At 68.5% G+C, this 55,385-nt stretch carries 58 protein-coding genes and 1 tRNA gene (1 of these 59 running past the window's edge); 52 read left to right on the forward strand and 7 right to left on the reverse strand.

All coding sequences use genetic code 11. From position 1 onward, the window contains the following. From ACTHN1_RS04065 to ACTHN1_RS04080, 4 genes are all read left to right on the forward strand, one after another. Window positions 1-784: phosphomethylpyrimidine synthase ThiC (locus ACTHN1_RS04065; protein WP_440469683.1), on the forward strand; the 784-nt coding region annotated here is incomplete at its 5' end. A gap of 109 nt (window positions 785-893) precedes the next feature. Next, entirely contained in the window at window positions 894-1,505 is a 612-nt protein-coding gene (locus ACTHN1_RS04070) for a DUF4136 domain-containing protein (RefSeq protein ID WP_440469684.1), read from the forward strand. After that, on the forward strand, window positions 1,502-1,669 hold the full coding sequence (locus ACTHN1_RS04075; RefSeq protein WP_295377669.1) for a hypothetical protein: 168 nt from the start codon (window positions 1,502-1,504) through the stop codon (window positions 1,667-1,669). Before ACTHN1_RS04070 ends, ACTHN1_RS04075 begins: the two co-directional genes overlap by 4 nt. Before the next feature lie 7 nt (window positions 1,670-1,676). Next, a complete protein-coding gene (locus ACTHN1_RS04080) occupies window positions 1,677-2,357 on the forward strand; it encodes an ion channel (RefSeq protein ID WP_440469685.1) in 681 nt (226 codons plus the stop codon). Window positions 2,358-2,408: 51 nt separating this feature from the next. On the opposite strand, the gene ppa is transcribed toward ACTHN1_RS04080, so the two are convergent. Further along, entirely contained in the window at window positions 2,409-2,945 is a 537-nt protein-coding gene (gene ppa, locus ACTHN1_RS04085; protein WP_295377673.1) for an inorganic diphosphatase, read from the reverse strand. A 194-nt stretch (window positions 2,946-3,139) separates the two neighbouring features. Between ppa and ACTHN1_RS04090 the strand changes: the two genes are divergently transcribed. The 3 genes from ACTHN1_RS04090 (at window position 3,140) to ACTHN1_RS04100 (ending at window position 5,143) form a co-directional block, all read left to right on the forward strand. After that, complete coding sequence (locus ACTHN1_RS04090) at window positions 3,140-3,931, forward strand: lytic transglycosylase domain-containing protein (RefSeq protein ID WP_440469686.1); 792 nt, start codon at window positions 3,140-3,142, stop codon at window positions 3,929-3,931. 105 nt (window positions 3,932-4,036) lie between these two features. Continuing rightward, the gene (locus ACTHN1_RS04095; protein ID WP_440469687.1) at window positions 4,037-4,540 is read left to right on the forward strand and encodes a hypothetical protein; all 504 of its coding nucleotides are present in this window, start codon (window positions 4,037-4,039) and stop codon (window positions 4,538-4,540) included. 93 nt (window positions 4,541-4,633) lie between these two features. After that, entirely contained in the window at window positions 4,634-5,143 is a 510-nt protein-coding gene (locus tag ACTHN1_RS04100; protein WP_440469688.1) for a hypothetical protein, read from the forward strand. An 8-nt stretch (window positions 5,144-5,151) separates the two neighbouring features. Here the strand turns inward: ACTHN1_RS04100 and ACTHN1_RS04105 are convergent, their stop codons facing one another. Further along, a complete protein-coding gene (locus ACTHN1_RS04105) occupies window positions 5,152-5,787 on the reverse strand; it encodes an NAD-dependent dehydratase (RefSeq protein ID WP_440469689.1) in 636 nt (211 codons plus the stop codon). A gap of 131 nt (window positions 5,788-5,918) precedes the next feature. Between ACTHN1_RS04105 and ACTHN1_RS04110 the strand changes: the two genes are divergently transcribed. The 17 genes from ACTHN1_RS04110 to ACTHN1_RS04190 all read left to right on the forward strand — a co-directional run bounded on the left by ACTHN1_RS04110 (window position 5,919) and on the right by ACTHN1_RS04190 (window position 25,851). After that, a complete protein-coding gene (locus ACTHN1_RS04110) occupies window positions 5,919-6,320 on the forward strand; it encodes a hypothetical protein (RefSeq protein ID WP_440469690.1) in 402 nt (133 codons plus the stop codon). 207 nt (window positions 6,321-6,527) lie between these two features. Then, window positions 6,528-6,902: an EF-hand domain-containing protein gene (locus ACTHN1_RS04115; protein ID WP_440469691.1), complete on the forward strand. Its 375-nt coding sequence runs from the start codon at window positions 6,528-6,530 to the stop codon at window positions 6,900-6,902. A 195-nt stretch (window positions 6,903-7,097) separates the two neighbouring features. Further along, on the forward strand, window positions 7,098-7,439 hold the full coding sequence (locus ACTHN1_RS04120; RefSeq protein ID WP_440469781.1) for a hypothetical protein: 342 nt from the start codon (window positions 7,098-7,100) through the stop codon (window positions 7,437-7,439). A gap of 55 nt (window positions 7,440-7,494) precedes the next feature. Continuing rightward, entirely contained in the window at window positions 7,495-7,827 is a 333-nt protein-coding gene (locus tag ACTHN1_RS04125) for a hypothetical protein (protein ID WP_440469692.1), read from the forward strand. 134 nt (window positions 7,828-7,961) lie between these two features. Then, complete coding sequence (locus ACTHN1_RS04130) at window positions 7,962-8,681, forward strand: HAD family hydrolase (protein WP_440469693.1); 720 nt, start codon at window positions 7,962-7,964, stop codon at window positions 8,679-8,681. Window positions 8,682-8,891: 210 nt separating this feature from the next. Further along, window positions 8,892-9,359 (forward strand): hypothetical protein, encoded by a 468-nt coding sequence (locus tag ACTHN1_RS04135; protein WP_440469694.1) that lies wholly within the window; start codon window positions 8,892-8,894, stop codon window positions 9,357-9,359. A gap of 85 nt (window positions 9,360-9,444) precedes the next feature. Next, window positions 9,445-9,918 (forward strand): hypothetical protein, encoded by a 474-nt coding sequence (locus tag ACTHN1_RS04140; RefSeq protein WP_440469695.1) that lies wholly within the window; start codon window positions 9,445-9,447, stop codon window positions 9,916-9,918. A 113-nt stretch (window positions 9,919-10,031) separates the two neighbouring features. Then, window positions 10,032-11,069: a sugar kinase gene (locus tag ACTHN1_RS04145; RefSeq protein ID WP_440469696.1), complete on the forward strand. Its 1,038-nt coding sequence runs from the start codon at window positions 10,032-10,034 to the stop codon at window positions 11,067-11,069. 229 nt (window positions 11,070-11,298) lie between these two features. Continuing rightward, entirely contained in the window at window positions 11,299-12,138 is an 840-nt protein-coding gene (locus ACTHN1_RS04150; RefSeq protein WP_440469697.1) for an HpcH/HpaI aldolase/citrate lyase family protein, read from the forward strand. 98 nt (window positions 12,139-12,236) lie between these two features. Next, window positions 12,237-14,651 carry a sodium:solute symporter family transporter gene (locus ACTHN1_RS04155; RefSeq protein WP_440469698.1) on the forward strand — a complete coding sequence of 805 codons (2,415 nt, stop codon included), beginning with the start codon at window positions 12,237-12,239 and terminating at the stop codon, window positions 14,649-14,651. Between the two features lie 85 nt (window positions 14,652-14,736). After that, window positions 14,737-15,612 (forward strand): LysR family transcriptional regulator, encoded by an 876-nt coding sequence (locus tag ACTHN1_RS04160; protein WP_440469699.1) that lies wholly within the window; start codon window positions 14,737-14,739, stop codon window positions 15,610-15,612. A 274-nt stretch (window positions 15,613-15,886) separates the two neighbouring features. Continuing rightward, entirely contained in the window at window positions 15,887-18,166 is a 2,280-nt protein-coding gene (locus ACTHN1_RS04165) for a TonB-dependent receptor (protein ID WP_440469700.1), read from the forward strand. Between the two features lie 95 nt (window positions 18,167-18,261). After that, window positions 18,262-19,449, forward strand: a complete 1,188-nt coding sequence (locus tag ACTHN1_RS04170; protein ID WP_440469701.1) for a serine hydrolase domain-containing protein — start codon at window positions 18,262-18,264, stop codon at window positions 19,447-19,449. Next, window positions 19,449-20,399 (forward strand): ribokinase, encoded by a 951-nt coding sequence (locus tag ACTHN1_RS04175; RefSeq protein WP_440469702.1) that lies wholly within the window; start codon window positions 19,449-19,451, stop codon window positions 20,397-20,399. The genes ACTHN1_RS04170 and ACTHN1_RS04175 overlap by 1 nt, the downstream gene beginning before the upstream one ends. A 25-nt stretch (window positions 20,400-20,424) precedes the next feature. After that, on the forward strand, window positions 20,425-22,611 hold the full coding sequence (locus tag ACTHN1_RS04180) for a formylglycine-generating enzyme family protein (RefSeq protein ID WP_440469703.1): 2,187 nt from the start codon (window positions 20,425-20,427) through the stop codon (window positions 22,609-22,611). A 3-nt stretch (window positions 22,612-22,614) separates the two neighbouring features. Further along, window positions 22,615-24,519, forward strand: coding sequence for a glycoside hydrolase family 127 protein (locus ACTHN1_RS04185; protein ID WP_440469704.1), 1,905 nt, complete (start codon window positions 22,615-22,617; stop codon window positions 24,517-24,519). 144 nt (window positions 24,520-24,663) lie between these two features. Continuing rightward, a complete protein-coding gene (locus ACTHN1_RS04190; RefSeq protein WP_440469705.1) occupies window positions 24,664-25,851 on the forward strand; it encodes a CaiB/BaiF CoA transferase family protein in 1,188 nt (395 codons plus the stop codon). 55 nt (window positions 25,852-25,906) lie between these two features. Here the strand turns inward: ACTHN1_RS04190 and ACTHN1_RS04195 are convergent, their stop codons facing one another. Continuing rightward, a complete protein-coding gene (locus ACTHN1_RS04195; protein ID WP_295383012.1) occupies window positions 25,907-26,923 on the reverse strand; it encodes an SDR family oxidoreductase in 1,017 nt (338 codons plus the stop codon). A gap of 195 nt (window positions 26,924-27,118) precedes the next feature. On the opposite strand from ACTHN1_RS04195, the gene ACTHN1_RS04200 reads away from it, so the two are divergent. The 8 genes from ACTHN1_RS04200 to ACTHN1_RS04235 all read left to right on the forward strand — a co-directional run bounded on the left by ACTHN1_RS04200 (window position 27,119) and on the right by ACTHN1_RS04235 (window position 36,494). Beyond that, complete coding sequence (locus ACTHN1_RS04200) at window positions 27,119-27,739, forward strand: TetR/AcrR family transcriptional regulator (RefSeq protein ID WP_440469706.1); 621 nt, start codon at window positions 27,119-27,121, stop codon at window positions 27,737-27,739. Between the two features lie 141 nt (window positions 27,740-27,880). Beyond that, window positions 27,881-28,576, forward strand: a complete 696-nt coding sequence (locus ACTHN1_RS04205) for a TorF family putative porin (protein ID WP_440469707.1) — start codon at window positions 27,881-27,883, stop codon at window positions 28,574-28,576. 11 nt (window positions 28,577-28,587) lie between these two features. Further along, window positions 28,588-28,680, forward strand: a complete 93-nt coding sequence (locus ACTHN1_RS04210; protein WP_141455506.1) for a potassium-transporting ATPase subunit F — start codon at window positions 28,588-28,590, stop codon at window positions 28,678-28,680. Window positions 28,681-28,694: 14 nt separating this feature from the next. Beyond that, complete coding sequence (gene kdpA / locus ACTHN1_RS04215) at window positions 28,695-30,413, forward strand: potassium-transporting ATPase subunit KdpA (protein WP_440469708.1); 1,719 nt, start codon at window positions 28,695-28,697, stop codon at window positions 30,411-30,413. A 10-nt stretch (window positions 30,414-30,423) separates the two neighbouring features. Further along, window positions 30,424-32,472, forward strand: coding sequence for a potassium-transporting ATPase subunit KdpB (gene kdpB, locus ACTHN1_RS04220; RefSeq protein WP_440469709.1), 2,049 nt, complete (start codon window positions 30,424-30,426; stop codon window positions 32,470-32,472). A gap of 11 nt (window positions 32,473-32,483) precedes the next feature. Next, complete coding sequence (gene kdpC / locus ACTHN1_RS04225; protein WP_440469710.1) at window positions 32,484-33,116, forward strand: potassium-transporting ATPase subunit KdpC; 633 nt, start codon at window positions 32,484-32,486, stop codon at window positions 33,114-33,116. Window positions 33,117-33,120: 4 nt separating this feature from the next. Next, window positions 33,121-35,751: an ATP-binding protein gene (locus ACTHN1_RS04230; RefSeq protein ID WP_440469711.1), complete on the forward strand. Its 2,631-nt coding sequence runs from the start codon at window positions 33,121-33,123 to the stop codon at window positions 35,749-35,751. A gap of 17 nt (window positions 35,752-35,768) precedes the next feature. After that, window positions 35,769-36,494, forward strand: a complete 726-nt coding sequence (locus ACTHN1_RS04235; RefSeq protein WP_440469712.1) for a response regulator — start codon at window positions 35,769-35,771, stop codon at window positions 36,492-36,494. A 28-nt stretch (window positions 36,495-36,522) separates the two neighbouring features. Here the strand turns inward: ACTHN1_RS04235 and ACTHN1_RS04240 are convergent, their stop codons facing one another. Continuing rightward, on the reverse strand, window positions 36,523-37,650 hold the full coding sequence (locus ACTHN1_RS04240; protein ID WP_440469713.1) for a PQQ-dependent sugar dehydrogenase: 1,128 nt from the start codon (window positions 37,648-37,650) through the stop codon (window positions 36,523-36,525). A gap of 188 nt (window positions 37,651-37,838) precedes the next feature. On the opposite strand from ACTHN1_RS04240, the gene ACTHN1_RS04245 reads away from it, so the two are divergent. From ACTHN1_RS04245 to ACTHN1_RS04285, 9 genes are all read left to right on the forward strand, one after another. Next, window positions 37,839-38,981: a sensor histidine kinase gene (locus ACTHN1_RS04245; RefSeq protein WP_440469714.1), complete on the forward strand. Its 1,143-nt coding sequence runs from the start codon at window positions 37,839-37,841 to the stop codon at window positions 38,979-38,981. A 2-nt stretch (window positions 38,982-38,983) separates the two neighbouring features. After that, entirely contained in the window at window positions 38,984-39,811 is an 828-nt protein-coding gene (locus ACTHN1_RS04250; protein WP_440469715.1) for a LytR/AlgR family response regulator transcription factor, read from the forward strand. A 113-nt stretch (window positions 39,812-39,924) separates the two neighbouring features. Continuing rightward, complete coding sequence (locus tag ACTHN1_RS04255) at window positions 39,925-40,413, forward strand: nuclear transport factor 2 family protein (RefSeq protein ID WP_440469716.1); 489 nt, start codon at window positions 39,925-39,927, stop codon at window positions 40,411-40,413. Between the two features lie 17 nt (window positions 40,414-40,430). Continuing rightward, entirely contained in the window at window positions 40,431-40,904 is a 474-nt protein-coding gene (locus tag ACTHN1_RS04260) for a YybH family protein (protein ID WP_440469717.1), read from the forward strand. A 148-nt stretch (window positions 40,905-41,052) separates the two neighbouring features. Continuing rightward, window positions 41,053-42,087 carry a tRNA dihydrouridine(20/20a) synthase DusA gene (gene dusA, locus ACTHN1_RS04265; protein ID WP_440469718.1) on the forward strand — a complete coding sequence of 345 codons (1,035 nt, stop codon included), beginning with the start codon at window positions 41,053-41,055 and terminating at the stop codon, window positions 42,085-42,087. After that, window positions 42,084-43,016, forward strand: coding sequence for an arginine deiminase-related protein (locus ACTHN1_RS04270; RefSeq protein WP_440469719.1), 933 nt, complete (start codon window positions 42,084-42,086; stop codon window positions 43,014-43,016). Before dusA ends, ACTHN1_RS04270 begins: the two co-directional genes overlap by 4 nt. A 178-nt stretch (window positions 43,017-43,194) precedes the next feature. Beyond that, window positions 43,195-43,572, forward strand: a complete 378-nt coding sequence (locus ACTHN1_RS04275; RefSeq protein ID WP_440469720.1) for a hypothetical protein — start codon at window positions 43,195-43,197, stop codon at window positions 43,570-43,572. Window positions 43,573-43,638: 66 nt separating this feature from the next. Beyond that, complete coding sequence (locus ACTHN1_RS04280; protein ID WP_141455518.1) at window positions 43,639-44,325, forward strand: response regulator transcription factor; 687 nt, start codon at window positions 43,639-43,641, stop codon at window positions 44,323-44,325. Further along, on the forward strand, window positions 44,325-45,770 hold the full coding sequence (locus ACTHN1_RS04285) for an ATP-binding protein (protein WP_440469721.1): 1,446 nt from the start codon (window positions 44,325-44,327) through the stop codon (window positions 45,768-45,770). The genes ACTHN1_RS04280 and ACTHN1_RS04285 overlap by 1 nt, the downstream gene beginning before the upstream one ends. Window positions 45,771-45,799: 29 nt before the next feature. On the opposite strand, the gene ACTHN1_RS04290 is transcribed toward ACTHN1_RS04285, so the two are convergent. Together ACTHN1_RS04290 and ACTHN1_RS04295 are read right to left on the reverse strand one after the other, a co-directional pair. Beyond that, window positions 45,800-46,543, reverse strand: a complete 744-nt coding sequence (locus ACTHN1_RS04290; protein ID WP_440469722.1) for a zinc-dependent peptidase — start codon at window positions 46,541-46,543, stop codon at window positions 45,800-45,802. A gap of 6 nt (window positions 46,544-46,549) precedes the next feature. Then, entirely contained in the window at window positions 46,550-46,882 is a 333-nt protein-coding gene (locus ACTHN1_RS04295; RefSeq protein WP_440469723.1) for a hypothetical protein, read from the reverse strand. Between the two features lie 222 nt (window positions 46,883-47,104). Between ACTHN1_RS04295 and birA the strand changes: the two genes are divergently transcribed. The 9 genes from birA to ACTHN1_RS04340 all read left to right on the forward strand — a co-directional run bounded on the left by birA (window position 47,105) and on the right by ACTHN1_RS04340 (window position 52,878). Beyond that, window positions 47,105-48,073 (forward strand): bifunctional biotin--[acetyl-CoA-carboxylase] ligase/biotin operon repressor BirA, encoded by a 969-nt coding sequence (birA, locus tag ACTHN1_RS04300; RefSeq protein WP_440469724.1) that lies wholly within the window; start codon window positions 47,105-47,107, stop codon window positions 48,071-48,073. Next, window positions 48,070-48,822: a type III pantothenate kinase gene (locus ACTHN1_RS04305; RefSeq protein ID WP_440469725.1), complete on the forward strand. Its 753-nt coding sequence runs from the start codon at window positions 48,070-48,072 to the stop codon at window positions 48,820-48,822. The genes birA and ACTHN1_RS04305 overlap by 4 nt, the downstream gene beginning before the upstream one ends. A gap of 22 nt (window positions 48,823-48,844) precedes the next feature. Further along, complete coding sequence (locus tag ACTHN1_RS04310; protein WP_440469726.1) at window positions 48,845-49,549, forward strand: SPOR domain-containing protein; 705 nt, start codon at window positions 48,845-48,847, stop codon at window positions 49,547-49,549. A gap of 36 nt (window positions 49,550-49,585) precedes the next feature. Further along, window positions 49,586-49,661, forward strand: a tRNA-Thr gene (locus tag ACTHN1_RS04315). Between the two features lie 198 nt (window positions 49,662-49,859). Continuing rightward, the gene (locus ACTHN1_RS04320) at window positions 49,860-50,771 is read left to right on the forward strand and encodes a gliding motility protein GldB-related protein (protein WP_440469727.1); all 912 of its coding nucleotides are present in this window, start codon (window positions 49,860-49,862) and stop codon (window positions 50,769-50,771) included. 94 nt (window positions 50,772-50,865) lie between these two features. Next, entirely contained in the window at window positions 50,866-51,789 is a 924-nt protein-coding gene (gene rocF, locus ACTHN1_RS04325) for an arginase (protein ID WP_440469728.1), read from the forward strand. 155 nt (window positions 51,790-51,944) lie between these two features. Next, entirely contained in the window at window positions 51,945-52,097 is a 153-nt protein-coding gene (locus tag ACTHN1_RS04330; protein WP_440469729.1) for an entericidin A/B family lipoprotein, read from the forward strand. Between the two features lie 198 nt (window positions 52,098-52,295). Next, complete coding sequence (locus ACTHN1_RS04335) at window positions 52,296-52,430, forward strand: entericidin A/B family lipoprotein (RefSeq protein WP_295377958.1); 135 nt, start codon at window positions 52,296-52,298, stop codon at window positions 52,428-52,430. A gap of 232 nt (window positions 52,431-52,662) precedes the next feature. Further along, window positions 52,663-52,878: a CsbD family protein gene (locus ACTHN1_RS04340; RefSeq protein ID WP_440469730.1), complete on the forward strand. Its 216-nt coding sequence runs from the start codon at window positions 52,663-52,665 to the stop codon at window positions 52,876-52,878. Window positions 52,879-52,945: 67 nt separating this feature from the next. Here the strand turns inward: ACTHN1_RS04340 and ACTHN1_RS04345 are convergent, their stop codons facing one another. After that, window positions 52,946-53,767: a hypothetical protein gene (locus ACTHN1_RS04345; RefSeq protein ID WP_440469731.1), complete on the reverse strand. Its 822-nt coding sequence runs from the start codon at window positions 53,765-53,767 to the stop codon at window positions 52,946-52,948. A gap of 104 nt (window positions 53,768-53,871) precedes the next feature. Between ACTHN1_RS04345 and ACTHN1_RS04350 the strand changes: the two genes are divergently transcribed. Continuing rightward, window positions 53,872-55,167, forward strand: a complete 1,296-nt coding sequence (locus tag ACTHN1_RS04350) for a tryptophan--tRNA ligase (RefSeq protein WP_440469732.1) — start codon at window positions 53,872-53,874, stop codon at window positions 55,165-55,167. A gap of 1 nt (window position 55,168) precedes the next feature. Continuing rightward, a protein-coding gene (locus tag ACTHN1_RS04355) for a hypothetical protein (protein ID WP_440469733.1) crosses the window boundary here: on the forward strand, window positions 55,169-55,385 show its 5' portion. 83 nt of this gene lie beyond the right edge of the window; 217 of the gene's 300 nt are visible here — the first part of the coding sequence; its start codon is at window positions 55,169-55,171; its stop codon lies beyond the right edge, outside the window.

A 55,385-nucleotide genomic window follows, 5' to 3' on the forward strand; every position in this document is an offset into this window, starting at 1 on the left:
ACGCTTCGACGAGATCTGCGACCTCCGGCGCCGCTACGACGTCGCATTCTTGTTGGGCGACGGGCTGCGCCCCGGCAGATTTGCGGACGCCAACGACGCCGCCCAGTTCGCCGAACTCGACACCCTCGGCGAACTGACGAAGGTGGCCTGGAGCCACGGCTGCCAGGTGATGGTGGAAGGCCCGGGCCATGTGCCGATGCACAGGATCCGCGAGAACATGACGCGCCAGCTGGCGGCCTGCAGCGACGCGCCGTTCTACACGCTGGGCCCGCTGACCACCGATGCCGCGCCCGGCCACGACCACCTGACCTCGGCGATCGGTGCGGCGATGATCGGCTGGTTCGGCACCGCGATGCTCTGCTACGTGACGCCGAAGGAACACCTGGGCCTGCCCAACCGCCAGGACGTGCGCGACGGCATCATGGCCTACAAGATCGCCGCGCACGCCGCGGATCTGGCCAAGGGCCATCCGGGCGCGCAGGTGCGCGACAACGCACTGAGCAAGGCACGCTTCGAGTTCCGCTGGGAGGACCAGTTCCACCTGGGCCTGGATCCGGAAAAGGCCAAGGAATTCCACGACGAAACCCTGCCCAAGGACGCGCACAAGCTGGCCCACTTCTGTTCGATGTGCGGACCGCACTTCTGCTCGATGAAGATCACCCAGGACGTGCGCGACTACGCCGCCGAGCACGGCGTGGATGAACAGCAGGCGATCGAGGCGGGCATGGCGGAGAAATCGGCCGAATTCCTGGCCCAGGGCGCGAAGGTCTACCACCAGGGCTGAACCACGCGGCGGGCGGATGCATCCGTTCGCCGCTTTTCCGGGGCGGCGGGGCTTGTGCCGCCGCCGCGCCCGCGCGACGCTTGGGATCCCGGACAGGAGAATGCCGAACATGCGCCAAGCCACTTCATTCCTCACCCGCGCCCTGCTGTTGGGGTGGGTCCTGCTGCTGGCGGCATGCGCCACCGGCCCCCGCATCAGCAGCGAAGCCGACCCTTCCGCCGATTTCGCGGGTTACCGCAGCTTCTCGTTCTATTCGCCGCTGGCGGTGGAAAGCGAGGGCTACGCCACCATCACCAGCGCCCGGCTCAAGGCGGCGGCCCGCGCGCAGATGGAATCGCGCGGCTACGTCTACGACGAGAAGTCGCCCGACCTGTGGCTGAACATCAACGCCTACATGCAGGAAAAGACCGACGTGGTCAGCATGCCGGACGTGGACTACAACTATTACTACAGCTATCGCGCCCGCCGGTACGTCGCGGTGCCGTACTGGTATGACCGCACCAATGTCTACCAGTACACCGAGGGCACGCTGAACTTCGATCTGGTCGACGCCAAGCGCAACCAGCTGGTCTGGGAAGGCATCGCGGTCGGCCGCGTCGCCAACGCCAAGCCGGCCGAGCGCGCCGCGCGGCTGGATCAGGCGGTCGCCGACATCTTCGCGCGCTATCCCTACCGGGCCGGCAGCGGCACGCCGGTTGTGCCCGTGGCGCCGCGCAAATGAGCGGCGCGGCGAGCGCGGCCCGGGCGGGCATCGGTTTCGGCACGGCGCTGGCGATCACCATTTCCTGGAGCGCCAACAAGTCGCTGCTGTGGGCGGTGATCCATGGCCTGCTGTCATGGATCTACGTCATCTATTACGCACTGGTCTACCACTTCAAGGGCTGAAATGGGCATGACCTGGCTCCGCTGGCTGGTCACCGCGCGCCGGCATCCGTCGGCGTGGCTGCTGCTGGTGCAATTGCTCGGCGTGCTGCTGTACCCGCTGATGGAAGACACCGCGGGCGGGCGCGCGGTGTTCGGCGTGTTCGGCATCGTGGTGCTGGCGCTGGCCCTGTGGGTGGTCGATCGCAGCCCGTCGCGGCTGTGGATCGCGCTCGCGTTGGCGGTGCCGGCGATGGCGTTGTCGCTGCTGGCGGCGGCCTTCGACAATGCCGCCCTGGGCGTGTTCGCGCACCTGCTGGAAAGCGGGCTGTATTTCTATACCGCCGCCAGCCTGATCGCCTACATGCTGCAGGACCACCAGGTCACCAGCGACGAACTGTTCGCCGCCGGGGCGACCTTCACCCTGCTGGCGTGGGCGTTCGCGTTCGCCTTCTCGGTCTGCCAGCAATGGTATCCGGGCAGCTTCATCGCCGCGGTGGCGCCGGATCAGCCGCGGACCTGGATGGAACTGCTGTTCCTCAGCTTCAGCGTGCTGTCGGGCGTGGGCCTGAGCGATATCGTGCCGGTGCAGGCGGAGGCGAGGGCGCTGGTGATGCTGGAGCAGTTCGCCGGCGTCATGTACATCGCGCTGGTGGTGTCGCGCCTGATCGGCCTGACCACCTTGCGGATGGGGATGCGCAAGGACGACTGAAAAAAAAGCCCGCCAATGGCGGGCTTTTTTTGATTCGGGCGCGGGAGCCGGTTACTTCTTCAGATCGGCGTAGCGCTGCATGGCGTCGACCAGCACCTGCTTGGCATCGGCGGCGTTGCCCCAGCCATCGAGCTTCACCCACTTGCCCTTCTCCAGATCCTTGTAGTGCTCGAAGAAGTGGCCGATGCGCTCCAGCCAGTGCGGGCTGACCTGATCGATGTCGGTGATGTGCTTGTAGCCGGAGAAGACCTTCTCCACCGGCACCGCCAGCAGCTTCTCGTCGCTGCCGGCTTCATCGCTCATGCGCAGCACGCCGACCGGGCGGCAGCGGATCACCGAGCCGGGGATCAGCGGCAGCGGCAGCACCACCAGCACGTCGGCCGGATCACCGTCGCCGCACTGGGTGTTGGGCACATAGCCGTAGTTGCAGGGGTAGCGCATCGGGGTGGAAAGGATGCGATCGACGAAGATCGCGCCGCTTTCCTTGTCCACTTCGTACTTCACCGGTTCCGAATCCTTCGGGATTTCGATGATGACGTTGATTTCTTCCGGCGGGTTCTTGCCGGTGGAAACGTGGTCCAGACCCATGATGCGTGTGCTCCAGAGCGTGCGGAATGACAGGGCCGGCAATTCTACGCGCTTGCCTGCTGCGGCGCAGCAGCGGTGGCTCCCGGGCGGGCCTCCCGGGACCGGCGAAGGGGCCCGCCGGTCGTCCGCCGGAGGCCCCAAAGGCCGTTTTCAGGGGGTTGCCGCTCAGCTTGCCAGCCCTAGAATCCGCTCCCATGCGCCCGTCCTCCGCCCTTGCCCTGGTCTGCCTGCTGGCTGTTCTGGCCGGTTTCGGGCTGCCCGAAGCCCAGGCGCGGACGGTCTATCGCTGCGTCCGCGACGGCACCGTCAGCCTGGCCACCGCGCCGGAACCGGGTTCCCGCTGCGAGGCCCGCCAGATCGAGGACGACGCGGTCCAGTTGCCGAACCTGTGGGGCCGGATGGGGGTCTTCAGCGGCACCCTCTACGAGCGGGAGCAGGACGGGCAGCAGGTCTATAGCACCCGCAACCTGCCCGGCTCGCGGGTGTACCTGAAGTTCACCGTCGCCACACCGCCGGGCGAACCCGCCCATCCCGGCCTGGGCAAGGTCGGCAAGCCCCGCCTGAACATGTATCCCAAGGATTTCAGCACGGCGGCCAGGAAGACCGGCGTGGACGATGCCTGGTTGCGCGCGATCGCCCATGCCGAAAGCGATTTCGACGCGGCGGCGGTGTCCGCGAAGGGCGCCAAGGGCGTGATGCAGCTGATGCCGGAAGTGGCCACCGAATACGGGGTGACCGATCCGTTTTCGTCCACCCAGTCCATCGACGCCGGCGCGCGCCACCTGAAACTGCTGATGCGCCGCTACAAGGGCGATCTCACCCTGGTCGCGGCGGCCTACAACGCCGGCATCGGCACGGTGACCCGCTATGGCGGCGTGCCGCCGTACGCGGAAACCCGGGAGTACGTGGCCAAGGTGACCGCCCTGTACGACCTCTACCTGCGGGCGCTGGGCCGCAAGAGCGCGCCTGAACGCCCGGCGCAGTAATCTCCGCCGGCAGCGCGCGGGCGCGGCGTTTCTTCACTTCGGCATCCCCTTCGCGGGCCTATCGTCGTGGCGAGGCTGGATGACAGCCGCCCACGGGAGTCCGCCATGAAACGACGAGTTTTCAGCGCGCCGGATCTGGGCACCGCGGAACAGGCCATGGGTGCCGCGCTCCGACTCGGCATCCGTCCCGGCCACGCCGCGGTCCTGGCCCAGTCCGACATCGAAATGACCCAGGTGCCGGACGCGGAGAAGGAAGCGTCGCCGACCGATTTCATGCCCGCCGCCTGGCGCGGCATCGTCGGGGGCGGCGTGATCGGCCTGGTCGGCGGACTGATCGGCATGTGGCTGCCGCAGGCCGGCTTCCACGCGCTGGGCGTGATCATCACCACCCTGGTGGGCGCGACGGTCGGCGGCTGGTCGGCGGCGCTGGCCGGCTCCACCGTGCCCAGCGAAGTGCGGCGCGACTACGAGCGCGAAATTGCGGCCGGCCGGCTGCTGGTGGTGATCGACGGCGAGGACGATACCCTGCTGGATCGGGCCGGCCAGGCGATCGCCGCCACCGACGGCATGCAGCCGCTGCGCCAGGTGCCGCACGGGTTGCTGCGCTGAGCCGGGGCCCCCTTATCTGATGACAACTGTCACTGGTCCAGGCGCCATGCCTGGACCTAAGGTGTGCGCCATCCAAACTCCGGAACGCACGCCATGCCCGCCGTCGCCCTGCCCGCGCTGACCCCCTATCTCGTCACCGCCGGAATCGGCTGGATCATGTACCGCCGTATCCGCCGCAGCTTCGGCCGCCAGCCCTGGCAGCCCAAGCGCACGGTTGTTCGCCTGATCCTGATGGTCTTGCTGCTGGGCATGCTCACGACCGCCGCGGTGTTCCTGCCCGGGGTGGCGGTCGGCATCGCCGCCGGCCTGGCGGGTGGACTCGTGCTCGGCGCGTTCGCGCTCCGTCACACCCGGGTGGAGTGGCACGAAGGAAATCCCACCTATGTGCCCAACCCGTGGTTCGGCGGAATCCTGACCCTGCTGCTGATCGGGCGCCTGGCCTGGCGCTGGTCGCACGGCGCGTTCGCCGATGGCGCGGCGGCCACCGCGCAGCAGGCCAGTCCGTTGACGATGGCGTTCGCCGGCGCGCTGGTCGGCTACTACCTGCTGCTCAACAGCGGGCTGCTGTGGCGCATGCGGCGTCTGCACGCCGCCGCCGGCTGATTGGACCGTCAGCGGCGGATCGCCTCGGATTCGATGATCCGCACGCCGGGTGTCGCCGCATGGACCGCTTCCAGCAGCGTGGCGGCCACCGCGGTCGCCGGCACCACCCGATAGCGTGCGGGCACCATGGGGTCGAGCGCGGTCAGCACGCGCAGCGCGAGGTGTTCGCCGGCGCGCCGGCGCGCGCGATCACCGCCCAGCAGGGCGGGGCGGACGAAAGTGAGCGAGGCAAAACCGCAGGCGGCCAGCGCCTGTTCGAGTTCGCCCTTGGTGCGGCTGTAGAAGATCCGGGAATCCGGCCGCGCGCCGGCGGCCGATGTCACTGCCAGTGTCTGCGCGCCGTGCCGGTGCAGCAGGCGGGCGAGGGCGAGCGGATAATCGAAGTCGACGCGCCGGAACGCCGCGCGGGAACCGGCCTCGCGCAGGGTCGTGCCGAGCGCGCAGATCATCGCATCGGCGCGCCAGTGATCCGCATCCGGATCCAGCCGTTCGAAATCGACGATCGGGTTCAACAGCTTCGGATGCGGCCGCAACGCGCGCCGGGTGGGCGCGATGACGGTGCCGACGCGCCCGTCCGCCAATGCGAGCGCCAGCGCCGCCTGGCCGACCAGTCCGGTGCTCCCCGCCAATAGCAAGCGTTCCATCCTTCCTCCCTTGGCCGGAGCCACGTCGTCCGCGCGCCTCACGTATCCTATGCCATCGTTCGCCGGCCATGGCCGGCACATCGCGATCCGCATGCGCGGATCCTCCGCGTGACGGGAGCACGCACGGACCCATGAACCTGCCGCTGCATTTTGGATTTCTCGGTGCCCTGGAAGCCTGCCTGATCGCTTTCGTCGTCGGCCTGCTGGTCTATGCCGGCTGGCAGGCGATCTGCCGCGCGCTGGGCTGGTCGATCGGACACGCGGTGGGGTGGGCCTGCGTGATCGCGGTCGTCATCGGCGCCGGCGTGGACACCTGGAACCTGTTCTACATCGGCATGGTGAAGCTGGAGTCGCCGCTGTACGCGCGCATCGCGTTGAAGGCGATCCATGATCCCGACGCGCTGGGCACGCGGGTGGTGCTTGAAATCGTCGGCGCGCTCACCGGAGTGGCAATAGGTTGGCAATGGTTCAGCCGAGGCTGGCGTGAAGGAGTCGTTGCCGGGGAAGAAAAAAACACGCGGATTGAACACTGATCTGACGCGTGCATCACGCTGCGATACGGCTTCCACATAGCCGTCACGTATCGCTAACGAACGAAGTAATCGAAAAAAAATAGTGTGTGGTTAAGCCAGCGTGCACATTCATTTCAGCCCGCAGGGTTGATTCAGAAGCACGAAGGCATCGTCGGCATCGTGCGCTACAGGACGCACTTCCTACTTTCCATAACGGAGCAAACGACGATGACCAAGAACAACACCCGCAAGCCGCTGATTGCCCTGATCGCCCTGGGTGCCGCCGTCGCCATGCCGATGGCTTTCGCGCAGGACACGCAGGCCCAGCAGCAGCCGCAGCCGACCCAGCAGGCCGAACCGGCCAAGGATCAGGCTGCGGGCGGCGCCGAACAGTCCGCCCAGCAGTCGACCCAGTCGGGCAGCCAGCAGGGCTGGGCCGACATCGACAAGGACGGCGACGGCAACATCACCAAGGAAGAGGCCGCGGCCAACGCCGGCCTTTCCCAGATCTTCGACAAGGCTGATGCCGACGCCGATGGCAAGCTGACCGCCGACGAGTACAAGTCGTTCGTCGAAAAGAACTACAGCGAGCCGCAGAAGTAAGACGCGCACCGCGGTCAACCGCATGACCGCATCGCGATGACGCAGGGCGTCGTCGCGCGGCGCCCGCGGAGGGCGGCCAGGCCGCCCTCCGCCTCCCGCGAGTCGTTGTCGTCTTCCCGCCTGCCGGGATCGCCGTTGGGGCGATATCCGGCGACATGCGAACGGGAAATGCACACGCAGCAAAAGGAGACGCGCATGAAACGAGCATTCCGCCGGTTCCCGCTGTCGCTGGCCCTGCTGGCCATCACCGCGACGACCGCATCGACCTTCGCCTTGGCGCAGGAACGCGACGCGCAGGAACAGCGCCAGGAAACACCGCCGCGGCAGGCCGACACACCACCCGCGAACGATGCGGCGGCACCCGCGCCACGGCCCTTCGAGGAACTGGACGCCAATGGCGATGGCAGCATCGGCAAGGACGAAGCCGCCGTCGATCCCGCGTTGACCCAGGCCTTCGGCACACTCGATCAGGATGCCGACGGCAAGCTTGCGCCGGCCGAGTACGCCGCCTACAAGCCGGCCGGCAACGGCCGCTGATCCTTTTACCCGTCGCCGCACGATCCGCGGATTGGCGCGGCAAAGGAGAAAATGAATGAACTCCCTTTTCCATGGCAATGCACAGAACCGCCCGCGGCCCGCCTGGCTGCTGGTGGCGATGCTGGGCGGCGCGCTGGCCCTGACCGCGTGCAGCAAGACCGAGGAAGAAACCATGCCGCCGCCGACCGACACCGCGCCTCCGGCCGAAACCTCGCCGCCTCCGGCGGAACCGGCCACCACGCCGCCGCCGGCCGATCCGAACGCTCCGCCGACCACGGATCCGAATGCCCCGACGACGACACCGCCGCCGGCCGACGGCACCACGCCGCCGGCCAGCGATCAGACCACGCCACCGGGCGATTCGGGCGCCACGCCGCCCGCCAAGTAACGGGCGGAGCATCCGATCATCACGTCGTCCATTGGCGGGATGTGGAACAGGAACAGGGCGGCCCGAGGGCCGCCCTGCGCACATCCGCCGGCTGGTATGCTGCGCGCCCCCACGAGAACAAGAGGCAGTAAGGCATGGGCGGCATCCGCTGGGTCGGTTTCGACGGAGACGACACGCTCTGGAAGAGCGAGGACTATTACCGGCAGGCCGAGCAGGATTTCGAAGCCATCCTCGCCGGGTACATCGACCTGGGCGACCGTCGCATGCAGCAGCACCTGCTGGATACCGAGCGGCGCAACCTCAAGGTGTTCGGTTATGGCGTGAAGGGCATGACGCTGTCGATGCTGGAGACCGCCATCCAGCTCACCGACGAGCGTATCAGCGCGCGTGATCTGCACCGGGTGATCGAGATTGGCCGGACCACCCTGCAACACCCGGTGGATCTGCTGCCCGGCATCCGCGAGGCGGTGGAGGCCATTGCCCGCGATCACGAGATCGTGCTGATCACCAAGGGCGATCTGTTCCACCAGGAAGCCAAGATCGCGCAGTCGGGGCTGGCGGATCTGTTCCACCGCATCGAGGTGGTGTCCGAGAAGGACGTGCCCACCTATGCGCGCGTACTGCAGGAACTGGAAGTGGCGCCCGCGCAGTTCGTGATGATCGGCAACTCGCTGCGCTCCGACATCGAACCGGTGATCCAGCTCGGCGGCTGGGGCATCCACATGCCTTACCACGTCACTTGGGCACTGGAAACCGAGCATGGCCTGGGCGAGGACGTGCCGAACCTGGTCTCGGTCACCGGTGCGGTCGAACTGCCCGCCGCGCTCGCCGACATCGAAGGCCGCGCCGGCTGAACCGAGCTTCCTTCGCGCCCGCTCCGCCGGGGCGTTCCGGGATGGATGGGCGCCACGAGTTGAACGGAATGTGTCCACCGTCACCGCCGTGGGCGCGGTCCCCATGGGGTTAAATCCGGGTTCACGCGACAGGCGACATCTTTCACGCACAGGTCCCTGGGACAGGGGCCTTCACTACAGACCCGTCGAGACGGGTCACCGGAGGATGTCATGGCAAGCTTCTCACTCACGCGTCTGTTGGCTCCCACCGTCCTGGCCGCCGGCCTGGGACTGGCGGCGCTGGCCCCTTCGCCGGCCCGCGCGGACGACGACCTGGTCCGGGTCATCGTGGACGTGGCCGATGTCATCTACCACGGCGGACAGCCGTACTACCGTTACGGTGACGGCGATCGCTACGGCTACGGCAATCGCGTGGTGATCGTGCGCGATCGCTATCATCGTCCGACCTACTACCGTTACGTGCCGCGCCAGTACTACCGCACCCCGCCGCGCGGCAACGCCTACGGCTACTACCGCAACAACCCGCACTACGTGCGCTACGTGGATCGCGATCGTTACTACCGGTATGACCGCTACGACCGCGATCGCCGTGATCGCCATGATCGCCGCGATCGCTGGGACGACGATGATCGCCGCTGGCGCCGTCATGACGGGCGTCGTCACCACGATGACGATTGATGAGACGATCGTTCGTTGGGAATGGAAGGCGGCCGGCATTTGCCGGCCGCCTGCTTTTGGGCGACCACTGCGGCACAATGCCCGCATGCCAGCGCCTTCCCGCCCTCGCGTCTTCCTTGCCCGGCTGGGCCTCGCCCTGGGCCTGGTGGTGTGCGCGGCGGGCCATGCCACCGGGCCGGTGCAGCCACCGGCCGAATGGCCCGGCAGTGGCGATGCCTTCGTGGATCGGCATCTGAAGGACGTCAACGACTACGCGGCGCGCTATCCGGCCGCGTTCGCCGACGAGATGGCGCGTTACTACAGCGTGCCGCGCGCATACGTCGAAGCGATGATGAAACAGCCCGACTGGTCCGCCGGCGACATCTACATGGCCTGCGCGCTGGCGCAGGTGGCCGGGCAACCCTGCCGCGCGGTGGTGCGCGAATGGTCGCGCGATCATGCCGGCGGCTGGCGCGCGGTGGCCGAGCGCCTGGAAGTGCGTCCCGGCACCGCGGGCTACCGGCGCCTGCGCAAGGGATTGGACGACACCTATCGGCGCTGGGAGCGTCCCGCGCCTTGAGCCCGGGTCGGGGCGCGGCGATCCGGTCGTCGTGCATCCGCCGCCTTCCCGATTTTCCGCGCCGGGCGGGCGCGGAGCGCGGGGCCGCCGTACACTCCGTGTCCGCATGTGCGATGACAGGGAAAGGAACCAGGGTGGGGAAGGTCGTCTGTTTCGGTGAGCTGCTGTTGCGATTGGGCGCGCCCGGTCGGGAAACCCTGCTGCAATCGCCTGCGCTGGAAGTCCATGTCGGTGGCGCGGAAGCCAATGTCGCGGTGTCGCTGGCGCGGTTCGGCCACGCGGCGCGCATGGTCGGCGTGGTCGCCGACAATCCGCTGGGCCAGGCCGCGGCGGGCGAACTGCGGCGACAGGGCGTGGACACGGCGGCGGTGCAACTGTCGCCGGGGCGGATGGGACTCTATTTCCTGACCACCGGCGCGGTTCATCGCCCTTCGCAGGTGCTCTATGACCGTGCCGGCTCGGCGTTCGCCGTGGCCGGTGGCGGGCGCCACGACTGGCCCGCGCTGCTGGCCGGCGCCGACTGGCTGCATGTGTCGGGGGTGACCCCGGCGCTGGGCGCGGAAGCCGCGCGCGGAACGCTGGAGGCGATGCGGGCCGCGCGCGCGGCCGGGGTCAAGGTGTCCTTCGACGGCAACTATCGTCCGCAGCTGTGGCAGGCCTGGGACGGCGATGCGGCGACGCTGCTGCGCGGACTGATGGCCGAAGCCGATCTGATGTTCGCCAGCCATCGCGATATCGAGGTGGTGCTGGGCCGCACGTTCGATGGCGGGACCGCGCAGGAGCGTTTCGCCGCCGGCGCGCAGGCCGCGTTCGCCGCCTTCCCGAATCTGCGGCAGATGGCCGCGACCGTGCGGATCCAGCGCAGCGTGGATCATCATGCGCTGTCGGCGGTGACGCTGCGGCGCGACGGACGCCCGCAGGGCACGCCGGAGTACGAGATTCCGGGCATCGTAGATCGCATCGGCACCGGGGACGCGTTCGCCGCCGGCGTGTTGCACGGCGTGATGAGCGGACACGCGGATGCCGACGCGCTGCATTTCGGGCTCGCGGCCGGTTGCCTCAAGCATTCGTTGCCGGGTGATTTCAGCACCCTGGGGATCGCCGACGTGGAAGGCTTCCTGGCGCAGGCGGGGTTCGACGTCCGTCGCTGATCGCGGCGGATGCGGGTTGCATCGCAGCAATTCGGCGCGCCGACGGTATCCACCGCTGGGGAAACGGGCCAGGGGCGACCTCGCGGCGTGGCGCATTGATCGCCGTGCCGCAAGGCGTGGCGGGCGCACGGTCGGGTATCGCAAGCAAATGTTGGGTCTGAAGATGCCGGGCACGACTTTTCTTTGTGTCCGCATCGTTGAAACTGCCTCGCCATGAAGAGTGCGGTCCATGCGTAGCAAGCTGTTCGTGCCCGGCAACCGTCCGGAACTGTTCGCCAAGGCGATGGCGAGCGGTGCCGACGCGATTTCCTTCGACCTGGAGGACGCCGTGCCGCCGGCGCGCAAGGCGGAGGCGCGCGCCAACCTGGCCGCGTTCCTCGGCAGCCCGGATCTGCCGGCCGGCAAGCTGATCATCGTCCGCACCAATGCGCCGTCGTCGGCGGAGTTCGAAGCCGATCTGGTCGCCCTGGCCGGGCGCCGGGTGGATCTGCTGAACCTGCCCAAGGTCGATCACGCACGCGACGTGACCGCGGCGGTGGTCGCGATGGCGTCGCTGCTGGCGACCGAGCAGGCGCCGGAACTGCTGATCAACATCGAGACGCCGATGGGCCTGCGCAACGCCGCCGACATCGGCCGCGCGCATCCGCGCGTGGCCGGACTGCAGATGGGGCTGGGGGATCTGTTCGAGGGCCTGGCCATCGATCGCCGCGATCCCGCCAACCTGCATGCCGCGTTGTACACCCTGCGGATGGCTGCCGCCGAAGCCGGCGTGTTCGCCTACGACAGCGCCTATCCAGACATCGAGGATGAAGCCGGTTTCCGCATCGAAGCCGGCATCGCCCGCCGCCTGGGCTATCTGGGCAAGAGCTGCATCCATCCACGCCAGATCGCCTTGGCCAACGCGGTGTTCCAGCCTTCCGCGGACGAAGTCGCGCGCGCGCGCCGGATCATCGCCGCCGCCGCCGATGCGGCCGCCGAAGGTCGTGGCGCCTTCCTGCTGGAAGGGCGGATGATTGATCTTCCCTACCTGCATCGCGCACAGGCCATCGTCGCGGCGGCGGACGCATGAGGTCCGCGGGGGAGCGATGGGGAACGCCGTCCGCGGCGCATCCGGGCGGGCATGCCGCAGGTGGCCGCCCTATTGACAATCGAAAGCATGGAAACACGATGAGCCGAACCGCCGTCCTGCCCGCATCCCAGGGGGCGTCCGGCTTCCTGCGGTCCCTGTTCTGCCTGCTGCTGCTGTTGTGCGCCGGCATTCCGGGGCTGCGCGCCGAAAGCCTGGCCTCGGTCGAACGCGGCGCGCTGCCGGCGCTGCCCGCGGGCGCATCCGTGCAGATGCTGCGCTCGATCGACGACCGTCCGATCGCGCTGGGTGGCGAGCGGGCCTGGATCCTGTCCGCCGACGGCCGCCAATGGCAGGCATTGTCCTGGCAGGGCGGCACGCCGCCACGCGTGCTGGACGCCGGCGGTGATGGGCGTCGGTTGTTCGTGCTGGTGGCCGGGGCCTCGGCATCGGCGCGGATCGAGCAGCTCAGGCTGACCGGCGAGAACACCCTGGCGCGCCAGCCATTTCCCGCGCTTCCGCAGGCGCTGACCGGGGCGCGCTTCGCGATCCTGGGCGACGTCCTGTACGTGGCCGGCATCGGCGACACCGCGCCGCGCCTGTGGCGGACGCCATTGACCGGGCCGGCCGCGTGGACCGATGGGCCGGCATGGCCGCAGGGCGCCCCGGTTGGCGAACTGCTGGCCCAGACCAATGCGCTCTATCTGGTAGGCACCGGCGACACGTCCCAGCCGCTGTGGCGATGGTCGGCCGACCGTGGCTGGGAAGCCAAGCCGCCGGTGCCCGGCCTGCATCTGCCGGGCAGCGCGCGCGCGCTGGGCCAGGCCCACCTGCTGATGCTGGTGCGCAATGCCAGCGGCACCCGCCTGATGACCTATCACACCATCACCAGCGCCTGGGCGACGCTGCCGACGGAAGTCGGCGACAACGTGCTGCTGGCCACCGGCTGGCGCAACGGCCTGGTCTGGACCGCGCGGGACGGCCAGGGGAACCAGGCCCTGCAATCCGCGCAGCTGACCTCCGGCAAGCATCTGCTGAAGTGGATGGACTGGCTGGTGATCATCGTCTACCTGGCGTCGATGATCGGCATCGGCATGTATTTCTACCTGAAGGAAAAGCGCAACTCGACCTCGGACTTCTTCGTCGGTGGTCGCAGCATTCCGTTCTGGGCGGCGGGGGTGAGCCTGTACGCCACCAACACCAGCTCGATCAGCTTCATCGCCATCCCGGCCAAGGCGTTCGAGACCAACTGGCAGTACATGACCAACAACCTGATCGCGGTGTTGGGCCTGATGTTCGTGGCGGTGTGGATCGTGCCGCTGCTGCGTCGTCTGGATCTGATGTCGGTGTTCTCGTACCTGGAAACCCGCTTCCACCCGGCCATCCGCATGCTCGCCAGCGCGCTGTGCATCGCCATGCAGGTCGGCGCGCGGATGAGCGTGATCCTGTTCCTGCCCGCGCTGGCGATCGCCACCATCACCGGCATCAGCGTGGTGTGGAGCGTGATCCTGATGGGCGTGTTCACCATCATCTACACCGCGATGGGCGGCATGAAGGCGGTGATCTGGACCGATTTCGTCCAGGTGTTCGTCAAGATGGGCGGCGCGATGTTCGCCATTGGCTTCATCATCTGGCACCTGAAGGGCGGGGCGCCGGAGTTCTTCAGCACCGCGATGGCCGAGCAGAAGATGCACACGCTCGACTTCAGCTTCGACCTGACCAAGGCGACGGTGTGGGGCTTCATCTTCCTGGTGATCTTCGACGTGGTGCTGACCTTCCCGAAGGACCAGGTGCTGATGCAGCGCACCCTGTCGACCAAGTCGGACAAGGAGGCCGGGCGTTCGATCTGGGCGTTCGCGGCGATCATGATCCCGGGCGGCTTCATCTTCTACGGCATCGGCACGGCGTTGTTCGTCTACTACAAGAACAATCCCGAGCGCCTGAATCCGCTGCTGCCCATCGACGCCACCTTCCCGCTGTTCATCGCCGCCGAGTTGCCGCCGGGGGTGACCGGGCTGATCATCGCCGGCATCTTCGCCGCCGCGATGGCGACCCTGTCGAGCATCATGAACAGCGTCGCCACGCTGATCTCGGTCGACTTCTACGAGAAGCTGTCAAAGAAGGCCGACCAGAAGAAGAGCGTGCTGTTCGCCGAGGTGACCACGGTGATGGTCGGCCTGGTCGGCATCGGCCTGGCCCTGCTGCTGTCGCGCTACGACATCCATTCCCTATTCGATATCTCCATCGAACTGGCCGGCCTGCTAGGCGGCGGCTTTGCCGGCGCGTACACGCTGGGCATGTTCACCCGCCGGGCCAACTCGCCGGGCGTGGCGATCGGCATCGGTTCGAGCATCGTGCTGACCTTCCTGGCATGGTCGACGGATCTGGTCCATCCGTACTTCTACCTGGCCATCTCGATCCTGCTGTGCATCGTCATCGGCTATCTGGCCAGCCTGCTGTTCCCCGCGCCGCGGCGTTCGCTCAAGGGCCTGACCATCTACCGCGATGCCGACTGAGCGTGCCGTTCGCCCCTGCCGTTGGTCCTGTCGCGAAAGCGGCGGGGCTGCGGTAGCCTGCTGAGCGCTTGCCAGGGGGAGAATCGTGGATACCCAGTTCCTGAACACCTTCGTCACCGTGGTCGATCGGGGCTCGATGGCGGCGGCCGCGCGAGAGCTGAACATCACCCCGGCGGCGGTGGCGCAGCAGATCCGCACGCTGGAACGCGAACTCGGCGCCTCGCTGATCGCGCGGGTGGGCCGGACCGTCAGCGTCACCGAGGAAGGTTCGCGGATTCTCCAGCGCGCCCGCGATCTGCTGCGCGACGTCGCCGACATGCGCAGCGTCGCCAACGACAGCGCGGTCTCCGGCGAGCTGCGCCTGGGCGCCTGCCCGACCGCGCTGGCCGGCATGCTGCCGGACATCCTGGCGCGGATGGTGGAAACCTTTCCGCAGATCAACGTGTTCATCAAGCCGGGCTACTCGGCCGATCTGTACCGCGCGGTGGAGTCGGGCGAACTGGACGCGGCGATCGTGCTGCAGGCGCCGTTCTCGCTGCCCAAGACCTGCCAGTGGCAACTGCTGCGCGAGGAGCCGCTGGTGGTGCTGGCGCCGGCGGCGATGGCCGGCCGGGATCCGCACGAACTGCTCGCCACCCAGCCACTGATCCGTTACGACCGCAACCAGTGGGGCGGCCGCCAGGCCGACGAGTACCTGCGGACCGCCGGCATCGTCCCGCACGAGCGTTTCGAGCTCAACGCGCTGAACGCCATCGCGGTGATGGTGGATCGGGGACTGGGCGTCTCGCTGGTGCCGAACTGGGCCCGGCCCTGGCCGGAAGGACTGGATCTGGTCCGGATTCCGTTGCCGAACGAGTGCGTGCCGCGCCGCATCGGCATGGTCTGGTCGCGTTCGACCGTGCGCATCCGCCTGGTGACCGTGCTGCTGCAGGAAAGCCAGGCGGTTTCCCGGCTGTCCTGAACACGGACGATGCTGCACCGCATCGATACCGCGACGCGGATCACCCAACAAAAACTAGGCTCTGAACATAGGCGCGGAGGATTCTTTCCGTGACGGCGTGCACCTAGGCTCTGTCGACATTGTCGAGGCTGTCGCCGGCGTCTGGGAGGAACGCCTGGCAGCGCGGGCGCCTTTCCTGCCGCCCGCGGATGCGAAAACACAAGAACGCCATCGGGGAGCCGCGCAGCCGACTGCGCCGCGGTTCTTGCAGCCACCATCTCAGAGAAGAACAACCATGAAGCACGTGCCCGCCGCATTCGGCGTATTCCTGCTGGCCGCCGCCGTCAGCGCCAGCGTCAAGGCCCAACAGAACGCCCCGCTGCCGGACGACGCGTCCAAGAGCGAGGTGGAAGCCACCAATCTCGATCAGGTCATCGTCACCGGCGTCCGCACGCCGAAGGCGGTGGACAAGATTCCGGGCGCGGTGACCGTGGTATCGAAGGAGGAAGTCGCCCACACCCTGCTGCTCACCGAAGACGCGACCGCCGTGCTGGCGCGCACCGTGCCCGGTTACGCGGAAGCCTCGCAGGCGATGAGCAACAGCGGCGAGACCCTGCGCGGTCGCGTGGCGCTGCGCCTGTTCGACGGCGTCCCGCAGGGGTCGCCGCTGCGCGACGGCAGCCGCAATGCGACGTTCACCGACATGGGCATCGTCGATCGCGTGGAGGTGATCAACGGTCCCTCCGCTTCCGAAGGCATCGGCGCGGCCGGCGGCATCATCAACTACATCTCCGCGGTGCCGCGCAAGGAAGGCAACGAGTTCCGCCTGCTGACCCGCTATTCGACCCAGTTCAAGGACGACAGCGCCGGCTGGAAGGTCGGCTTCAACTTCATGCGCAAGCAGGACAACTACGACATGGTCGTGGGACTGGCCCGCATCGAACGCGGCATGGGATACGACGCCGACGGCGTCCGCCTGGGCATGAACACCAGCGGCTCGGTCAATGACTCGGTCGCCGACAACATCTTCCTCAAGGGCGGCGTCAACTTCGGCGAGAACGGCGAGAAGCGCCTGCAGGCGAGCTACAGCCATTTCAAGATCGAGGGCAATGGCAACTACATCCAGATCGACGGTTGCCGCTTCGATCCGGTGTACTGTCCGAACCCGCGTCCCAATACGTCCGAGCGCGGCCACATCTTCGGCAGCAAGGCCGAGTTCAACGATTTCAGGCAATTCAACGTGCAGTACACCGACGCCGATTTCTTCGGCGGCACGCTGGGCATCAATGCCTACTGGGCGGATCAGGCGATGCGCTATCCCCCCGAGAATGGCAGCGACCGCCAGGATCCGCTGATTCCGCCGAACGGACCGGACGGCACCATCTGGGATCAGTCCGAAATCAATTCCGAAAAGGTCGGCCTGCGCCCCTCGTGGACGCGCTCTTCGCTGTTCGGCGTGGATGGCCTGGAACTGCGCACCGGCATCGACTGGGTCCGCGACAAGGCGGATCAGCGCCTGGCGTTGACCAATCGCGTGTGGGTGCCGCCGATGGAATACACCAGCATCGCCCCGTACGCGCAGTTGAGCTATGACATCGGCGACTTCACCCTCAGCGCCGGCATCCGCCGCGAGGACGGCGAGCTGAAGGTCAACGACTACACCACCACCTGGTACCGTGACCGCCGGTTCGTCCAGGGTGGCAAGCTGGAGTACACCGAGAACCTGATGAACCTGGGCGCGATCTGGCGGATCACCGACCAGTGGTCGGTGTTCGCCGCCTACGGCGAGGGCTTCGGCCTTCCCAATGTCGGCATCCCGCTGCGCAACATCTCCTGCCCGAACGATCCCAACGACACCAAGCCCGACGGCTGCCCCGGTGATCCGCCGGCCACCGTCGATTCCACCTTCCGCGAGCTGAAGGCGGTGGTGGTGGACAACCGCGAGCTGGGCGTCAACTGGCGTGGCGATTCGACCACGTTCAGCGCCTCGTACTACGACTCGCGCTCGGATTACGGCACCTCGTTCGCAATCGATCCGGCCACCAACGACTACGTGCTGTTCCGCGCGCCGACCCGCATCAAGGGATTCGAAGCGTCCGGCGACTGGAACATCAACGACGACTGGAAGGTGACCGCGCTGTATTCGCGCATCCGCGGCAAGACCGCGTTCTGGACCGAGGATCCGGCGGGCCGGTTCGGCGCCGGCGCCCTCAACAAGCCGATGGGCGCGCTGGACGTCAACCCGGACAAGATCGCGCTGAGCGTGCGCTGGCGGTTCCTGCCCAACGGCGACGTGACCCTGGGTTCGACCACCCTGCTGTCGCGGGATCTGAGCGGGCGCGACACGCGCGCGTTCGACGGCGCGCGGTTCTCCTACGAGGAACACACCAAGGGCTACACGCTCTACGATCTGGGCGTGAACTACCGGATCGAGAACGTCGGTCGCTTCTCGCTGGGCGTGGAGAATCTGTTCAACAAGCAGTACATCCTCAGCTGGTCCCAGGTGCCGGGCTTCCGCAATTACTGGGCCGGCCGCGGCCGGATGTATTCGTTCACCTATGAGTACACGTTCTGATCGATGCACGCGTGAAGTCATGCAGATCGCGGCAAGCTGAGCATCGGCGCGTTCCGGTTTCCGGACGCGCCGGTGGGCTGTGCCGGCTGGCACTGTTGCTGGCATGCCTCGCCGGTCCGGCGTCGGCGCAGGATGTCGCGCCGGCGCAAGCCGGCATGCGGGCGCGGCTGGAGCGTCTGCACGCCTATCTGGAGCAGGCCACCGGCCGCGACGGCTATCCCGGCGCGGTGTCGCTGATCGCCGTCGATGGACGGGTGGTGGACCTGCGGGCCTACGGCCATGAGGACATCGCACGGCGACGGCCGATGGCGCCGGACGCCATCTTCCGGATCTATTCGATGACCAAGCCGATCACCTCGGTGGCCGCGCTGATGCTGGTCGAGGAAGGTCGCCTGTCGCTGGACGATCCGATCTCCCGGTACCTGCCGGAATTCGCCCCGGCCGGCGCGCGCGCGGTGCCCACCGTGCGCCAGTTGCTCACCCACACCGCGGGTTTCGCCACCGACGCCGGCGAGCATCCCGAAGCCGCCCGCCGGCTCGCCGAGGCGGCGCCGGAAAAGGCGAAGGATCTTGCCGGCTATGTGCGCCGGGTGGCGTCCGTTCCGCTCGCCGAATCGCCCGGCACCCATTTCCATTACGACGGCACCAACACCCAGGTGCTCGCGCGGGTGGTCGAGGTGATCGCGGGCATGCCGTTTCATGCCTTCCTCGAGAAACGGATCTTCACGCCGCTGGCGCTGCGCGATACCGGCTTCGAGGTGCCGGTCGCGCAACGGGCGCGCGTGGTCGATCTGGGCGTGCGTACCACCGCCGGACAATGGGCGCTCGCCGATACCGAAAGCGCGCGCGTGCCGGGGGAGCGCATCAGCGCGTACGACAACGGGGCGGGTGGGTTGTACTCCACCGCGTCGGACTATTTCCGCTTCGCCCAGATGCTGGCGAACGGCGGCGAACTGGACGGCGTCCGGCTGCTCTCGCGCAAGACCGTCGCGCTGATGATGACCGACCAGCTGGGCGCGATGCAGCCGCCGCTGGCCGGCCCGGGACCGGGCGAGGGCTTCGGCCTGGGCGGCTACGTCGTCACCGACGTGGCCAGGCGCGGTCGCTTGGGCAGTGTCGGCCAGTTCGGCTGGTCCGGCGCCGCCTCCACCTATTTCACCGTCGATCGCAGTGAGCATCTGGTGGCGATCCTGATGGCGCAGTACCTGCCGGAGGGCGACGCACCGGCGTTGCCCCGGCTTTCGGTGCCTTTCTTCAATCTCGTGTACCAGGCGTTGCCATGATGTCCCCGCGCAGATCGTCCATCCTCGTCGCCGGTTCGGCGAACCTCGATTTCGTCGTCCGCGCCGCGCACGTGCCGGCGCCCGGCGAAACCGTGCTGGGACGCGAGTTCGTGACCTTTCCGGGCGGGAAGGGCGCCAACCAGGCGGTGGCGGCGGCGCGGGCCGGCGGCGCGTCCACGCGGATGCTGCTGGCGCTGGGCGATGACCCGTACGCCGCGCCCATCGAACAGTCACTGCGCGACGCCGGGGTGGAACCGGTGATCGTGCGCTCGCGGCAGTCGCCGACCGGGACCGCCTTCATCTGCGTGTCCGACGACGCCGAGAACGCGATCACCGTCGCGCCGGGCGCCAACCTCGCGTTGCGCGCCAGCGATCTGCCGCCGCTGGCGGCGGTCTCGCACCTGCTGCTGCAACTGGAAACGCCGGTCGAAACGGTCAGCGCCTATGCCGCGACCGCGCGCTTCGCCGGGGTCACCGTGGTACTCAACGCCGCGCCGGCGCGCCCGTTGCCCGACGCGCTGCTGCGCGCGGTCGACGTGCTGATCGTCAACGAAGGCGAACTGGAAACCCTGGCCGGTGCCGAGGGCGGCATCGCCGATCGCCTCGACCGCCTCGCCGTTCCCTGCGTGGTGGTCACTCTGGGCGCGCGCGGCTGCATCGCGCGAGGCGACGGCGGGATCATCGTGCAGCCGGCATTCCCGGTCGTGGCCGTCGACACCACCGCCGCCGGCGACACCTTCTGCGGCGCGCTGGCCGCGCGCCTGGCCCACGGCGACCGCCTGGCCGATGGATTACGCTACGCCTGCGCGGCTTCGGCCCTGGCCTGCATGCGCCTGGGCGCGCAGGCGTCCATTCCCGCACGCGAGGCGGTCGAAGCCTTCCTGCGCGACGCGCCGGCCGACCCGCCGCAGGCGCGCCAGGCCCTGGCCGCGCACTGCGGATTGATCTGAATCCCCCTACCGAAAGAAGTACGCCATGACTGCCGCTCCGGATCCGTTCCTTTCCGCCCACGACGACGACACGCCGCGGCACGTGCCGAAGACCGAGTACAAGTTCTCGCACGTCACCACCCAGCGCTACCTGCCGACGCCCGGCAAGGCGCCGGGCTGGCCGTTCGCCGAGATCGGCCACTGGAAGATCGACGTCAACGCCACCTCGGCCGACTGGATCGCCGAACTGCGCGACTGGCGCCGCGAGCACCTGACCCGCATCGGCTACGACGACGCCAACTACCGGCGGCCCGAACTGCAATGGGCGCAGCGCAATTTCGTGCACGCGCAGATGATGGTGGAGGATCGCTACTTCTACGATCCCGTGGGCGGCCACTACACCGTGGACCGCTACCTGGATGATCTGGAGCAGCGCTTCGGCGGCCTGGACAGCGTGCTGCTCTGGTACGTCTACCCCAACATCGGCATCGACGACCGCAACCAGTTCGACATGGCCGCGGACCTGCCCGGCGGGCTGGCGGGGCTGAAGGGCGCGGTGGACGATTTCCATCGCCGTGGCGTCAAGGTGTTCCTGCCGACCATGCCCTGGGACAACGGCACCCGCGCGCAGGGCGAGGCCGACTGGCAGGCGATCGCGCGGCTGGTGAAGGAAGTCGGCGCCGACGGCATCAACGGCGACACCTACAACGGCGTGCCGCGCGCGTTCTTCGATGCCTGCGACGCGCTGGGCCGGCCGGTGGTGGTGCAGCCGGAATCCACGATCAGCGCCGAGGAGCACCTGATCTGGAACGTGCAGAGCTGGGGCAAGAAAGCGCCCAACGAAGTCATTCCGCCGGTCGCCAAGTTCAAGTGGCTGGAACCTCGCCACATGATCAACTACGAGAACCGCTGGGGCCGCGACCGCAACCACGATCTCCAGTACATCTTCTTCAACGGCATCGGCTACAACGCCTGGGAGAACATCTGGGGCATCTGGAACCAGTTCACCCCACGCGACGCCGAATCGCTGCGCCGCATCGCCACCATCGAGCGCCGCTTCGCGCCGCTGATGGTCAGCCGCGACTGGACGCCGTACTTCCCGACCCTGCAGGCCGGCGTGTTCGCCAGCCGCTTCCCCGGCGAGGGCCAGGCGCTGTGGACGCTGGTCAACCGCAACGAGTACGACGTCGAGGGCGAGCAACTGGCGCTGCCGCACGCGCCGGGCCGTCAATACTTCGATGTCTGGCACGGCGTGCAGTTGCAACCGCTGGTCGAAGGCGAACGGGCGGTGCTGGAAATGAATCTGGAGGGACGCGGGTTCGGCGCGGTGCTGGCGCTGGACGCGGATGTTCAAGCCGATGGCCTGCCGGCGTTCCTGTCGCTGATGGCGGGCCTGGCGCGGGTGCCGCTGCGCAGCCTGTCCAATCGCTGGCATGCGATTCCGCAGCGGATCACGCCGATCGCGCCGACCGCCGTGCGCGCGCAGGCGCCGGAGGGAATGGTGACGGTGCCGGCCGGCGAGTTCGTGTTCGTGGTCGGCGGCGTGGAGATCGAGGGCCAGACCTGGGAAGGCCTGGACGTGCAGTATCCGTGGGAAGGCAGCGCGCGTCGCCATCATCGCCGGCGGATGGCGATGAAGGCCTTCCACATCGATCGCCATCCGGTCACCAACGCGCAGTTCAGGCAGTTCCTGGATGCCAGCGGCTATGCGCCGCGCGATGCGCACAACTTCCTGCGCGACTGGCAGGACGGCGCGCCGCGCCCGGGCTGGGAGAACCGGCCGGTCACCTGGGTGTCGCTGGAGGACGCGCGCGCCTACGCCGCCTGGGCCGGCAAACGCCTGCCGCACGAATGGGAATGGCAGTACGCCGCGCAGGGCGGCGATGGCCGGCTCTATCCGTGGGGCAACGACTGGCGTGCAGACGCGGTGCCGCCGGTGAACCGCGAACGCCGCCTGCGTCCGCCCGCCGAGGTGGGCGCGCATCCGCAGGGCGCCAGTCCGTTCGGCGTGGAGGATCTGATCGGCAACGTCTGGCAGTGGACCGACGAGTACGCGGACGAGCACACCCGCGCGGCGATCCTGCGCGGCGGCAGCGCCTACCAGCCGCAGACCTCGCACTGGTATTTCCCGCAGGCTTACCGGCTGGACCAGCATGGCAAGTACCTGCTGATGGCGCCGAGCAAAGATCGTTCCGGCATGCTCGGTTTCCGCTGCGTGGTGGACGCGGAGTAGGGCATGGCGATGGACGGACATCATCCGCAGGGTGATCGCTTCGCGCCCGCCGCCGCCGGCGCGGTGGTGCTGGAGGGCGTGCTCGGCGAGGCCATCGAGGCCAGCCGGCGCGGCCGGCTCAGCCACTTCATCACCGGCGCCGACAGCCCGGCGATCGCGATCTTCAAGCCCGAGCACACCCGCGACAACCAGGAAGGCGACTGGTACGGCGAGCACGCCGGCAAATGGCTGTACGCCGCCGCGCGCGCGGTGGCGCGCAGCGGCGATGCCCACCTGCGCGAGAACCTGCGCGAAGTGGCCGACTATCTGCTGGCGCGCCAGGCCGAAGACGGCTATCTGGGCAACTACGCGCCCGAGCGCCGTTTCATGCGTCCGCAACCGCCCAAGCCGGTCAGCTGGGACGGCGCGCCGGCGTGGCGCACCTGGGACATCTGGACCCACAGCTATCTCATCCTCGGCCTGATCGAAACCTGGCGCGCGCTGGGCGACGACCGCTACCTGGCCGCCGCGCAGCGCATCGGCGACCTGTGCTGGCGCACGCTGGGCGAAGGCGGCATCGACATCACCACGCTGGGCAACCACTTCGGCATGTCGGCCACGGTGTTGATGGATCCGGCGGTGGAACTGCACCTGGCGACCGGTGATCTGCGTTACCTGGAGCTGGCCGAACGCATCGCCGAACAGGCCGATGCCGAACCGCGGCTGGCCCTGATCCGGCGCGCGCTGGAAGGCGCGGACGCGTCGGAAATCGCCACCGGCAAGGCCTATCAGCTGGCCTGGAACCTGGTCGGGCTGGCCAAGCTCCATCGCGCCACCGGCAAGCCGCGCTATCGCGACGCGGTCGATCACCTGTGGCGCAACATCCGCGACCACCACCTGACCCTGGGCGGCGGTCCATGGGGCGGGGTGGCCCACCGCTCGCGCGAAGTGTTCAACCCGGCCGGCGTGTTCAGCCCGCAGGCCTATGTCGAAACCTGCTCGGTGCTGGCCTGGCTGCAGCTCAACCGCGAACTGCTGCGCGTCACCGGACAGGCCCGCTACGCCGAGGAAATCGAGCGCATCGCCTACAACGATCTGCTCGGCGCCGCCGCGCCCAACGGCGAGGACTGGTGCTACTACTCGTTCCCGAACGGTCCGCGCGTGCACACCACCTACTGGCGCTGCTGCAAGTCCAGCGGCGCCATGGCGTGGGAGGAACTGCCGCCGCTGGCCTGCGGCGTGGCCGACGATGGCGCCTTGCAGATCAATTTCTACGGTCCCGGACACGCGCGGCTGGCGCTGGCGCAGGGCGAGGTCGGCATCGTCCAGTCCGGCGGCTATCCGTTCGCCGGCGACGTGCGCCTGCAAGTGGAGTTGAAACAGGCGACGACCTGCACCCTGCGACTGCGCATTCCCGCCTGGGCCGACGGCGCCCGGGTGGCGGTCAATGGCGAATCCGTGCCGGCCACCGTCGTCCCCGGCGAGTGGCTGGACCTGACCCGCCAGTGGCAATCCGGTGATGCGATCTCCCTCGATCTGCCGATGACGCCGGTCCTGCACCATCGGCGCAGCCGCAACGTGCAGGAATCACGCGCGCCGGACGGCTCACCGGTGCGCCAGCAGGTGCTGCGCTACGACTACGTGGGCCTGACCCGCGGCCCGCTGGCGTACGCGACCGGCCTCATCGACGGCTTCAAGCATGAAGAGGCGATTCGCCTGCCGGACGCGGCGCCCGCGGAGTGGCTGCACGAGTCGCCGGCCGCCGATGGAGGGCCCGGCGTGGAAGTGGAAATGCGCCTGTCCTGCCGCGCGCCGCTGCGCTTCGGTCCCTACTACCGCGCCGGCGGCCGCGAGGATGGCGCCTGGCGCCTGGGCTGGCTGTCGCTGGCGCCGGATCGCTGGCGCGCGGATCCGGAAGCGGATGCCTGAGCCGGGAGAAGGGATCTCGCATGCACGCGCCGGGCAAGCAAGAATTTGTCGCCGCTGAAAGTACGCGGCCCCGCTGTTTCGTCTCCGGGGCATGCGGGAGACTGGCCCCGGCACGGTTCGCGGCACCCGATGGAAAATTCACGCATGGATAACCCGTCTCCCTTCGGCCTGGTGCGGCGCGAGGGCCCCACCGGACCGCTCAGCGGCGTCAAGGTGCTGGATCTGAGCGCCTACATCGCCGGGCCCTACGGTTGCACCCTGCTGGCCGACCAGGGCGCGCAGGTGATCAAGATCGAGCCGCCGGACGGCGACAACCTGCGCAAGTACCCTTCCACGCTCGCGGCCGAAAGCCGCGCGTTCATGGGCGTGAACCGCAGCAAGATCGGCATCGTCCTGGATCTCAAGACCGCCGACGGCCTGGCCGCGCTGCTGCGGCTGGTGCGCGAGGCCGACGTGCTGGTGCACAACTTCCGCCCTTCGGTGCCGAAGCGGCTGGGCATCGATTTCGATCGGCTGACGCTGATCAACCCGCGCCTGATCTACTGCGCGGTGACCGGTTACGGCGAACATGGCCCGATGAAGGACAAGGCTGGCTACGACCAGGTCCTGCAGACGATGACCGGCATGTGCACCTTGCAGGGCAAGCGCGGTGGCGCGCCGGAAATCACCTACGGCTCGGTGGTGGACTATTACGCCGCCGCGCTGCTGGCCGCGGGCGTGTCCTCGGCGCTGTACGAGCGCGAGCGCAGCGGCCGCGGCCAGTTCGTCGGTGTGTCGCTGCTGCGCAGCGCGCTGACCATGCAGTCGGCGCGGATGATCTGGGCCGAAGGCGAATCGCTGGACATCGGCCGCGACATGCGCTCCGGCGGCGTCACCGGCATCCATCCGGCGCGCGAGGGATACATCTACATTTCGGCCAATACGCCACGCTTCTGGAAAGCGCTGTGCGGGAAGACCGGCCTGGACGCGCTGGCCGGGAACGAGCGCTACGACAGCGTGCGCAAGCGCGCCGAGCACGCGAACGAGATCGTGCCGCTGCTGCACGAGGCGCTGGCCGCCCACACCGCGATGGAATGGGAAGCGCTGTTCGGCGACGAGGTGCCGTGCGCGGCCGCGCGCCGGATCGAGGACATGTTCGACCACCCGCAGGTGCTGGCCGAGGACATCGTCGCCAGCATCGAGCACCCGGCCGTGGGCCGCTATCGCGGCGTGACCCGGCCGATCGCGTTCGGCCGCACGCCGGGACCGGCGCCGTTCGCCGCGCCGGTGTTCGATCAACACACCGACGAGGTGCTGGCGGCCACCGAAACCGCCGAGTCATCATCGCGATAGCGGGCGGCGGACGGGCCTTTCGGCGCTGCGTCCGCGCCGCTGCCGGGTCTCTCCGCTAGAACCAGCCGTTCCGGCGATACCAGTCCACCGTGTCGGCCACGGTCTGTTCGGCCGGCCGGAAACGCAGGCCGAGTTCGCGCTCGCTCTTGGCCGGATTGAAGCGGGTGCGATCGGCCTCCCGCACCATCAGGCGCACCGTCGCCAATCCCAGCAGCACCGGCTTGCCGGTCAGGCGCGCGTAGATTTCCTGCGCGGCCGCCAGCGTATACAGCAACGGCAGCGGAAGCTGCCTTGTCGGCACCTTGAAACCGCCCACCCTGCCCAGCATCGGGATAATGTCCTTCATGACCATGTGGCGTCCCGCCGCGAGATAGCGTTCTCCGGAGCGACCCCGTTCGGCCGCGGCGATCTGCGCCAAGGCGACGTCGCGGGCATCCACCACCGAGAAACTGCCCGGCACCAGGCCCGGGAGCTTGCCCTTCGCCACATCATTGACCAGTTGCCCGGACGAAGTCGGGCCGATATCGCCGGGGCCCCACATCCAGCCGGGCAGGACGAAGCACGCATGCATGTCCGGGTGCGAGCGGACGAAAGACCGGACTTCGCGATCGGCGAGGATCTTGCTGCGGTAGTAATCGTCGGCATCCGCGGGATCGCGGTCACAGGTCTCGTCGATCACCGTGCCCGGCGGGCCGGTGAGCACCGCGATGGAAGAGGTCTGCACGAAGCGGCGCACCCCGGCGGCGTAGGCGGCGGCGATCAGCGCGGCGGTTCCATCCACGTTGATGCGCTTCAGGGCGTCCCAATGACTGCCGCCGGTGTAGTTCTCACGGAAGTAGGCCGCCACGTGGAAAACCGTGTCGCAGCCCGCGAGTGCGGGAGCGAACGCGGCGACGTCGCTCATGTCGCCGGCGACGACTTCCACCTGCGGCACGTCCGAGAACTGCCGGCGTGCCTTGTCGGCGGATCGCGCCAGGGCGCGCACGGCCACGCCGCGCGCGACCAGTTCACGGACCAGGTTGTTGCCCAGCAGCCCGGTGGCGCCGGTGACGAAGACGGTCCGGAGCGTCATGGTTGCCGGCTCCGGGGCGGCGAGGGGAGGATTTCACCAGTCGGTAGGGCCGGTTGATAGGGCAGGTGGGGAAACATGACAGGCTCTCGAAGCGGCGAGGGAATTCCAGATATCGACTGATATCTGGATGGCGCATGGTATTTTTGTCGCCTTGCCCTGTCAATTCCAGATAGCAATCGATATCTGCAATGTCACATGACTGACCATTCTCCCCAACGCCTGACCCGCGAAGAAAGCCAGGAACAAACCCGCCGGCGTCTGATCGAGGCCGCCTGCAAACAGGTGGCCGAGCGGGGTTTCGCGGCGGCCTCGGTGCGCGACATCGCGCGCGCTGCCGGCTACACCCAGGGCGCGTTCTATTCCAATTTCAGCAGCAAGGAGGACTTGCTGCTCGATCTGTTGCGCCAGCACAAGGAGCAGGAGGCCAGCCACATCCTCGGCGCGATCGACGCCGCGGGTGACGATTTCGGCGCCGCGCTGCAGGCACTGGAACGCTGGGCGAGAAGTTTCGGCATGGATGCCGAACAGGCGATGCTCGCCACCGAACTGCACCTGCACGCCGCCCGCAACGCGGCGTTCGGCAAGGCCTATGCGGCCCTGATGGCGGAACAGCGCAAAGCCTACGCGGCCCTGTTGACGCGCTTGTTTTCGCTCGCGGGCCAGACGCCGCCCGCACCCACCCTGGAACTTGCCGGCAACCTGATGACGCTGGCGCGCAGTCTCGCCATCGATCACGCCCTGTATGGCGGAACGGCAGCGGGCAAAGCCCTGGTCAGGACCATCCGCTCGCTTTTCAGCGCGGCGCCCGCACGCTGAGGACTCACGCGGGGAACGACGGATAACGGGCGGAATTTACGCCGAATTTACGCGGCCACCTGGACCGCGAATGGAGGCTTTACGCCGGCCGGCGGGAAGATTTCCGCAGCCGCGGAGCCGTTTCCGCGTGGACCTTCCGCAATGCGCATCCCTTCCTTCCGCACGTCGTTCCCGGCGTGCGCGTTCCTGCTGGCGCTGGCCACACCCGCCGCCGCCGGCACCCTCGGCGGCAACGCCACCCTCACCACCGACTACGTGTGGCGCGGTACCACCCAGACCCAGGGCGACCCCGCGATCCAGGCCGGCGTGAAAGCCGCCGCCGGCAACGGCCTGTATGGATCGGTGTGGGGCTCCAGCGTCGAATTCGCGCCCGACACCCACGCCTCCAGCGAATTCGACTTCGTCGTTGGCTGGGCCGGCCCGCTGGCCGACGACTGGGCGCTGGACGTCAACCTCACCCATTACCGCTATCCCGGCGCCAACGTTGATCTCGACTGGACCGAACTCAACGGCACGGTGACGTGGAAGCAGAACTACTGGGCGCAGGTCGGCTGGTCCAACGACGCCTTGGCGACCGATCACCACGGCACCTACGCGCAACTGGGCGCGCGCCTGCCGCTGAACGCGCAATGGCGCCTGGAAGGCACGGTCGGCCACTACTGGCTGGACGACGCCTATGGCGACAGTTATGCGCACGGCCAACTCGGCGCGGCATGGGCGTTCAAGGCCCCGTTCGAACTGCGGGTGACCGCGCACGCCACCGACGATTCCGCCAAGCGCCTGTTTCCGGATCTGGCCGGCTCGCGCGTCGAGGCGGCCCTGCAAGCGTCCTTCTGAGGAGAACTCCCATGCCTGGTTGGCTGGCCCTGTTGTGTGGCATCGCGGTGATCGTGGCGGCGGGTTACCTGCTGTACGTGATCCTGCGTCCCGAAGAATTCTGATGCGGTGAACGACAATGACTGAAGCTTTCCTCGTCTTCGCGCTCGCCATCGCCCTGGGCTGGCCGCTGGGCCGCTACCTGGCGGCGGTGATGCGCGGCGCACCGATGCGCGGCGATCGGCTGTTCGGCTGGATCGAGAAGCCGATCTACGCGCTGCTGGGTACGCGCGCGGAGCGCGGCATGAACTGGCGCGGCTATGCCGGCGCGTTCCTGCTCAGCAACCTGATCGTCGGCCTGATCACGTGGGTCATCTTCATGACCCAGGCGTGGTTGCCGTTCAATCCCGACGCCATCCCGAACATGCGCTGGGACACCGCGCTGCACACGATGGTGTCGTTCCTGACCAACACCAACCAGCAGCACTATTCCGGCCAGGCGCAGCTGTCCTACCTGTCGCAGATGACCGGCATCGTCGGCCTGCAGGTGGTCACGCCGATGATGGGCCTGGCGATGGTGGTGGCGACCTTGCGCGCGCTGTTCGGTGGCCGCAATCCCGCCGACACCGTGAGGGAAGGCGGCGCGGACCCGACCGTCGAGCGCGTCGACGTCGGCAATTACTGGGCCGACGTGGTGCGCCCGACCGTGCGCTTCATGCTGCCGCTGTGCCTGCTGTGGACGCTGCTGCTGACCAGCCAGGGCGTGCCTTCCACGCTCGCGGCCGGCCCGGTGGCCACGCCGGTGGACCGCTCCGCCGGCATGACGGAGCAGAAGATTCCGCTGGGACCGGTCGCGGCGATGGTCGCGGCCAAGCAGCTCGGCTCCAACGGCGGCGGCTGGTACGGCCCCAACAGTTCGGTGCCGCTGGAGAATCCGACCCCGCTGTCCAACCTGCTGGAAACCCTGGGCATCCTGTTGATCCCGGTGTCGGTCGTGTTCATGGTCGGCGCGTTCACCGGCCGACGGAAATTCACCGCGCTGGTGTTCGGCAGCATGATGCTGATGTCGGTGGTGTCCACCGGCGCGGCGATCTGGTCCGAGGCGCATTCGGTTACCGCCGCGGACCCGGCGTTGATGGAAGGCAAGGAAGTGCGGCTGGGCGCCGACGCCTCCGCGCTGTGGGCGGCGGTCACGACCCAGGTCAACAACGGATCGGTCAACGCCATGCACGACTCGCTGGCGCCGCTGACCGGGCTGGTGACGCTGGTCAACATGCTGGTCAACGCGATCTGGGGCGGGGTGGGCTGCGGCCTGCAGCAGTTCATCGTGTACCTGCTGCTGAGCGTGTTCCTGGCCGGCCTGATGACCGGACGCACGCCGGAACTGTTCGGCCGCAAGATCGAGGCCGGCGAAGTGCGCTGGCTGGCCCTGCTGATCCTGCTGCAGCCGCTGGTGGTGCTGGGACTGACCGCGATCACGCTGGCGGTGCCTTCGATCACCGGCAATTCCAATCCCGGCTTCCACGGCATCAGCCAGGTGTTCTACGAGTACACCTCCGCCTTCGCCAACAACGGCTCCGGTTTCGAGGGCCTGGGCGACGCGACCTACTGGTGGAACCTGAGCTGCGTGGTGGCGCTGGCGCTGGGCCGCTTCCCGGCGCTGATCATCCCGCTGCTGGTCGCCGCTCGCATGGCGGGCAAGCGCCGCGCCGCCGAGTCGGCCGGCACCCTGCACATCGAAACACCCACTTTCGCGCTGACCCTGGTGGCCGTGGTCGTGATCCTCACCGTGCTGCAGTTCATGCCGGCGCTGGTGCTGGGACCGATCGCCGATCACCTGTCGCTGGCGGCGCAATGAGAGCACTCCCATGACGACGATTTCTTTCCAGGAAAAAACCCGCCGGGATCATCCGGCGCTGATGGATGGCGCGGCCTTCCGCGCCGCCCTGCGCGACGCCTTCCTCAAGCTGGCGCCGCAGCACCTGATCCGCAGCCCGGTGATGGCGGTGGTGATGGGCGGAACCCTGCTGTCGGCGGTGATCACGCTCGCCGGCCTGGCGCCCATCGGATTCGGCGCGGCGGTGACGGTGATCCTGTTCGTGACCGTGCTGTTCGGCAATTTTGCCGAAGCGGTGGCCGAGGCGCGCGGACGTGGCCAGGCGGCGTCGCTGCGGCGCGCGCGCAAGGATCTGGTGGCGCGCCGGGTGGACACCGCGCTGGGCGGTGCCGAGACCCGCATGCCGGCGGCCGAACTTCGCCCCGGCGACTACGTCATCGTGTCCGCGGGCGAGCAGATTCCCGCCGACGGCGAGATCATCCGCGGGCTGGCGACCATCAACGAGTCGGCGGTGACCGGTGAATCCGCGCCGGTGCTGCGCGAGGCGGGCACCGACCGTTCCGGCGTGATCGGCGGCACCAAGGTTCTGTCGGACGAGATCGTGGTGAAGATCACCGCCGAGCCCGGGCACAGCTTCCTGGATCGGATGATCGCGCTGGTGGAGGGCGCCAACCGCCAGAAGACCCCGAACGAGATCGCGTTGACCCTGTTGCTGGCGGCGATGACGCTGACCTTCCTGATCGTGGTGGCGACGCTGCCGGCGATCGGCGCCTTCGTCGGCGTGAAGGTGGACCCGCTGCTGTTGATCGCGCTGCTGGTGTGCCTGATTCCGACCACCATCGGCGGCCTGCTGCCGGCCATCGGCATCGCCGGCATGAACCGCGCGCTGTCGGCCAACGTGCTGGCCAAGTCCGGCAAGGCGGTGGAAGTGGCCGGCGACGTCGACGTGCTGCTGCTGGACAAGACCGGCACCATCACCCACGGCGACCGCCAGGCCACCGCGTTCCATCCGCTGGCCGGCATCGACAGGACCCAGCTGCGCGACGCCGCGCTGCTGGCCTCGCTGGCCGACCCGACCCCGGAAGGCAAGTCGATCGTGCGGCTGGCGCGCGAACAGGGCTGCACCCTGGCCGAACCGGAGCGGGCGACCTACCTGCAGTTCACCGCGCAGACCCGCATGTCCGGCGTGGACGTGGAGGGACGGAACATCCGCAAGGGCGCCGGCGACGCCATCGGCCGGCACGTGCAGGCCCAGGGCGGCGGCGTGCCCAACGAACTGGCCGCGCGCGTCGAGCAGGTCGCCCGCGGCGGTGCCACCCCGCTGGTGGTGTCCGAGGGCCGGCACGTGCTTGGCGTGGTCGAGCTGTCGGACGTGGTCAAGCACGGCATCAAGGAGAAGTTCGCCCGCCTGCGCGCGATGGGCATCCAGACCGTGATGATCACCGGCGACAATCCGCTGACCGCCGCCGCGATCGCCGCCGAGGCCGGCGTCGACGACTACATCGCCGAGGCCCGGCCGGAAGACAAGCTCGCGCGCATCCGCCGCGAACAGGCCGCCGGCAAGCTGGTGGCGATGGTCGGCGACGGCACCAACGACGCGCCGGCGCTGGCCCAGGCCGACGTCGGCCTGGCGATGAATTCCGGTACCCAGGCCGCCAAGGAAGCCGGCAACATGGTCGACCTGGATTCGGATCCGGCCAAGCTGCTGGCGGTGGTGGAAGTGGGCAAGCAGCAGCTGATCACCCGCGGCGCGCTGACCACCTTCTCGCTCGCCAACGACGTCTCCAAGTACTTCGCGATCCTGCCGGCGCTGTTCGCTGCCGCGCTGCCGCAGATGGCGGCGCTGAACGTGATGCACCTGTCCAGTCCCGCCAATGCCGTGCTGGCGGCGCTGATCTTCAATGCGCTGATCATCCCCGCGCTGATTCCGCTGGCCCTGCGCGGCGTGCGCTTCCGCCCGGCGTCGGCCACCGTGCTGCTGCGGCGGAACATGCTGATGTACGGCGTGGGCGGCGTGCTGCTGCCGTTCGTGGGCATCAAATTGATCGACATGGCGCTCTCGTTCGTGACCGGCGCCTGAGGACATCCGACATGCAATCTCCCGTGAGCTACAAAATCGTCGCCTCCCCCGACATCGCCCGCGCGGGTCTGTGGCGGCCCTCCATCGGCCTGGCGCTGGTGTCGCTGCTCGGCTTCGGCCTGCTGTATTCGCTGGCCGGCACCGGACTGGGGCGTGGCCTGTTTCCCGCGCAGGCGACCGGCTCCATCGTCTCGGCCGAAGGCCACGCGGTCGGTTCGGCGCTGGTGGCGCAGCCGTTCGCCGATGCGCGCTACTTCCAGCCGCGTCCCTCGGCGGCCAATTACGACCCGATGGCGGCGGCCGGCAGCAACCAGTCGCGCGGCAATCCGGATCTGCGCAGGCGCATCGACCAGGCGCGCGTGGCGGTGGCCGCGCGCGACGGCATCGCGCCGGCCGATGTGCCCGCCGATCTGATCACCCAGTCCGGTGGCGGTCTGGACCCGCATGTCAGCGCGCGCGGCGCCGAGGTGCAGATTGCCCGCGTCGCCGGCGCGCGCGGCCTGCCGCCTTCCACCGTGGCCGCACTCGTGCGGCGGAACACCGAATCGCCGCAGCTCGGCGTGTTCGGCGAACCCCGGGTCAACGTCCTGCGCCTGAACCTGGCGCTGGACGCGCTGCCGTCCGCCGCGCAACAGGCACAATAGCCGCATGACCGACGCCCGCAGCCGCCAAGCCGACGCCCTGATCGATGGCCTGCACCGGGAGGCCGGCGGGCGCCTGACCATCTTCCTCGGCGCGGCGCCGGGCGTGGGCAAGACCTACACGATGCTTTCGCGCGCGCGGGAACTGCGCAAGCAGGGCGTGGACGTGGTGATCGGCGTCGTCGAGACCCATGGCCGCAGCGAGACCGCCGCGCTCACCGAGGGTCTGGAGGTGGTGCCGCGCAAGCGGGTCGGTTACCAGGGGCGCTGGCTGGACGAAATGGATCTGGACGCGCTGCTGGCGCGCCGGCCCAAGGTCGCGCTGGTCGACGAACTGGCCCACCGCAACGCGCCGGGCAGCCGCCACGAGCGCCGCTGGCAGGACGTGATGGAACTGCTGGAAGCCGGCATCGACGTCTACACCACCATCAACATCCAGCATCTGGAAAGCCTCAACGACGTGGTCCACCGGATCACCGGCGTGCGGGTCAGCGAGACCGTGCCGGACGCGGTGTTCGACCGCCTGCGCGACATCGTGCTGGTGGATCTGCCGCCGCGCGAACTGATCGAGCGCCTGCACCAGGGCAAGGTCTACCTGCCGGATCAGGCCGCGCAGGCGTTGCAGGCGTTCTTCTCGCCGTCGAACCTGATCGCCCTGCGCGAGCTGGCCATGCAGACCGTAGCCGACCGCGTCGACAACGACCTGCGCGATACCCGCACCGCGCGCGGCCTGCCCGGCATGGCCCTGCGCCGCCGGGTGCTGGTGGCGGTCGACGGCATGGGCCAGTCCGAATATCTGGTACGGGTCGCGCGGCGACTGGCCGAACGCCGCGACGCGCCGTGGACCGTGGTCACCGTGCAGGCGCGCGAAGCGGGCGAGGCGGTCCAGCTGGAACTGGATCGCGCGTTCGCGCTGGCGCGGCGGCTGGGCGCGCAGACCGAGGTCGTGCACGGCAACAGCATCGCCGACGCGCTGCTCGATCACGCGGCGCAGGTCGGCGCGTCCACCCTGGTGCTGGGGCGCACCCGCGAGCGACCGGTGGCGCGGATGTTCAACCGCACCCTGACCCAGCAGCTGCTGCAGCGCGCCGCGCACTACGAACTGGTCATCATCAACACGCCGGAAGCGCGCGCGCGTTCGCGCCGGCGCTGGAACCGCGCCGACGTGCCGGTACTGCGCCACGACCTGCTGTTCGCGGTGATCGCGGCGGTGCTGGCGGTGGGCGTGTCCTGGCTGATCGAACGCTGGACCGGCATCGACGATCTGTCGATGGTGTTCATCGTGGCGGTGGTGCTGGTGGCGACCCGGACCCGGATGGCGGCGGCGGTGGTGGCCGCGCTGCTGAGCTTCCTGGCCTACAACTTCTTCTTCATCGACCCGCGCTTCACCTTCAACATCGGCGCCTCGCAGGGCGTCACCACCGTGTTCCTGTTCCTGCTGGCCGCGCTGGTCGCCGGCCGCCTGGCCTCGCGCCTGCGCATGCAGGTGCTGGCGCTGCGCGCCGCCAATGCCCACGCCAACGCCTTGCAGACGCTCGGCCGGAAACTCACCAGCGCGGCCGATCTGGGCCAGGTGCTGGCCGCCGGCCGCGACGCGCTCGCCACGGCGATGGACGCCGAGGCGTGGCTGCGCTGGGACGGGCAGGTGGCGGCATCGAACGGGGTGGTGCTGGAAGGCAAGGATCTGGCCGCCGCCGACTGGGCGCAGCAGCATGCGCAGGCCACCGGCCGTTTCACCGACACCCTGGCCGGGTCGGCCTGGTGGTTCCTGCCGCTGCGCGACGCGCGCGGGGTGATGGGCGTGGCCGGCGTGCGTTTTCCGCGTGAACTGCCGCGGCTGGGTTTCGAGCAGCGACGGATGGCCGAGGCGATGGCCGACGACATCGCCCAGGCCGCGTTGCGCACCCGGCTGGTCGCGGATCTGGAAGGCGCGCGCATCACCGGCGAGACCGAACGGTTGCGCTCGGCGCTGCTGTCGTCGGTTTCGCACGATCTGCGCTCGCCGCTGGCCTCGATGATCGGTTCGGCCAGCAGCCTGGCCAGTTACGCCGACGCCATGGACGCGGAGGATCGCAAGGCGTTGCTGGACACCATCCAGCGCGAGGGCGAGCGGCTGGATCGCTACATCCAGAACCTGCTCGACATGACCCGGCTGGGTCACACCGGGCTGACCCTCAACCGCGACTGGATCAACGTCGATGAATTGATCGGATCGGCGGTCGGCCGATTGCAGCGCTACCAGCCGGACGTGCAGCTGCGTACCCGCATCGCCGCCGATCTTCCGCCGATCTGGGTGCATCCGGCGCTGGTCGAACAGGCGGTGTTCAACGTGCTGGAGAACGCGGCCAAGTTCTCGCCGCAGGGCGAACCGGTCGAGGTGGAGGCGCGCCTGGTCGACGAACAACTGCGCATCGACGTGCGCGATCGCGGCCCGGGCATTCCGGAGCAGGAACGCAGCCGCATCTTCGACATGTTCTACAGCGTGGAGCGCGGTGATCGCGGACGCCAGGGCACCGGCCTGGGCCTGACCATCTGCCAGGGCATGATCGGCGCGCACGGCGGCAGCGTGGAGGCGCTGCCGGGGCCGGATGGCCGCGGCACCACGATCAGGATTACGCTTCCCCTCCTGCATCCCTGAGTTCCGCCGGTCCCGCCTTGAATCCCGCCGACAATCCGGTTCCGTCCGCGCCCCCGGTCCGCATCCTGGTGGTCGACGACGAACCGCAGATCCGCAAGTTCCTCGACATCAGCCTGCGCGCGCAGGGCTATCGGGTGCTGCTGGCCGGGGATGCCGCGTCCGGCCTGACCACGCTGGCGTCGTCCGGCGCGGATCTGGTGATCCTGGACATCGGCCTGCCGGATCGCGACGGCCACGAGGTGCTGCGCGAGATACGCGGTTTCTCGCAGGTGCCGGTGATCATGCTGACCGTGCGCGCGGGCGAACAGGAGAAGGTCGCCGCGCTCGATGCCGGCGCCAACGACTACGTCACCAAGCCGTTCGGCGTGCAGGAACTGATGGCGCGCATCCGCGGCCTGTTGCGCACCCAGGCCGCCGCGGTCACGGAAGCGCCGGTAGTGTTCGACGATGGCCATCTGCATGTCGATCTGGCCCGGCGCGAAGTGCTTCTCGATGGTGAAGCACTGGCGCTCAGCCGCAAGGAATTCGCGCTGTTGTCGCTGCTGCTGCGCCATGCCGGCCGGGTGGTGACGCAGCCGCAGCTGCTGCGCGAACTGTGGGGCCCCACCCACCAGCAGGACACCCACTACCTGCGCATCCTGGTCGGCAAGCTGCGCCAGAAGATCGGCGACGACGCTTCCGCGCCGCGTTACATCGCCACCGAACCGGGCGTGGGCCTGCGCTTCATCGACGGCACCCACTGATGGCGCGCGGGCGCGCGGCGCATGCGCTTCATGGCCGTCGCTCCAGCCGCAACAGCCGTCCGTCGTCTTCGTCGGTCAGCAGATAGAGGGCGCCGTCCGGGGCCTGCTTCACGTTGCGCAGGCGGGTGCCGGCGAGCAATCGCTCCTCGCCGAGTATCCGGTCGCCATCCACGTCCAGCCGCAGCAGGCTGCCGGTCGACAGTCCCGCCAGGATCAGATCGCCGCGCCACTCCGGGAACTGCGAACCGCTGTAGACCACAAGCCCGGCCGGCGCGATCGTGCGATCCAGCCAGGTCCAGGCAGGCGCGGTGTAGATCGCGCCCGGCAACGCCTGCGGCCGGTAGCCGGCATCGCGGTAGCGGCCCGAGGTATGCACCGGCCAGCCGTAATTGGCGCGCGGCCGCAGCACGTTGACCTCGTCGCCCCGGTGCGTACCGTGTTCGGACATCCAGATGCGCCCGCCATCCGGTTCCTGCGCCAGTCCCTGCGCGGCGCGGATGCCCAGCGCATAGAGGCCGGGCACCGCACCCGCACCGAAATCCGGATTGCCGGGCGCGGGCTCGCCTTCCAGGGTGAACCGATAGATCTTCCCGCGCCGGTCGGCGGGATCCTGCGCCACCGGCAGCGGTGGGTTGCTGCCTTCGCGGAAATGCCGCTCGCCGACGGTCAGGTACAGCCGGCGCCGGTCGTCGATGAGCAGGCCGCCGCCGTAGTGGACGCGTTCGCTCGAGCGCGGCGTGGCCTCGAACAGGGAACGGACCTCGACCAGCTGGTCATCGAGCAGCCGGGCCGTCGCCAGCCGGGTGGTCGAACCGCTCGCGTCGCGCGAGGCGTACGAGAAATAGATGCGCCGGTTGGAGCTGAAGTCCGGATGCAGCACCACATCGAACAGGCCGCTGTTGTCGCCGCGGTTGGCCACGATGTTGTCGATGTCGGCGGGCATGCCGGCGACCGGATGCTTCGCGCTATCGGGACCGACCCGCACCAGCCCGCCTTCCTTCTCGCTGACGAGGAAATCGCCCCCGGGCAGGAACGCCATGGACCAGGGACGGCGAAGTCCCGTGGCGACGGTGGTGGTGTCCACCTGGGCCGTGGCCATGGCCGCGACCATCGCGAGTTCGAACAGCATCGACATGTCCTTTTGGTATCGTTCCACGCCGCCTGTCGGGCGCGCCGGGTGGATGGAGGGAGCTTGCACGCGCCGACCGTCAGGCTAGCCGCCGTCGCGACGTCCGAAGCCGCGTTTGCGCCGGAACGTTTCCCGCGCGCGACGAGCCGAGCCAGGACCGCCTTCGGCGATGCGCCCGCGCCTTATGCTGTCATCCAGACCAACGCCCGCGCGCCATGAATCCCGATCCCGCCCTGACACGCCACGCCACGCCGGATCCGCGCGACGGGCGCCCGCGCGCGGACTCCCCGGGCGCGCTGTTCTGGTGGCTGCATGTGGGCGGCTGGAGCGGGGTGTTCCTGGTCAACTACTTCTCCGCGCTCGCCAACGGCAAGCCCGCCGAATACTGGACCGTGCTGTTTGCGGTGGCGGCGACCGGATTCCTGGGCACGCTCGGCCTGCGCCGGCTGCTGCGCGCCTGCGCCCAGCTGCCACCGGCGCGGGTGGCGCTCGTGATGATCCTGCCGGTGCTGCTCACCGCCGCGGCGATGGCGCTGGCCTACAAGCTGGTCACCGATCTGGCGTGGTGCCGGGCCTGCCTTCCGTTCACCCGGTTCGGCTACTTCAGCTACCTCATCAGCCAGTTGTACGTGGTGGTGGGCTGGGTCAGCCTGTATCTGGTCATGACCACCTGGCGCAAGCTGCGCATGCAGACCGAGGCCGCACTGGCGGCGACCGCGATGGCGCACCAGGCGCAGTTGAAGATGCTGCGCTACCAGTTGAATCCCCATTTCCTGTTCAACACGCTCAACGCGATCTCCACCCTGGTGCTCGACCGCGACAACGCCACCGCCAACCGGATGGTGCAGGGACTGAGCGCGTTCCTGCGCCATTCGCTCGACGCCGACCCGATGCAGCGGGTGACGCTGAAGCAGGAACTCGATGCGATTGGCCTGTACCTGGACATCGAGAAGACCCGCTTCGCCGAGCGGCTGCGGGTGGACGCGCGGATCGAGCCCGCCTGCTGGTCCGCGCTGCTGCCGAGCCTGCTGTTGCAGCCGCTGGTGGAGAACGCCATCAAGTACGCGATTGCCAGGCGCGTGGAGGGCGGCACGATCGGCCTGCGCGCCGCGCGCGAGGGCGGGCGACTGAGGCTGTCGGTCATCGACGATGGCCCCGGATGGGCCGTGCTGGATGACGGCGGCGCGCCGCCGGACAGCGCGCCGCGCGGCAACCGGGTCGGGCTGGCCAACACCCGGGATCGGCTGCGCGTGCTGTACGGGGAACAGCAGAGTTTCGAACTGCGCAACCGCCCGGAAGGAGGCTTCGAGGTGACGATGACCCTGCCGTTCGAAACCGCGGGCGTGCCCAGGGAATGAGCATGTCCAAACCCCGGCGGGACCGGATGATCCGGACCCTGATCGCCGACGACGAACCGCTGGCGCGGCGCGGGCTGGAACTGCGCCTGGCCGGCGAGGCCGACATCCGCATCGTCGACCAGGTCGGCGACGGCGCGGCGGTGGTGCGCGCGGTGTCGGCGCACGAACCGGACCTGCTGTTCCTGGACGTGCAGATGCCGGGGCTCGACGGCTTCGCCACCCTGCGCGCGATTCCGGCGCAGCAGATGCCGCTGGTGGTGTTCGTGACCGCCTATGATCACTACGCGCTCAATGCGTTCGAAGCCAATGCGGTGGACTACCTGCTGAAGCCGGTGGACGACAGCCGGCTGCACCAGGCGCTGTTCCGCGTGCGTCAAGCGCTGGATCGCCGCGAGGCCAGCGATCACCGCGCCCGGCTGCTCGGATTGCTCGGCGCGCTCAGCGGTCGCCCGGCGCTGGGCCTGGACGAGGCGCTGGAAGCCGGCGACGCGCAGGAATTGCGGGATCCGGATGCGCCGCTGGCCATCCGCGACGGCGCGCGCACCGTGCGTCTGCCGCGCGCCAGCATCCGCTGGGTCGATGCGGCCGGCGACTACCTGTGCATCCACACCGATAACGAAACCCACGTACTGCGCGCCAGCCTCGGGCAACTGGAGAAGCGCCTGGATCCGATGCGCTTCCCGCGCATCCACCGTTCGACCCTGATCAACGCGGCGCGGGTCAGTTCGCTGCGCCCGCATCTCAACGGCGAGTACTTCCTGACCCTGGATTGCGGGCAGGAACTCAAGCTTTCGCGCAGCTATCGCGATCGGCTGGCCCTGTTCAAGTGAACCGTCGCGCGTCGCGGCGGTTGCGCCGAAGCGTGCGAAATCCGCGGTGGGCGGGATTGTCCGAACGCGCGCCGCCAGCCAATCTCTGGCTGGAAATTCCTCGGAGATCTGCAATGAACCAGTACCGGTTTCGCGGCCTGTTCGCGGGCGCCTTGATCCTCCTTGCAACCAGCGTGCCGGCACCGCCCGCGGATGCGCAGGCGGCCTCGACGGCGGCGGCGCAGGATCCCGCCGCGCAGGCGGGCATGCGCCAGGCGATCAATCACTACTTCCGCGGGCAGGCCACCGGCGACGCCTCCCACATGCGCCGCGCGTTCCTGCCGAGCGCGCGGATAGAGAGCGTGCGCGACGGCAAGGTCACCTCGCTGACCCTCGACGAATTCTGCGCGTTCTTCAAGGGCCAGCCGGCGGCCAACGAAGCCTCGCGCGTGCGGACCATCGACTTCATGGACGCCTCGGGCAGCGCCGGCACCGCCCGGATCACGCTGGATCATGGCGCCATGGTGATCACCGACTACTTCCTGCTGCTGAAGGTCGGCGATGAATGGAAGATCGCGAACAAGATCTCCCATTTCGGCCGCAGGGAGGGCGCGGCGGGATGATGCGCGGGAAATTCGGAATGCGCCTGCTTGGCGCGCTGCTTTGCCTTTCGGCGGCGGCTTCGACGTTCACCGCCGGCGCCGAAGAACCCGCCCATCGCCGCGCCATCGAGGCGATCCGTGAAGTGGATGCGCGATGGTCAGAGGATCTGTTCGCCGGCCGCCTGGATCAGGTGATGGAGAACTACGATGACAACGCCGCTTTCCTGGTCCATGGCAGCCCGATCATCCGCGGCAAACCGGCGATCCGCGCGTGGTTCAGGGAGCGCCTGGACACGCCGGGCTACTCGGCCCGCTTCCGGCCCACCGAGATCATCGTCGCGGCCGTCGGCGACATGGCCTACGAACTTGGCGAATTCGAGGCCACGGTGCTGTCCGAAGGCAAGCGGATGCGGGTCAAGGGCAAGCATCTGGTCACCTGGAAATGGAACGGGTCGCGCTGGGTGGTCACCGCCGAATCCATCAATACCGACGGCCCGGCCGTCGCCGGATAGCCGGTGCGGACCATGCGAGTGGCGGAGCGGGGGAGCGGGCAAGCGGCCAGGCATGGGCGGATCCGGGCGATAATGCGGGGCGCGGGCGGCCTGCGGGCCTTGACGCCCGCTCCCCTCCGCCTCCGCCAACAAGCCCGGAACACCCGCAATGCAGTCCCCGGAAACACCCGTCCCGACGGGGCCAAGGCCCCGCAGCCCGCATATTGCCGAGGGCGTGACCCTGTCCGTCGCCCCGATGATGGACTGGACGGATTCCCATTGCCGCGTGTTCCACCGGCTGCTGTCGCCGCATGCGCGACTGTACACAGAGATGGTGCACGCGCAGGCGGTGATCCACGGGGATAGGAATCGCCTGCTGGGTTTCGATCCGGGTGAACATCCGGTGGCCCTGCAACTGGGCGGAAGCGAACCGGATCTGCTCGCGCAGGCCGCGCGCATCGGCGAGGCATGGGGTTACGACGAAATCAACCTCAATGTCGGCTGTCCTTCCGATCGCGTGCAGGCCGGACGGTTCGGTGCCTGCCTGATGAAGGAACCGGCGCTGGTGGCGGACAGCGTGGCCGCGATGATCGCCACGGTCGCCATCCCGGTGACGGTCAAATGCCGGCTGGGCGTGGACGAACTGGAGGACTACGATCGCTTCCGCGCGTTCGTCGATACGGTGGCCGGGGCGGGCTGCACGACCTTCTTCGTGCATGCGCGCAAGGCCTGGCTGCAGGGACTCTCGCCGAAGGAGAACCGCGAGATTCCGCCGCTGCGCTACGAATGGGCCTACCAGCTCAAACAGGAGCGTCCCGATCTGACCATCGCGGTCAATGGCGGCATCGCCACCGAAACGGACGTGCAGGTCCACCTCCGGCACAGCGATGGCGTGATGCTGGGACGCGCCGCCTATCACGAGCCTTACCTGCTGCACGTGCTGGAAGCGTCTCTGTGGGGCGCGCCGCTGCGCGGTCGCGCCGAGCTGCTGCGCGCGCTGCGCCCCTATGTCGAGGCGCGACTGGCGGCGGGCGTGGCGCTCAAGCACATCACCCGCCATGTCCTGGGCCTGTTCCATGGCCAGCCGGGCGGTCGCATGTTCCGCCAGATCCTCAGCGAAGGCGCGCATCGCCCGGGCGCGGACTGGTCGCTGGTGGAACAGGCGCTGGCGGCGACCGAATCGCGCCTGCAGCCGGCGGCTTGAACCTGTCCGGCATCGGGCCGACGCGGGACTGCGAGGCGTTCCTGCGCATCGCGCGCGCCGTCGGTCCCGACTTCGGACCGGCCACCGCGCGCGCGGCGTTCCTGGTCACCCCGGAAGGCTTCGTCCGCGCCGAACAGTCCGCGCGCGACAACCGTTACATGGCCGACGCGGCGGACTTCGACGCCGGCGCCGCGCAGGCCGAGCACCGCGCCCTGCAGCGCGCCTTGTCCAGCGAACTGCCGTTGATTGCGTTCGCCGGAGATCCGGCCACGCCGGACGCGGTGTTTCCCAACAACGTGTTCGCGACCGCGCCCGGCCGCCTGATCGTCGGCCGCATGCGCCACGAGGTCAGGCGGCGTGAAGCGGCGCGCGACGACATCCGTGGTTTCTTCCGCGACACGCTCGGCTACCGGGAACATGATCTCTCCGTCCAGCCGCATCCCTGCGAACTGACCGGCGCGCTGGTGATCGATCGCGCGCGCGGCCTGGGCTTCTGCGGCCTGTCCGAACGTTGCGACGAGGCCGGCGCGGCGCTGATGCATCACGCCTTCGGCCTGCGCGCCACCCTGGTGTTCGATCTGGCCCCCGGCGAGTACCACACCAACGTCGTGCTGGCGGTCCTGGCCGGGCGCGCGGCCCTGCTGTCTCCGGCGGGCTTCGCCGATCCGGAGGTTCCCGCGGTCCTGGCCGCGCTGTATGGCCCGATGGCGATCGCGCTGTCGCCGGACGAACAGGCGGCGTTCGCCGCCAACGCGATCGCCCTGCGCCCGGACAGCGTCTGGATGAGCCGCCGGGCGTCGGAAGCCCTGGCGGCGGTGACGCGCCGTCGACTCGAAGACGACGCCGGCTTCACGGTCCGGGACGTCCCGCTGGCCGCCATCGAGGCCGGCGGAGGCTCGCTAAGGTGTTGTGTCGGCGAGATTTTCTGACCGTTCTGTTAGCTGAACGGCGCCGCCGGACTTGTGGATAAGTTCAGACCGGATTCACTGCCCGGAGCCAAGACTTTGCCTCCATTGGTCTAGAAGTGGTTTCGGGTTCCGTTCAGTTTGGGAAGCCGAGATCCGTTACGATTCCGTTATGCATCGCACACTTTCTTCCATCGCGTTCGTGGCACTGCTGGCCCTCGCCGGCAGCATGACCGTTGTGGCCGGGGCGCAGGCCCAGGACAAGGAGGATCAGGACAACCGTTCCGCTCCCCGGGAGCGGGGTTTTCCGCGTTCGAACGATGCCCGTGACAACAACAACCACGACTCGCTGTCCGATTCCGTGCGTCGCGCCCAGCGCGAACCCGGCATCCGCGTGCTGAGCGCCGAACGCGTGCCGTTCGATGGTCGCGACATCAATCGCATGAAAGTGATCGATGAGCGTGGCCGCGTGCGTTACATGGACGACGCCGGCGGCAACCGTCGCCGCGCGCCGTCGCGTGGGGGAGAGGGCGAACAGGCGCCCGCGTCTGCACGTGGTGATAACCCACCTCAACCGTAGTCTTACGTAGAATCAACTCGTAAGCTCGTGACGGCCCTGGCGCCGTCCGCATTCCAAGGAGAGTCCATGCGTATCTTGCTGGTCGAAGACGAAGCCCCCCTGCGCGAAACCCTGGCCGCCCGTTTGAAGCGCGAAGGCTTCGCCGTCGACGCCGCCCAGGACGGCGAGGAAGGCCTCTACATGGGCCGTGAAGTCCCGTTCGACGTGGGCATCATCGATCTCGGCCTGCCCAAGATGTCCGGCATGGAGCTGATCAAGGCCCTGCGCGACGAGGGCAAGAAATTCCCCATCCTGATCCTGACCGCGCGTTCCAGCTGGCAGGACAAGGTCGAGGGCTTGAAGCAGGGCGCCGACGACTATCTGGTCAAGCCGTTCCACGTCGAGGAGCTGCTGGCGCGCGTCAACGCGCTGCTGCGCCGCGCCGCCGGCTGGAGCAAGCCCACCCTGGAGTGTGGTCCGGTCGCGCTGGACCTGGCCGCGCAGACGGTCAGCGTCAACGGCAGCAACGTCGATCTGACCAGCTATGAATACAAGGTGCTGGAATACCTGATGATGCACGCCGGCGAACTGGTCTCGAAGGCTGATCTGACCGAGCACATCTACCAGCAGGATTTTGATCGCGATTCGAACGTGCTGGAAGTCTTCATCGGCCGCCTGCGCAAGAAGCTGGATCCGGAAGGCGAACTGAAGCCGATCGAAACCGTGCGCGGCCGCGGCTACCGCTTCGCCATCCCGCGCACCAACGAGGCTTGATGGCGTCCCCGGCGGACGCCGAGCCTTCGGCCAAGCCGCGGCGTACGCCGTTTGACGGCTGGCGTCCCCGCTCGCTGCGGGCGCGCCAGCTGCTGGCGGCCAGTCTCGGCCTGGTGGCTTTCCTCGCATTGGCCGGTTACGCGCTGGACCGGGCGTTCATCGCCACGGCCGAGGACAACCTGCGCCAGCGCCTGAAGGCGTATGCGCTCAAGTACACCGACGAAATCGACTTCACCCGCGGCGGAGCGCTGATTCCGCCGTTCGATACCCCCGATCCGCGCTTCGACATGCCCGACAGCGGGCTGTATGCGGAAGTGATCCTGCCCAACGATCGCTGGGGTTCGAATTCCACCCTTGGCCCCGTGTTGCCGGCGTCGCCGATGCTCGGCCCGCTGGAGGAAGCCTTCGACGGTCCGGTCACCTTCCGCCGCGCCGATGGCAGCGAGAGCCAGGTCTACCGCTATGGCGTGGGCTTCGTCTGGGCCGAACGCGGCCCGGAAGCCGAATTTCCCTACAGCATCTACATCCTCGAGGACGCGCAGGCGCTCAACGCGCAGATGCGGGTGTTCCGCGGCGCGCTGTGGGTGTATCTGGGCAGCGCCGGTTTCATCCTGCTGCTGTTGCAGATGGCCGTGCTGCGCTGGAGCCTGCGTCCGCTGCGCCGCGTGATCACCGAGCTTACCCGCGTGCAGGGTGGCCAGATCGATCGCATGAGCGAACGCCATCCGCGCGAACTGGAGCCGCTGACCGACAGCATCAACGCCTTCATCGAGAGCGAGCGCGAAAACCTGGAACGCCAGCGCAACACCCTGGCGGATCTCGCGCACAGCCTGAAGACCCCGCTGGCGGTACTGCGCACCCAGTTGGACAGTGGCGCCAGCGAAGCCGCGCTGCGCGATGAGCTGGACAACCAGCTCAAGCGCATGAACGGCCTGGTGTCCTACCAATTGGCCCGCGCCGCTTCCAGCGGCCACAAGCTGTTCTCCGCGCCGGTGCCGATCGAGCCCCATGCCGAGGAGATCGTGAGCGGGCTGGAGAAGGTGTACGCCGGCAAGCGGGTGCTGTGCGAATTCGAAATCGAACCCCAGGCGCGTTTCTATGGCGAGACCGGCGATCTGCAGGAACTGATGGGCAACCTGCTGGAGAACGCGTTCAAGTGGGCGCGCTCGCGCGTCCTGCTGACCGTGCGGCCATTGCCAGCGGCGCCGCAGCGGCGCGCGGGCCTGTATCTGTCGGTGGAGGACGACGGTCCCGGCATCAGCGAGGAGAACATCCCGGTCGTCCTGCAACGCGGCGTGCGCGGCGACGAGCGCGTGCACGGCCACGGCATCGGCCTGTCGATCGTGCAGGACCTGATCCGCGACTATCGTGGCGAACTGCAGGTCGGTCGTTCGGAGGAACTGGGCGGCGCCCAGTTCGTGGTGACCCTGCCGCAGGGCCTCTGAGCACGGCCCTTCGCGTCAGCGCAGGGCGCTCACCATTCCGGCGGCGGACCGTAGAAACGGCGCAGATGCGCGGCCACGTCGGGCATGGTCCGGCGCAACAGGTGTGGCGCGGAGAAGTGGTACTCGGTGGCCACCGCGAAGAACTCGTCGGGACCTTCGGTCGCATAGGCGTCGATGCGGGTCTCGCGCCCAAGATCCACTTCCTGGCACAACTGGTCGTAGGCGCGCTGGAAATCGTGCGCCCAGCGGCGATGCCAGTCGCCGGGCAGCGGCGGGGTGCCATCCATTTCGCCATCGAGGGCGTCGAGCTTGTGCGCCATTTCGTGCACGGCCACGCAGAAGCCGGCATCGGGTTCGGCCAGATCCGCCTGCACGTCGGCCCAGGAAAGGATGAGCGGGCCGGCATCCCAGGACTCACCGGCCAGATCGTCCTCCCATTCGTGCTGCACGCCGGCCGCGTCGGTGTGGCTGCGGTGTACGCGGAACGCGTCCGGATAGACGATCAGCTGCGACCAGCCACGCCAGCCGCGGCGTCCGAATTCGAGCAGCGGCAGGCAGCACAGCGCGGCCAGCTGCGCGTATTGCGGCAGGTCGAGCGAAAGATCGCCCAGCGGCGTGATGGTCTTCTCGTGCAGGAAGCGTTCGGTCAGCGCGCGCAGTCGCCAGCGGCGCACGTCATCCAGACGCGCGATCCATGGCGTATCGCGGCAGACGTGCTGCCAGATCGCGTCATCGAGGGGAGCAGGCGGACGAAGCCGTCGGAACAGGCGCAACACCGGTCAGCGGAACATGCCCGGCAGGAAGCTGTGCCATTTCGGCGCACGCGGGCGCGGCAGCGCCGGAGTCGGATCGCTCTCGTCCTCGCCACCGCCGCCGCGGCTGCCCACGACGGGCAACACGGTGTTGGTCGAGGTATTCGCGGGAGCATACTTGTCGCGCACGGACGCACGCGCGGCGCGCGTGGAGGCTTCGCTGGGCGGCGCCGCATCGTTGGCCTTGTCGACGATCTCCTGGCATGCCGACGCGGTCACGGTCGACAGCACGCGACCGTTCTGCGCCATCGCCGGCGCACAGATGCAGGTCAGCAGGACGAGAGAGCTGGCGCGAAGCATCGGGAGGACTCCTGTCGGATGGCACCCAGGCGGTAGCCATCGGGCTGAATATAGCCGGAAAACGGATTGTCGGCCTGAACAGGCGCGGCCGCTTCCGGGATGCGTCGGCCGGGCCCCGGCGACGCCCGGCCTGCCCCGGCATAATGGCCGCATGCGCCGCATCCCCTCCGTTCCCCGAAAGCCTTGTTTTCCCGCTTCCGCCAAGAGGTGGGGGCGCGCCGGGTGAGCGCCGAACGCGAATTGCTGGCGCGCCTGCTCGCCGGCCCGGCCACCGGCGATGCGCTGGCCCGGGACGCCGGCCTGACCCGCGCCGCGATGTGGAAGCGCATCGAGACGCTGCGCGAGGCGGGGGTGCGGATCGACGCCAAGGCCGGGCGGGGCTACGCCCTGGCCGAACCGGTGTCGCTGCTGGACGCGGGCGCGATCGAGCGGGCGCTGGCGCCCGCCTGCCGTGCCGGCCTGGCGGGACTGGAGGTCGCCTGGTCGCTGGATTCCACCAACAGCGAACTGCTGCGCCGCGACACCCCGGCGCAGGGTACGGCGGTGCTGCTGGCCGAACAGCAGACCGGCGGACGCGGACGCCGTGGCCGTCACTGGGCCTCGCCGGTCGCGGCCAACCTTTACCTGTCGCTGGCCCGCCAGTTCTCCGGCGGCCTGGCGCGGCTGGGAGGACTCAGCCTGGTGGCCGGCATCGCGGCGGCCGAAGCCCTGCGCGCGCTGGGCTTTGTCCGGACCGGCCTGAAATGGCCCAACGACCTGATGGTGGATGACCGCAAGCTCGGCGGCGTGCTGGTCGAGGGCGGCGGCGAACACGGTGGGCCGGTGCGGGCGATCATCGGCATCGGCCTCAACGTGCGGATGCCGGCGGCGTTCGCGGCGCGCATCGATCAGCCCTGGGTCGACCTGGCCACGCTGGACGGCGCGGCCATGGATCGCAGTGTGCTGGCGGCCGCGCTGCTGTCGCGATTGCTGCCCGCGCTGGATCAATTCGATCAGGAGGGACTGACGCCGTTCCTGCCGCGCTTCGCCTCGCTGGACGTGCTGGCGGGACGGGAAGTCGCGATCCAGGATCCGCGACGGACACGTCATGGCGTCGCGGGCGGCCTGGCCGGCGACGGCGCCTTGCGCGTCCTCATCGACGGCGGATGGGAAAGCGTGCATGCGGGAGAAATCAGCGTGAGGGCGCAATGACGCAGTGGTTGTTCGACCTGGGGAACTCGCGCCTGAAATGCGCGCGGCTGGAGGCCGACGGGCGACTGGGCGAGGTGACCGCGTTCGGCCATGACGAACGCGATTTCGTCGACGCCTTGCGCCGGCACCTGCCCGAGCAGGCGGATTCGGCCTGCCTGGCGAGCGTGGCCTCGCCCGCCCTGACCCTGGCGGTGCTCGACGCCCTGACCGAACGCTTCCAGCGCATCTCGCTCGCGCGCACGCAGGCCGCGTTCGCGGGCGTGCGGATCGCGTATGCGCGTCCGGAGAAACTTGGGGTGGATCGTTTCCTGGCGATGGTTGCGGCGCATGCCCGCGCGAAACGCGCCTGGATGATCGTCGGCGTCGGCACCGCCGTGACCCTCGACCTGCTCGACGCGCGGGGACGGCATCGGGGCGGACGCATCGGCCCGTCGCCGACGCTGATGCGGGGCGCCCTGCATCAGGCCGCCGCGCACCTGCCCGCAACGGGAGGGATCTACCGGGAATTCGCGGACGAGACCGAGGATGCGCTCGCCTCCGGTTGCGAGGGCGCGGCCCTGGGTCTGATCGAGCGTAGCCTCCGCCTGGCCACGCAGGAACTGGGGGAGGCGCCGGCGCTGCTGCTGCATGGCGGCGGCGCCGAACCGCTGCGGGCCGGGTTGCCCGCTTCCGAGTTCGCGCCGTCCCTGGTGCTGGAAGGCCTCGCGCAATGGGCCAGGGCCGGTTGGCCGGCGGGTGCGGCGGGATGACGGTCGTGGATAGAATCCCCGGATGCTGATTCGCGCCCTGATCGTCCTGCTGGTCGTCCTGAACCTGGGCGTGGCCGCCTGGTGGTTCTCCCGCCCTGAACCCGCTCCGCCGCCGTTGCCGGAGATTCCGGCCGGGGTCACCACCCTGGCACTGGTCGAGGAGAAAGCGGCGCCGACGGCACGCGCCGCGATTGCCGCCGCAACACCCGCCGCAACACCTGCGGTGCTCCCGCCGCCGACGGTCGCCGCGCCCGTCGCCCCGCGGGTCTGCTTCCGGGTGGGGCCGTTCGCCGAGCGCGCCGTCGCCGAGCAATCACGCGGCAGGCTCGATCCGACGATCGGCCGCGCCACCCTGCGCGAAGCGCAGGGCGCGGGCGCCAGCGGCTATCGGGTATCGCTGCCGCCGGCGGCGACGCGCGAGGCCGCGGTGGCGACCGCCGAGCGTATCGGCGCGGCGGGTTTCGACGATTTCCTGGTGATCAACCAGGGCGAGGAAACCAACGGCATCGCGCTCGGGCGCTATCGCAACCGCGAAGGCGCGGAGCGTCGGCAGTCGCAGCTGGTGGCGGCCGGCTTTCCCGCCCGGATCCATGCGATAGGCGAGGAGGGCCCGTCGCGTTGGTGGCTGGATGTCGCCGCGCCTGCCGGCACGCGCGTGGCGGCGTTGCAGCCGCTGGCCGGCGGCGTCGCGGTGGCCGCGCAGGACTGTCCTGCCGCACTGCGGTAGAATCCCGGGAGCCGGCGCAACGCCGACTCCCTTCGTGCCGCTTTAGCTCAGCTGGTAGAGCAACCGCCTTGTAAGCGGTAGGTCATCCGTTCGATTCGGATAAGCGGCACCACTTCTCTTCCCCTCGTTCCTGGTTCACCGCGATGCAACGCCATCCTCCGGACGCGGCTGGCTAGAATCACACGCATCACGTCACCGGATTTCGAGGATGGCTGCCTTTCGTTCCTCCATCTGTCTGTGGTGTCTGCTGCCTGGCGTGGCGATGTCTCCCGCATGGGGAGCCTCTCCGGAAGCTGTGGACGATCCGTTGGTGATCGAAGTCGAGACCGTTGACGCCTGGCGGTTCGCCCGCGTGTTCCAGCAAACCGACGGGGCGCCCACGCCCGCGCAATTGCAAGCGGGCTACCTGTCCGGCGCGGGCCTCGGCGTGGAGGTATTCACTCCGGATCGCATCGTCAACGCCGACAACCTTGCCCGCGCCATCGCGGCCAACAAGGAAAAATACCAGCACGCCATCGACCTGTGCCTGCCGGAAGTGGAGCGGACCAATGCCCAGCTGCGCGCGGTCTACCTGGCCTACCGCGGGCTGTTCCCGGAACGGAGGATGCCGCCGGTCGCGGTGGTATTCGGCGCGGCCAACTCGGGCGGCACCGCCGATCCGCGCAGCCAGGTGATAGGCCTCGAAGTGGCCTGCCAGGGCATCGCCGACGCGGAGTCGTTCCACCGCGCCATGCGCCACCTGTTCGCCCACGAAACCATCCACGCATTGCAGGCGCCGATGCGGGAAGGCAGCGAAGTCCAGCGGGATCTGCTTGCGTGGGCACTGCGCGAGGGCGCCGCGAACTTCTTCGCGGCAATGGTCACCGGCGGCGACATCACCGGTGCGGACAATGCCTGGGGCATGGCGCGCGAAGCGGAGCTGTGGCGCGATTTCGTCGCCGACAGGCATACGATGCGCACGCATTGGCCGGCCGGCAGGGAACCGGAGGAGGCGGCAGTGAAAGCGGCGACCCGTTGGATGTGGAACGGCGGAAATCCGCCACCGGGATGGCCGGCCGAACTGGGCTACTGGATCGGTCACCGGATCATCGGCGCTTACTATCAGCGGCAGGCCGACAAGCGCGCGGCGATCGCCACGATCCTCGCGCTGGAGGACGCGGATGCGATCCTGCGCGAAAGCGGTTATGGCGCGACGTTCCCGGCAGCCACCGGCGCCCGCTGACGCTTCGCGCTTGGGTCCCGCTGCTGCAGCGCCACAGTCCGGTCATCCAAATCGGACTAGACTTCACGCTTTCCCGAATCACCGAGTGTCGCCGATGGCCCGTACGTTCCCTCCCGTCTCCCTGATTGGCGTACCCACCGATGTGGGCGCCGGACACCGTGGCGCGAGGATGGGGCCGGACGCCCTGCGCATCGCCGGGCTGGGGGAAGCGCTCGCCGCGCGCGGGGTGGACGTGGTCGATACCGGCAACGTGCAGGGGCCGCCCAACCCCTGGACCGAACCCCTGCGCGGCTACCGCCATCTGGATGAAGTCGTGGCCTGGAACCGCGCGCTTATGGATGCGACCGCGGCGGAATTGGACAAGGGCCGGTTGCCGATCATGATGGGCGGTGATCACTGCCTGGCGATCGGTTCGATCACCGCCATCGCCCGCCACTGCCGACAGCAGGGCAAGCGCCTGCGGGTGTTGTGGCTCGACGCGCATTCGGATTTCAACACCAGCGACGTCACGCCTTCGGGCAACATCCACGGCATGCCGGTGGCCTGCCTGTGCGGCATCGGCCCGAATGCGCTGACCCGGCTGGGCGGCGACAGTCCGGCGATCACCCCGGCGATGGTGCGGCAGATCGGCATCCGTTCGGTGGACCCGGAAGAGAAGAAGCTGATCAAGGATCACGCGGTCGACGTCTACGACATGCGCTACATCGACGAGGTCGGCATGAAGCGGACCATGGAAGCGGCGCTGGAGGGCGTGGACGCCGATACCCACCTGCACGTCAGCTTCGATGTCGACTTCCTGGATCCCAGCATCGCGCCGGGCGTCGGCACCACCGTGCCGGGCGGCCCCAATTACCGCGAGGCGCAGCTGGTGATGGAAATGATTGCCGATACCGGCCGGATGGGCTCCCTCGACATCGTCGAACTCAATCCGGTCCTGGACCGCCGCAACCGCACCGCCAAGCTGACCGTGGACCTGGTCGAAAGCCTGTTCGGCAAGTCGACCCTGATGCGTGACTGAACCCCGCCTGCGTCCAGACTGATTTGTGCCTGAATGCCGCCGGCCGGTTTCACGTGTCGTGAACGGCCCGCTGTCCATGGTGGAGCCACGCTGCGAGGCGGTTTCCCGCGCCGAAGCAGCAGGGTTCCACCGGACATTTCACCAAGGAGGCGAGCATGAAACGTTGGATGGCTTTGCTGATGCTGGCGATGTTTTCCACCGCTGTTCTTTCCGGCTGCAACACCGTGGCCGGCGCCGGCAAGGACGTGCAGAAGGTCGGCGAAAAGGTCGAGGACAAGGCGCAGGACTGCAAGGACGGCAAGTGCTGACGCACTGACCCCTCGGGCGCAGCGACGAGGCGCGCCTTCCGGAAGGGCCGGCATTGCCGGCCCTTTCGTTTGCGGGGGACCTTGGTCAGCCCCGATGCAGCATGCTTTAATCAGACTCGCCGCCGCAGGGGAAAGCCGGCGCGGAAGCACCGCCGCCGCATCCCCCGTGTGGAGCCAACTTACTACCAGGAGTTTTCCATGAAGCGCTACGCCGCTCTGTTGTTCATCGCCCTGTTCTCGATCGCCGCGCTGTCCGGCTGCAACACCGTCAAGGGGTTCGGCAAGGACGTACAGAAGGTCGGCGAGAAGGTCGAGGACGCTTCCGGCAAATAATTGCCGAACCGCTGATGCCGGCCGCAGCCGGCCAAGGCGACGAAAGGGCCGGCATTCGCCGGCCCTTTCCCGTTGGGAATCGCGAATCCGGCGATGAGTGCGATGGCGTTCTGCGAACGCATGTCCACAGTGCAAATAATGTGCCGTTGACGCCACCTTGATCGCGAGGGAATGGTTCGCCTGAGATGCTGGTCGCGCGGTATCCCCCGCCGCGAAACCAAGAGGACATCCCATGAACCAGGACATCATCGCCGGCAACTGGAAGCAATTGAAGGGCAAGATCCAGGCCAAATGGGGCGATCTGACCGACGACGACTTCCAGGTGGTGGAGGGCAATGCCGAGTATCTGGAAGGGCGTCTGCAGGAACGCTACGGCTGGAACCGCGAACGCGCCCACGATGAAGTGAAGGCGTTCGAGCGCAGCCTGCGGTCGGACATGAAGCACTGAACCCGGATCGCCGCCGGGAAAACCACGGGCCGCTCGCGCGGCCCGTTCTGATCCGGGGGCAGGGGTTTCAGCGCCAGCGAGGCGGCGGATCCGCGACAAAGCCGTTGGGAAACGCCTGCGGCGCTGGATCGCGATGGAGACGACGGTGCGGCGGCGGCAGGATTCCCAGGGCCACCAGCCGGCGTGGCTCGTCGTAGCGGATCTGGCTGACCTGATCCGGCGTGCGGCGGGCGCGCACGAAATCGGTGGAACCCACCGGCGCCCATTCGCGTTCGCCATGGCCGGTGCCGATGCGCTGGCGGCCGGCGATGGCGTCGTTCGCGGCTTCGGGCGCCGCCGCACCCGCGGCTTTCGCGGTGCTGGCCGCCTCCGACCGGGTACGCGCGCCGGCATAGGGCGGATAGGGGGGCGGTGCGACCGGATAGGGCGGCCGGTAGTAGGGACGTGCCTCGCGGAAAGCCGCCACGCCGATGACGCCGACATTGCGCGGTCGCCCGGTGCGCGCTGCGTAGCTGTCGCCGTGATCGGTGAAGACGAACTGGGCGATGTCGTCCAGCGATTTGCGCCAGCCGGCGATCTCGGCCGTTTCCCACGGATCGAGCACGTAGCCGGCCTGCGAGGGCGCGGCGGTCTCGCCGGTGACGGCGTTGACGCCATCCACCGACATCACCACCAGCACGCGCTCGCCGGTGGTGTTGGTCAGGCGCACGGCGTAGCGGTGGCCGGGTTGACCCGCCACCCAGGTATCGCCCCGGTGCGGATAGGCGGGCAGCCATTGGCCGGTGTCGCGATCGACCACCGACACGTCCACGAGGGGGCCCGCCTCCGCGCGGGAACAGGCGGCCAGCGGGAACAGCGAGGCAAGCAGGAGCAGGCAGGCGCGGAACATGGCGGTTCTCCGGGAGGGACGTGCGTGTCAACGCGTCGCCGCCGTCGATGGGGTTTGCGCCGCCAGCGGTTAAACTGGCCGTGTTCAGACTTCAGAAAGACGCGATGACCACCCGAGTCCTGACCGGCATCACCACCTCCGGCACTCCCCACCTGGGCAATTACGTCGGCGCGGTCCGCCCCGCCGTGGCGGCCAGCCGCAATCCGGATGTGGAGAGCTTCTACTTCCTGGCCGACCTGCACAGCCTGATCAAGGCGCAGGACCCGGCGCGCACCCAGCGCTCTACGCTGGAGATCGCCGCCACCTGGCTGGCCGCCGGCCTGGATCCGGACAAGGTGTGGTTCTACCGCCAGAGCGATGTTCCCGAGATCACCGAGCTGACCTGGTTCCTCACCTGCGTGGCGGGCAAGGGCATCCTCAACCGCGCGCACGCCTACAAGGCGGCGGTGGACAAGAACCGCGCCGATGGCGAGGACGACGATGCCGGAGTGACCGCGGGGCTGTTCATGTACCCGGTGCTGATGGCCGCCGATATCCTGATCTTCAACGCCAACCAGGTACCGGTGGGCCGCGACCAGATCCAGCACATCGAGATGGCGCGTGACTTCGGCCAGCGTTTCAACCATGTCTACGGCAAGGAGTATTTCGTCCTGCCGGAAGTGCTCATCGACGACAACGTCGCCACGCTGCCCGGCCTGGATGGGCGCAAGATGAGCAAGAGCTACAACAACACGATTCCGCTGTTCGTCCCGCGCGAGGAGCTGAAGAAGCTGGTGTTCTCGATCCTCACCGACTCGCGTGGACCGGGTGAAGCCAAGGACACCGATGGTTCGGCGCTGTTCCAGCTCTACCAGGCGTTCGCCAGCGCGGAGGAAACCGCCGCGTTCGCCCAGGCGTTCGCCGATGGCATCGGTTGGGGCGACGCCAAGCAGAAACTGTTCGAACGCATCGACGCGGAAATCGCCCCGCTGCGCGAGAAGTACCTGGCGCTGATGGCGCGACCGGGCGATATCGAGGCGATCCTGCGCGACGGCGCGCAGCGCCTGCGCACGAAGTACGCCATCCCGCTGCTGGCCGAACTGCGCCACGCGGTCGGCCTGCGCAACCTGGCCGAGCAGCCGGCCGCGCCGGCGAAGGCGGCGACCGCCAAGGCGGCGTTGCCGCAGTTCAAGCAGTACCGCGACACCGACGCGCGGTTCTACTTCAAGTTCACCGATGCCGATGGCAGGCTGCTGATCCAGAGCAACGGCTTCGATGCGCCGAAGGACGCGGGCCAGATCATCGCGGTGCTGAAGCAGGCCGAACGCGCGGACCAGATGGAGACGCCGGAGATCGTGCTGCAGGTGCCGGTCGCCGAGGTGCTGGCGGCGCTGAAGCAACTGCGCGACGCCGAGGCCTGAGATGCCGTTCCTGGCGATGGTGTTGTTCCTGCCGTGGTTCGCACTGCTGGGAACGCTGTTCTGGATGTTCCCGCGCCAGCCGCGCAATGGCCGGCGCAAGGCGTTCGATACGATCAGCCTGATGGTGGCGTTCGTGCTCAGCATGCTGGGCATGTACTGGGGCTATGCGCTGGGCCTGGCCGACATCGGCACCGGCGCGATCTGGAAGCAGGTGCTGG

Source organism: Pseudoxanthomonas sp., assembly GCF_051953815.1.
In the GTDB taxonomy this organism is placed as follows: domain Bacteria; phylum Pseudomonadota; class Gammaproteobacteria; order Xanthomonadales; family Xanthomonadaceae; genus Pseudoxanthomonas_A.

Bases quoted from the DNA above. Each gene is read 5' to 3' on its own strand.
- ACTHN1_RS04120 (WP_440469781.1), top strand. From the start codon at position 7,098: ATGAAACGAGCATTCCGCCGGTTCCCGCTGTCGCTGGCCCTGCTGGCC.
- ACTHN1_RS04210 (WP_141455506.1), top strand. From the start codon at position 28,588: ATGCCTGGTTGGCTGGCCCTGTTGTGTGGCATCGCGGTGATCGTGGCG.
- ACTHN1_RS04135 (WP_440469694.1), top strand. From the start codon at position 8,892: ATGGCAAGCTTCTCACTCACGCGTCTGTTGGCTCCCACCGTCCTGGCC.
- ACTHN1_RS04180 (WP_440469703.1), top strand. From the start codon at position 20,425: ATGACTGCCGCTCCGGATCCGTTCCTTTCCGCCCACGACGACGACACG.
- ACTHN1_RS04110 (WP_440469690.1), top strand. From the start codon at position 5,919: ATGAACCTGCCGCTGCATTTTGGATTTCTCGGTGCCCTGGAAGCCTGC.
- ACTHN1_RS04245 (WP_440469714.1), top strand. From the start codon at position 37,839: ATGAATCCCGATCCCGCCCTGACACGCCACGCCACGCCGGATCCGCGC.
- ACTHN1_RS04190 (WP_440469705.1), top strand. From the start codon at position 24,664: ATGGATAACCCGTCTCCCTTCGGCCTGGTGCGGCGCGAGGGCCCCACC.
- ACTHN1_RS04250 (WP_440469715.1), top strand. From the start codon at position 38,984: ATGTCCAAACCCCGGCGGGACCGGATGATCCGGACCCTGATCGCCGAC.
- ACTHN1_RS04105 (WP_440469689.1), bottom strand. From the start codon at position 5,787: ATGGAACGCTTGCTATTGGCGGGGAGCACCGGACTGGTCGGCCAGGCG.
- ACTHN1_RS04285 (WP_440469721.1), top strand. From the start codon at position 44,325: ATGGCGTCCCCGGCGGACGCCGAGCCTTCGGCCAAGCCGCGGCGTACG.
- ACTHN1_RS04150 (WP_440469697.1), top strand. From the start codon at position 11,299: ATGCGTAGCAAGCTGTTCGTGCCCGGCAACCGTCCGGAACTGTTCGCC.
- ACTHN1_RS04175 (WP_440469702.1), top strand. From the start codon at position 19,449: ATGTCCCCGCGCAGATCGTCCATCCTCGTCGCCGGTTCGGCGAACCTC.
- ACTHN1_RS04330 (WP_440469729.1), top strand. From the start codon at position 51,945: ATGAAACGTTGGATGGCTTTGCTGATGCTGGCGATGTTTTCCACCGCT.
- ACTHN1_RS04185 (WP_440469704.1), top strand. From the start codon at position 22,615: ATGGCGATGGACGGACATCATCCGCAGGGTGATCGCTTCGCGCCCGCC.
- ACTHN1_RS04095 (WP_440469687.1), top strand. From the start codon at position 4,037: ATGAAACGACGAGTTTTCAGCGCGCCGGATCTGGGCACCGCGGAACAG.
- kdpA (WP_440469708.1), top strand. From the start codon at position 28,695: ATGACTGAAGCTTTCCTCGTCTTCGCGCTCGCCATCGCCCTGGGCTGG.
- ACTHN1_RS04255 (WP_440469716.1), top strand. From the start codon at position 39,925: ATGAACCAGTACCGGTTTCGCGGCCTGTTCGCGGGCGCCTTGATCCTC.
- ACTHN1_RS04305 (WP_440469725.1), top strand. From the start codon at position 48,070: ATGACGCAGTGGTTGTTCGACCTGGGGAACTCGCGCCTGAAATGCGCG.
- ACTHN1_RS04115 (WP_440469691.1), top strand. From the start codon at position 6,528: ATGACCAAGAACAACACCCGCAAGCCGCTGATTGCCCTGATCGCCCTG.
- ACTHN1_RS04205 (WP_440469707.1), top strand. From the start codon at position 27,881: ATGCGCATCCCTTCCTTCCGCACGTCGTTCCCGGCGTGCGCGTTCCTG.
- ACTHN1_RS04295 (WP_440469723.1), bottom strand. From the start codon at position 46,882: ATGCTTCGCGCCAGCTCTCTCGTCCTGCTGACCTGCATCTGTGCGCCG.
- ACTHN1_RS04200 (WP_440469706.1), top strand. From the start codon at position 27,119: ATGACTGACCATTCTCCCCAACGCCTGACCCGCGAAGAAAGCCAGGAA.
- ACTHN1_RS04350 (WP_440469732.1), top strand. From the start codon at position 53,872: ATGACCACCCGAGTCCTGACCGGCATCACCACCTCCGGCACTCCCCAC.
- ACTHN1_RS04125 (WP_440469692.1), top strand. From the start codon at position 7,495: ATGAACTCCCTTTTCCATGGCAATGCACAGAACCGCCCGCGGCCCGCC.
- ACTHN1_RS04080 (WP_440469685.1), top strand. From the start codon at position 1,677: ATGACCTGGCTCCGCTGGCTGGTCACCGCGCGCCGGCATCCGTCGGCG.
- ACTHN1_RS04165 (WP_440469700.1), top strand. From the start codon at position 15,887: ATGAAGCACGTGCCCGCCGCATTCGGCGTATTCCTGCTGGCCGCCGCC.
- ppa (WP_295377673.1), bottom strand. From the start codon at position 2,945: ATGGGTCTGGACCACGTTTCCACCGGCAAGAACCCGCCGGAAGAAATC.
- ACTHN1_RS04335 (WP_295377958.1), top strand. From the start codon at position 52,296: ATGAAGCGCTACGCCGCTCTGTTGTTCATCGCCCTGTTCTCGATCGCC.
- ACTHN1_RS04130 (WP_440469693.1), top strand. From the start codon at position 7,962: ATGGGCGGCATCCGCTGGGTCGGTTTCGACGGAGACGACACGCTCTGG.
- ACTHN1_RS04260 (WP_440469717.1), top strand. From the start codon at position 40,431: ATGCGCCTGCTTGGCGCGCTGCTTTGCCTTTCGGCGGCGGCTTCGACG.
- ACTHN1_RS04230 (WP_440469711.1), top strand. From the start codon at position 33,121: ATGACCGACGCCCGCAGCCGCCAAGCCGACGCCCTGATCGATGGCCTG.
- ACTHN1_RS04145 (WP_440469696.1), top strand. From the start codon at position 10,032: ATGACAGGGAAAGGAACCAGGGTGGGGAAGGTCGTCTGTTTCGGTGAG.
- dusA (WP_440469718.1), top strand. From the start codon at position 41,053: ATGCAGTCCCCGGAAACACCCGTCCCGACGGGGCCAAGGCCCCGCAGC.
- kdpC (WP_440469710.1), top strand. From the start codon at position 32,484: ATGCAATCTCCCGTGAGCTACAAAATCGTCGCCTCCCCCGACATCGCC.
- ACTHN1_RS04070 (WP_440469684.1), top strand. From the start codon at position 894: ATGCGCCAAGCCACTTCATTCCTCACCCGCGCCCTGCTGTTGGGGTGG.
- ACTHN1_RS04345 (WP_440469731.1), bottom strand. From the start codon at position 53,767: ATGTTCCGCGCCTGCCTGCTCCTGCTTGCCTCGCTGTTCCCGCTGGCC.
- ACTHN1_RS04075 (WP_295377669.1), top strand. From the start codon at position 1,502: ATGAGCGGCGCGGCGAGCGCGGCCCGGGCGGGCATCGGTTTCGGCACG.
- ACTHN1_RS04195 (WP_295383012.1), bottom strand. From the start codon at position 26,923: ATGACGCTCCGGACCGTCTTCGTCACCGGCGCCACCGGGCTGCTGGGC.
- kdpB (WP_440469709.1), top strand. From the start codon at position 30,424: ATGACGACGATTTCTTTCCAGGAAAAAACCCGCCGGGATCATCCGGCG.
- ACTHN1_RS04155 (WP_440469698.1), top strand. From the start codon at position 12,237: ATGAGCCGAACCGCCGTCCTGCCCGCATCCCAGGGGGCGTCCGGCTTC.
- ACTHN1_RS04140 (WP_440469695.1), top strand. From the start codon at position 9,445: ATGCCAGCGCCTTCCCGCCCTCGCGTCTTCCTTGCCCGGCTGGGCCTC.
- ACTHN1_RS04340 (WP_440469730.1), top strand. From the start codon at position 52,663: ATGAACCAGGACATCATCGCCGGCAACTGGAAGCAATTGAAGGGCAAG.
- rocF (WP_440469728.1), top strand. From the start codon at position 50,866: ATGGCCCGTACGTTCCCTCCCGTCTCCCTGATTGGCGTACCCACCGAT.
- ACTHN1_RS04090 (WP_440469686.1), top strand. From the start codon at position 3,140: ATGCGCCCGTCCTCCGCCCTTGCCCTGGTCTGCCTGCTGGCTGTTCTG.
- ACTHN1_RS04280 (WP_141455518.1), top strand. From the start codon at position 43,639: ATGCGTATCTTGCTGGTCGAAGACGAAGCCCCCCTGCGCGAAACCCTG.
- ACTHN1_RS04310 (WP_440469726.1), top strand. From the start codon at position 48,845: ATGCTGATTCGCGCCCTGATCGTCCTGCTGGTCGTCCTGAACCTGGGC.
- ACTHN1_RS04100 (WP_440469688.1), top strand. From the start codon at position 4,634: ATGCCCGCCGTCGCCCTGCCCGCGCTGACCCCCTATCTCGTCACCGCC.